The organism is Devosia sp. MC1541 (assembly GCF_012847305.1).
Lineage (GTDB): Bacteria > Pseudomonadota > Alphaproteobacteria > Rhizobiales > Devosiaceae > Devosia.
Map to the genome: position 1 here is coordinate 1 of NZ_JABBDZ010000020.1, position 56,454 is coordinate 56,454.

At 57.1% G+C, this 56,454-nt stretch carries 52 protein-coding genes, 5 tRNA genes and 1 rRNA gene; 22 read left to right on the top strand and 36 right to left on the bottom strand.

Annotated elements, in window-relative coordinates; genetic code table 11:
* Positions 1-274: 274 nt before the first annotated feature.
* Positions 275-1,183, bottom strand: coding sequence for an aldose 1-epimerase family protein (locus HKD40_RS15965; RefSeq protein ID WP_248306104.1), 909 nt, complete (start codon positions 1,181-1,183; stop codon positions 275-277).
* Positions 1,184-1,291: 108 nt separating this feature from the next.
* On the opposite strand from HKD40_RS15965, the gene hrpB reads away from it, so the two are divergent.
* Together hrpB and HKD40_RS18090 are read left to right on the top strand one after the other, a co-directional pair.
* The gene (gene hrpB, locus HKD40_RS15970; RefSeq protein WP_169196781.1) at positions 1,292-3,739 is read left to right on the top strand and encodes an ATP-dependent helicase HrpB; all 2,448 of its coding nucleotides are present in this window, start codon (positions 1,292-1,294) and stop codon (positions 3,737-3,739) included.
* Between the two features lie 142 nt (positions 3,740-3,881).
* Positions 3,882-4,016 carry a hypothetical protein gene (locus HKD40_RS18090; RefSeq protein WP_282567908.1) on the top strand — a complete coding sequence of 45 codons (135 nt, stop codon included), beginning with the start codon at positions 3,882-3,884 and terminating at the stop codon, positions 4,014-4,016.
* Between the two features lie 60 nt (positions 4,017-4,076).
* On the opposite strand, the gene HKD40_RS15975 is transcribed toward HKD40_RS18090, so the two are convergent.
* Both HKD40_RS15975 and msrB read right to left on the bottom strand, forming a co-directional pair.
* Positions 4,077-4,913 (bottom strand): MipA/OmpV family protein, encoded by an 837-nt coding sequence (locus HKD40_RS15975; RefSeq protein ID WP_169196782.1) that lies wholly within the window; start codon positions 4,911-4,913, stop codon positions 4,077-4,079.
* 228 nt (positions 4,914-5,141) lie between these two features.
* Positions 5,142-5,549, bottom strand: a complete 408-nt coding sequence (msrB, locus tag HKD40_RS15980) for a peptide-methionine (R)-S-oxide reductase MsrB (protein WP_169196783.1) — start codon at positions 5,547-5,549, stop codon at positions 5,142-5,144.
* A gap of 107 nt (positions 5,550-5,656) precedes the next feature.
* Here msrB and HKD40_RS15985 point away from each other — a divergent pair, with 107 nt between their 5' ends.
* The gene (locus HKD40_RS15985; RefSeq protein WP_169196784.1) at positions 5,657-6,271 is read left to right on the top strand and encodes a pyridoxamine 5'-phosphate oxidase family protein; all 615 of its coding nucleotides are present in this window, start codon (positions 5,657-5,659) and stop codon (positions 6,269-6,271) included.
* 2 nt (positions 6,272-6,273) lie between these two features.
* Here the strand turns inward: HKD40_RS15985 and HKD40_RS15990 are convergent, their stop codons facing one another.
* Positions 6,274-8,220 carry a PAS domain-containing sensor histidine kinase gene (locus HKD40_RS15990; protein ID WP_169196785.1) on the bottom strand — a complete coding sequence of 649 codons (1,947 nt, stop codon included), beginning with the start codon at positions 8,218-8,220 and terminating at the stop codon, positions 6,274-6,276.
* A 454-nt stretch (positions 8,221-8,674) separates the two neighbouring features.
* Here HKD40_RS15990 and HKD40_RS15995 point away from each other — a divergent pair, with 454 nt between their 5' ends.
* Complete coding sequence (locus tag HKD40_RS15995) at positions 8,675-8,938, top strand: hypothetical protein (RefSeq protein ID WP_169196786.1); 264 nt, start codon at positions 8,675-8,677, stop codon at positions 8,936-8,938.
* Between the two features lie 28 nt (positions 8,939-8,966).
* Here the strand turns inward: HKD40_RS15995 and HKD40_RS16000 are convergent.
* The 4 genes from HKD40_RS16000 to HKD40_RS16015 form a co-directional block, all read right to left on the bottom strand.
* Positions 8,967-9,041: transfer RNA gene (locus HKD40_RS16000), tRNA-Val, on the bottom strand.
* 78 nt (positions 9,042-9,119) lie between these two features.
* Positions 9,120-9,194, bottom strand: a tRNA-Val gene (locus tag HKD40_RS16005).
* A gap of 26 nt (positions 9,195-9,220) precedes the next feature.
* A tRNA-Val gene (locus HKD40_RS16010) sits at positions 9,221-9,295 on the bottom strand.
* Positions 9,296-9,461: 166 nt separating this feature from the next.
* Positions 9,462-9,821 (bottom strand): cell cycle two-component system response regulator CpdR, encoded by a 360-nt coding sequence (locus HKD40_RS16015; protein ID WP_169196787.1) that lies wholly within the window; start codon positions 9,819-9,821, stop codon positions 9,462-9,464.
* 210 nt (positions 9,822-10,031) lie between these two features.
* Here HKD40_RS16015 and HKD40_RS16020 point away from each other — a divergent pair, with 210 nt between their 5' ends.
* From HKD40_RS16020 to HKD40_RS16040, 5 genes are all read left to right on the top strand, one after another.
* Positions 10,032-10,925 carry an N-formylglutamate amidohydrolase gene (locus HKD40_RS16020; protein WP_169196788.1) on the top strand — a complete coding sequence of 298 codons (894 nt, stop codon included), beginning with the start codon at positions 10,032-10,034 and terminating at the stop codon, positions 10,923-10,925.
* Between the two features lie 135 nt (positions 10,926-11,060).
* Positions 11,061-11,867, top strand: a complete 807-nt coding sequence (gene hisN / locus HKD40_RS16025; protein WP_169196789.1) for a histidinol-phosphatase — start codon at positions 11,061-11,063, stop codon at positions 11,865-11,867.
* A 34-nt stretch (positions 11,868-11,901) separates the two neighbouring features.
* Positions 11,902-13,215, top strand: coding sequence for a pilus assembly protein TadG-related protein (locus HKD40_RS16030; protein ID WP_169196790.1), 1,314 nt, complete (start codon positions 11,902-11,904; stop codon positions 13,213-13,215).
* On the top strand, positions 13,212-13,652 hold the full coding sequence (locus tag HKD40_RS16035; protein ID WP_169196791.1) for a TadE/TadG family type IV pilus assembly protein: 441 nt from the start codon (positions 13,212-13,214) through the stop codon (positions 13,650-13,652). The genes HKD40_RS16030 and HKD40_RS16035 overlap by 4 nt, the downstream gene beginning before the upstream one ends.
* The gene (locus tag HKD40_RS16040; RefSeq protein WP_169196792.1) at positions 13,652-14,059 is read left to right on the top strand and encodes a TadE family protein; all 408 of its coding nucleotides are present in this window, start codon (positions 13,652-13,654) and stop codon (positions 14,057-14,059) included. The genes HKD40_RS16035 and HKD40_RS16040 overlap by 1 nt, the downstream gene beginning before the upstream one ends.
* Here the strand turns inward: HKD40_RS16040 and HKD40_RS16045 are convergent.
* The 6 genes from HKD40_RS16045 to HKD40_RS16070 form a co-directional block, all read right to left on the bottom strand.
* Positions 14,056-15,030, bottom strand: a complete 975-nt coding sequence (locus HKD40_RS16045) for an alpha/beta hydrolase (protein WP_169196793.1) — start codon at positions 15,028-15,030, stop codon at positions 14,056-14,058. The genes HKD40_RS16040 and HKD40_RS16045 overlap by 4 nt on opposite strands.
* Before the next feature lie 223 nt (positions 15,031-15,253).
* Positions 15,254-15,799, bottom strand: a complete 546-nt coding sequence (hpt, locus tag HKD40_RS16050) for a hypoxanthine phosphoribosyltransferase (RefSeq protein ID WP_169196794.1) — start codon at positions 15,797-15,799, stop codon at positions 15,254-15,256.
* A 184-nt stretch (positions 15,800-15,983) separates the two neighbouring features.
* A complete protein-coding gene (locus HKD40_RS16055) occupies positions 15,984-17,411 on the bottom strand; it encodes a glutamate synthase subunit beta (RefSeq protein WP_169196795.1) in 1,428 nt (475 codons plus the stop codon).
* Positions 17,412-17,425: 14 nt separating this feature from the next.
* The gene (gene gltB, locus HKD40_RS16060) at positions 17,426-22,129 is read right to left on the bottom strand and encodes a glutamate synthase large subunit (protein ID WP_248306111.1); all 4,704 of its coding nucleotides are present in this window, start codon (positions 22,127-22,129) and stop codon (positions 17,426-17,428) included.
* A gap of 596 nt (positions 22,130-22,725) precedes the next feature.
* Entirely contained in the window at positions 22,726-23,187 is a 462-nt protein-coding gene (locus tag HKD40_RS16065; RefSeq protein WP_169196797.1) for an Hsp20 family protein, read from the bottom strand.
* A gap of 259 nt (positions 23,188-23,446) precedes the next feature.
* Complete coding sequence (locus HKD40_RS16070) at positions 23,447-24,997, bottom strand: altronate dehydratase family protein (RefSeq protein WP_248306106.1); 1,551 nt, start codon at positions 24,995-24,997, stop codon at positions 23,447-23,449.
* Positions 24,998-25,134: 137 nt separating this feature from the next.
* Between HKD40_RS16070 and HKD40_RS16075 the strand changes: the two genes are divergently transcribed.
* The 3 genes from HKD40_RS16075 (at position 25,135) to HKD40_RS16085 (ending at position 27,261) form a co-directional block, all read left to right on the top strand.
* Positions 25,135-25,866: a GntR family transcriptional regulator gene (locus tag HKD40_RS16075; protein ID WP_169196798.1), complete on the top strand. Its 732-nt coding sequence runs from the start codon at positions 25,135-25,137 to the stop codon at positions 25,864-25,866.
* 23 nt (positions 25,867-25,889) lie between these two features.
* The gene (locus HKD40_RS16080; RefSeq protein WP_169196799.1) at positions 25,890-26,321 is read left to right on the top strand and encodes an RbsD/FucU domain-containing protein; all 432 of its coding nucleotides are present in this window, start codon (positions 25,890-25,892) and stop codon (positions 26,319-26,321) included.
* An 88-nt stretch (positions 26,322-26,409) separates the two neighbouring features.
* A complete protein-coding gene (locus tag HKD40_RS16085; RefSeq protein ID WP_169196800.1) occupies positions 26,410-27,261 on the top strand; it encodes a fumarylacetoacetate hydrolase family protein in 852 nt (283 codons plus the stop codon).
* A 122-nt stretch (positions 27,262-27,383) separates the two neighbouring features.
* Here HKD40_RS16085 and HKD40_RS16090 read toward each other — a convergent pair whose 3' ends face one another.
* Entirely contained in the window at positions 27,384-28,331 is a 948-nt protein-coding gene (locus HKD40_RS16090) for a carbohydrate kinase (protein WP_169196801.1), read from the bottom strand.
* 77 nt (positions 28,332-28,408) lie between these two features.
* A complete protein-coding gene (locus HKD40_RS16095) occupies positions 28,409-30,031 on the bottom strand; it encodes an ABC-F family ATP-binding cassette domain-containing protein (protein WP_169196802.1) in 1,623 nt (540 codons plus the stop codon).
* Positions 30,032-30,291: 260 nt separating this feature from the next.
* On the opposite strand from HKD40_RS16095, the gene HKD40_RS16100 reads away from it, so the two are divergent.
* The 4 genes from HKD40_RS16100 to HKD40_RS16115 all read left to right on the top strand — a co-directional run bounded on the left by HKD40_RS16100 (position 30,292) and on the right by HKD40_RS16115 (position 33,558).
* Positions 30,292-30,828: a TRAP transporter small permease subunit gene (locus HKD40_RS16100; protein WP_248306107.1), complete on the top strand. Its 537-nt coding sequence runs from the start codon at positions 30,292-30,294 to the stop codon at positions 30,826-30,828.
* Positions 30,828-32,219, top strand: coding sequence for a TRAP transporter large permease subunit (locus HKD40_RS16105; protein WP_169196804.1), 1,392 nt, complete (start codon positions 30,828-30,830; stop codon positions 32,217-32,219). The genes HKD40_RS16100 and HKD40_RS16105 overlap by 1 nt, the downstream gene beginning before the upstream one ends.
* Positions 32,220-32,276: 57 nt before the next feature.
* Positions 32,277-32,903 carry a (d)CMP kinase gene (locus tag HKD40_RS16110; protein WP_169196805.1) on the top strand — a complete coding sequence of 209 codons (627 nt, stop codon included), beginning with the start codon at positions 32,277-32,279 and terminating at the stop codon, positions 32,901-32,903.
* A gap of 85 nt (positions 32,904-32,988) precedes the next feature.
* On the top strand, positions 32,989-33,558 hold the full coding sequence (locus tag HKD40_RS16115) for a dihydrofolate reductase family protein (protein ID WP_169196806.1): 570 nt from the start codon (positions 32,989-32,991) through the stop codon (positions 33,556-33,558).
* A 2-nt stretch (positions 33,559-33,560) separates the two neighbouring features.
* On the opposite strand, the gene HKD40_RS16120 is transcribed toward HKD40_RS16115, so the two are convergent.
* Positions 33,561-34,466, bottom strand: a complete 906-nt coding sequence (locus HKD40_RS16120) for a sensor domain-containing diguanylate cyclase (protein WP_169196807.1) — start codon at positions 34,464-34,466, stop codon at positions 33,561-33,563.
* A 188-nt stretch (positions 34,467-34,654) separates the two neighbouring features.
* Positions 34,655-35,758 (bottom strand): TRAP transporter substrate-binding protein, encoded by a 1,104-nt coding sequence (locus HKD40_RS16125; RefSeq protein WP_169196808.1) that lies wholly within the window; start codon positions 35,756-35,758, stop codon positions 34,655-34,657.
* Positions 35,759-35,983: 225 nt separating this feature from the next.
* Here HKD40_RS16125 and HKD40_RS16130 point away from each other — a divergent pair, with 225 nt between their 5' ends.
* Positions 35,984-36,376, top strand: a complete 393-nt coding sequence (locus HKD40_RS16130; RefSeq protein WP_169196809.1) for a hypothetical protein — start codon at positions 35,984-35,986, stop codon at positions 36,374-36,376.
* 42 nt (positions 36,377-36,418) lie between these two features.
* Here the strand turns inward: HKD40_RS16130 and HKD40_RS16135 are convergent, their stop codons facing one another.
* The 6 genes from HKD40_RS16135 to HKD40_RS16160 form a co-directional block, all read right to left on the bottom strand.
* The gene (locus HKD40_RS16135; protein WP_169196810.1) at positions 36,419-37,600 is read right to left on the bottom strand and encodes an alpha-hydroxy acid oxidase; all 1,182 of its coding nucleotides are present in this window, start codon (positions 37,598-37,600) and stop codon (positions 36,419-36,421) included.
* A gap of 124 nt (positions 37,601-37,724) precedes the next feature.
* The gene (modB, locus tag HKD40_RS16140; protein WP_169196811.1) at positions 37,725-38,396 is read right to left on the bottom strand and encodes a molybdate ABC transporter permease subunit; all 672 of its coding nucleotides are present in this window, start codon (positions 38,394-38,396) and stop codon (positions 37,725-37,727) included.
* Positions 38,397-38,520: 124 nt separating this feature from the next.
* Positions 38,521-39,243, bottom strand: a complete 723-nt coding sequence (gene modA, locus HKD40_RS16145) for a molybdate ABC transporter substrate-binding protein (RefSeq protein WP_169196812.1) — start codon at positions 39,241-39,243, stop codon at positions 38,521-38,523.
* Between the two features lie 66 nt (positions 39,244-39,309).
* Positions 39,310-39,687 carry a winged helix-turn-helix domain-containing protein gene (locus HKD40_RS16150; RefSeq protein WP_169196813.1) on the bottom strand — a complete coding sequence of 126 codons (378 nt, stop codon included), beginning with the start codon at positions 39,685-39,687 and terminating at the stop codon, positions 39,310-39,312.
* A gap of 12 nt (positions 39,688-39,699) precedes the next feature.
* Positions 39,700-40,335 (bottom strand): bifunctional 4-hydroxy-2-oxoglutarate aldolase/2-dehydro-3-deoxy-phosphogluconate aldolase, encoded by a 636-nt coding sequence (gene eda / locus HKD40_RS16155; protein ID WP_169196814.1) that lies wholly within the window; start codon positions 40,333-40,335, stop codon positions 39,700-39,702.
* Between the two features lie 73 nt (positions 40,336-40,408).
* Positions 40,409-40,792: a RidA family protein gene (locus HKD40_RS16160; RefSeq protein ID WP_169196831.1), complete on the bottom strand. Its 384-nt coding sequence runs from the start codon at positions 40,790-40,792 to the stop codon at positions 40,409-40,411.
* A gap of 102 nt (positions 40,793-40,894) precedes the next feature.
* Between HKD40_RS16160 and HKD40_RS16165 the strand changes: the two genes are divergently transcribed.
* A complete protein-coding gene (locus tag HKD40_RS16165) occupies positions 40,895-41,191 on the top strand; it encodes a GNAT family N-acetyltransferase (protein ID WP_169196815.1) in 297 nt (98 codons plus the stop codon).
* Here the strand turns inward: HKD40_RS16165 and HKD40_RS16170 are convergent.
* The 7 genes from HKD40_RS16170 to HKD40_RS16200 all read right to left on the bottom strand — a co-directional run bounded on the left by HKD40_RS16170 (position 41,188) and on the right by HKD40_RS16200 (position 47,364).
* Complete coding sequence (locus HKD40_RS16170; RefSeq protein ID WP_169196816.1) at positions 41,188-42,228, bottom strand: DUF3298 domain-containing protein; 1,041 nt, start codon at positions 42,226-42,228, stop codon at positions 41,188-41,190. The two genes, HKD40_RS16165 and HKD40_RS16170, sit on opposite strands and share 4 nt — an antisense overlap.
* A 63-nt stretch (positions 42,229-42,291) precedes the next feature.
* Positions 42,292-42,888, bottom strand: a complete 597-nt coding sequence (locus tag HKD40_RS16175) for an alpha/beta hydrolase (protein ID WP_169196817.1) — start codon at positions 42,886-42,888, stop codon at positions 42,292-42,294.
* 83 nt (positions 42,889-42,971) lie between these two features.
* Positions 42,972-43,481: a hypothetical protein gene (locus HKD40_RS16180; protein ID WP_169196818.1), complete on the bottom strand. Its 510-nt coding sequence runs from the start codon at positions 43,479-43,481 to the stop codon at positions 42,972-42,974.
* A 13-nt stretch (positions 43,482-43,494) separates the two neighbouring features.
* Positions 43,495-45,792, bottom strand: coding sequence for an LPS assembly protein LptD (gene lptD, locus HKD40_RS16185; RefSeq protein WP_169196819.1), 2,298 nt, complete (start codon positions 45,790-45,792; stop codon positions 43,495-43,497).
* 271 nt (positions 45,793-46,063) lie between these two features.
* Positions 46,064-46,732, bottom strand: a complete 669-nt coding sequence (locus tag HKD40_RS16190; RefSeq protein WP_169196820.1) for a GGDEF domain-containing protein — start codon at positions 46,730-46,732, stop codon at positions 46,064-46,066.
* Between the two features lie 314 nt (positions 46,733-47,046).
* Positions 47,047-47,123, bottom strand: a tRNA-Met gene (locus HKD40_RS16195).
* 164 nt (positions 47,124-47,287) lie between these two features.
* Positions 47,288-47,364: transfer RNA gene (locus HKD40_RS16200), tRNA-Met, on the bottom strand.
* A 197-nt stretch (positions 47,365-47,561) separates the two neighbouring features.
* Between HKD40_RS16200 and HKD40_RS16205 the strand changes: the two genes are divergently transcribed.
* The 4 genes from HKD40_RS16205 to HKD40_RS16225 all read left to right on the top strand — a co-directional run bounded on the left by HKD40_RS16205 (position 47,562) and on the right by HKD40_RS16225 (position 50,712).
* Positions 47,562-48,599 carry an aldo/keto reductase gene (locus HKD40_RS16205; RefSeq protein ID WP_169196821.1) on the top strand — a complete coding sequence of 346 codons (1,038 nt, stop codon included), beginning with the start codon at positions 47,562-47,564 and terminating at the stop codon, positions 48,597-48,599.
* 66 nt (positions 48,600-48,665) lie between these two features.
* Entirely contained in the window at positions 48,666-49,394 is a 729-nt protein-coding gene (locus HKD40_RS16210; protein WP_169196822.1) for a DUF599 domain-containing protein, read from the top strand.
* 367 nt (positions 49,395-49,761) lie between these two features.
* Entirely contained in the window at positions 49,762-50,247 is a 486-nt protein-coding gene (gene bfr, locus HKD40_RS16220) for a bacterioferritin (RefSeq protein WP_169196824.1), read from the top strand.
* Positions 50,248-50,298: 51 nt separating this feature from the next.
* Positions 50,299-50,712: a VOC family protein gene (locus HKD40_RS16225; RefSeq protein ID WP_169196825.1), complete on the top strand. Its 414-nt coding sequence runs from the start codon at positions 50,299-50,301 to the stop codon at positions 50,710-50,712.
* On the opposite strand, the gene HKD40_RS16230 is transcribed toward HKD40_RS16225, so the two are convergent.
* From HKD40_RS16230 to rrf, 5 genes are all read right to left on the bottom strand, one after another.
* Positions 50,709-51,707, bottom strand: a complete 999-nt coding sequence (locus HKD40_RS16230; RefSeq protein ID WP_248306109.1) for an alpha/beta hydrolase — start codon at positions 51,705-51,707, stop codon at positions 50,709-50,711. The two genes, HKD40_RS16225 and HKD40_RS16230, sit on opposite strands and share 4 nt — an antisense overlap.
* Positions 51,708-51,906: 199 nt before the next feature.
* Complete coding sequence (locus HKD40_RS16235) at positions 51,907-53,121, bottom strand: lytic murein transglycosylase (RefSeq protein ID WP_169196826.1); 1,215 nt, start codon at positions 53,119-53,121, stop codon at positions 51,907-51,909.
* 134 nt (positions 53,122-53,255) lie between these two features.
* The gene (locus HKD40_RS16240) at positions 53,256-55,421 is read right to left on the bottom strand and encodes a mechanosensitive ion channel domain-containing protein (protein ID WP_169196827.1); all 2,166 of its coding nucleotides are present in this window, start codon (positions 55,419-55,421) and stop codon (positions 53,256-53,258) included.
* Between the two features lie 105 nt (positions 55,422-55,526).
* A complete protein-coding gene (locus HKD40_RS16245) occupies positions 55,527-56,018 on the bottom strand; it encodes a hypothetical protein (RefSeq protein WP_169196828.1) in 492 nt (163 codons plus the stop codon).
* 325 nt (positions 56,019-56,343) lie between these two features.
* Positions 56,344-56,454 (bottom strand): 5S ribosomal RNA (gene rrf, locus HKD40_RS16250); the annotation flags it as partial.

Sequence of the window (56,454 nt, forward strand, 5' to 3'; positions counted from 1 at the left end):
GAATGCCGGTGCCGTTGAGATACATCTGAACGGCCTGCGCTTTTGTCTGAGCGCTGAATTTAGGGGCGCGATCAGTAAAGTACCGACCACACTCCTTACAGCTAAATCGCTGGTAACCCGCCTTGAGACCGCGCTTGACCGTGGCAGTGCTAGAACAATCTGGACAATTCATCTCAAACCCTCCGGCAAATCACCCCCAAGCAGACAAACTAGAATCCCAAATGCGCAAGTTGTAAACAGTCCCGCGAGCGGGGGAGGCCGGGTGGGGGCTCGCTTACCCCCTTACCTCAGCTTCAAACGCAAAACTCGCGCTGTCGCCCGCTTCGAGCCAATAGGTATACGGCCGATCCGCCAACTCGTCGCTCATCCCCTGCGCTGCCGCCGTCCCGTGCCAGGGCTCGAGGCAGATGAACCCAGCGCCGGGCTTGGTCCACAGCGCAAAATTCGGCAGATTGCTCCACGAGAACCGCAAGCTCGGACCTTCGTCAGGACCATAAACTAGAGCCTCTCCCGCCCCTTCCATGAACACCATCGCGTCGTCAACAAACTGGCTATGATCGAGCGTCAATTCCCCGTCCACGAATGGAGACGGCAAAACCTCTTCGTTGAACACGCCGCCCGACAAGCGCTTCATCCCCGGCGCGTTCTGGTTCTCCAGACGGATCTTGTGCGCGCCACTTGCGCCCGGCAGCGGCCAGGCAAATGCGGGGTGGAAACCGACACCAAACGGCATGGGCTGATCACCAAGGTTGGCCACCGTGGCCGTCACAATCACCGAGCGCCCCACAAGGCGATGCTCAATATCAAGCTGGAAATCGAACGGATACATTTGCAGCGTCGCATCTGACGCGCTCAGGCGATAGATGCACCGGCTTGCCTCTTCCAGCACCAGCTCGAACGCGCACCGCCGCGCGAAGCCGTGCTGTCCCATCTGAAAGCGCTCGCCATTTATCTGCAGACTATCGTTGATCGCCTTGCCGACAATGGGAAACAGAATGGGCGAACGACCCGTCCAGAAATTGGCATCGCCCTGCCACATCCAGTTCCGCCCATCCCGCGTTTGCAGCGACTGCATCTCTGCCCCAAGCGCAGCCACATCGACGGTGAGCTCATCATTGGTGATACGGGTGAGCTGCATAGCGATCTCCGGCAGTTTTGTGTCGGACCGGAACTTATCTCTCATGGTTCCGCCCCTGTAGACGCTTCGACCCAAATTCGTTCGATCCGACATAATAATCGGTAAAAATCCGGAGTACTTGCTCCAAAGCCACGGCACGGTTATCCCGTGGGCATGAATTGGCCCCATCTGCCCATCGACGCCATACTTCCGGCCCTCACTGAGGCCCTTAAATGCCAGCAAGGTGCCATAGTTGTGGCCCAACCCGGCGCGGGTAAAACCACGCGCGTACCACTGGCCCTCCTCGATGCCGATTGGCGCAAAGATGGCAAGATCATCCTCCTTGAACCCCGCCGCCTCGCCGCTCGCGCCGCCGCCCGGCAAATGGCCAAGCTCTTGGGCGAAGACGTTGGCCAAACAGTGGGTTATCGCGTCCGCATGGAATCCAAGGTCTCTGCCAAGACCCGGATTGAAGTGGTCACCGAGGGTGTTTTCACCCGCATGATCTTGGACGATCCAGAACTGTCCGGTGTCGCTGCCGTGCTGTTCGACGAGTTCCACGAACGCAGCCTTGATGCCGACCTAGGCCTTGCCCTCGCCCTCGATGTCCGCGCCCTTCGCGATGATCTCAAAATCATCGTCATGTCCGCGACCATCGACAGCGCCCGCATTTCAGCTCTACTTGACAATGCGCAAGTCCTTGATAGTCCGGGCAGAACCTTCCCGGTTGAAACATTTTATGCGGTGCCCGATCCGCTGCAACGGCTTGAACATCAAGTCGCCTCTGCGGTTCTGAAAGCCATGCGCGAGCATGAGGGCTCAGCCTTGGTTTTCCTGCCCGGGCAAGGCGAGATCACCCGCACCGCCGAGCGTCTCGCGCAGCGCCTTCCGGCCAATGTCGATCTCGCGCCGCTCTATGGCCAGCTCACGCCTGCCGAACAAGATCGCGCCATCCAGCCCGCCCCGGAAGGCCGCCGCAAGATCGTTCTTGCCACCTCTATCGCCGAGACTTCCCTGACAATTGAAGGGATTAGGATTGTCGTCGACAGCGGCTTCCGCCGTGTTCCCGTCTACGAACCCTCGACCGGGCTGACGACACTTGCAACCAAACGCGTCTCTCGCGCTGGCGCTGACCAGCGCCGTGGCCGCGCTGGTCGTACCAGCCCCGGCGTTTGCATCCGCCTTTGGAACGAAGGCCAGACAGCAGCGCTCGAAGCCTTTGACACACCTGAGATTTTGGCGGCAGATCTGTCTAATCTGCTGCTTGATTTGGCCGCTTGGGGTGTTACCGATCCGAAGGCATTGGCCTTCCTCGACCCGCCACCTGCCCCGGCATGGGCGGAAGCCAAGGCTCTGCTCACCCGCCTTGACGCTATCGACCAAACAGGACAATTGACGAGCGCAGGCAAAGCCCTAGCCAAACTTACTCTCCACCCTCGGCTTGCGCATATGATTGTCGCCGGAGCAGAAGCGGGCGACGCCAAAACTGCAGCCGAACTCGCCGTTCTCATTGGTGAGCGTGGCCTTGGTGGCGACGATACCGATCTCGCCCGCCGTCTCGAGCGCTTCCGCTCCGAACGCGGCAAACGCGCTGATGACGCGCGAGCGCTCGCTCAACGCTGGGCCAAGCAGACTGGCAGTGCCCGATCCGGCGAGCCTCTAGCCGCTGGCTATCATCTCGCCAATGCCTTCCCTGACCGGGTCGCGCAGCCCGCTGGCGCGCGCGGACGCTTCCGCCTCGCCAATGGCCGCCAAGCCCAACTCGACGAAGCCCATGCCCTTGCAGGGGCGCCCTTTCTCGTCGTCGCGGACATCACCGGCAGTGCCACCCAAGGCCGCATTCGCTCAGCCGCCGCGCTCAGCGCAGATGAGCTCGACCAACTCTTTGGCGCGCATATAAAATCTGAAACCACTCTGACCTTTGACACGCAAACCGGCTCCGTCCGCGCCCGCCGCCAGCGCCGCCTCGACGCCCTAAAACTTGCCGATGACACCGCGCCAGTCACTGACCATGAAGCCGCCGCGCAGATTCTGGCCGAAGCGGCGCTAAAGCGCCCAGAAAACCTTCCCTGGTCCAGAGACCAAAAGGCCATCCGAGCCCGCGCAACCTATTTGCATCAAACACTTGGCGGCGATTGGCCTGATCTGTCTGACACCGCTTTAACGCAAGATCCTGCTTGGCTCGCCCCCCATCTTTTCGGCGAAACCAAACTAGCTGCAATCACTGCCGAACACATGGGCGCAGCCCTTGATGGCCTGCTCCCGTGGTCAGCGCGGCAAGACATTGACCGCCTTCTGCCCAGCCACTACTCAGCGCCTTCAGGCAGTAACTTACCGATTGACTATGCTGCGGAAAATGGCCCAGCCCTCGAAGTACGCGTGCAGGAACTCTTCGGACTTGACCGCCACCCCTCTGTCGCCAATGGCAAAATCCCGCTGCTGCTGCTCCTGCTCTCCCCGGCTCATCGCCCGATCCAAACGACGCGCGATCTGCCCGGCTTCTGGCGAGGCTCATGGAAAGACGTGGCAAAAGACTTAAAGGGCCGCTATCCGCGTCACCCTTGGCCCGAAGACCCCATTGCAGCCCCAGCAACCAGCCGCGCCAAGCCCCGCGGCACTTAGGGCAGATCTGCCCGCACAGAGGTTCATTCTTTCAGGGCAGACGCAAATCAGCTAGCTAAGATGGTCAACGCATTTGGGGGGCAATACATTGGCTTGGCGCGATAAACCAAAAACGCAACGTTTCAGCGACATCGGAGCGATAGTGGGCGTCGTAATTGCCGTGATCGCCACGCAATTCGTGTTCCATATCCCCGAGTTCTGGATGCGTGTTGCCCTCTATGTCGTCGGCTTGGGCTTCGGTCGCTGTATCGGCACGAAGATCGCCGAACGCAGCTAACACCCACTCGTATCAGCTCTAAAGCGTGAGCCCGGGGGCATGGCCTGCCCCCGGATAGACTTAGTAGTTGAACGAAAAGCGACGTGAAATACCCACGCCCGCAGTAAAGGCAGAGTCGCTGCCCGACTGCACGATTGGCGAGTTTTCGGCGCCGCCCACGATCCGTGAATAGGACCCTTCAAGATTAAGGAAGGTGTCGGCGACGAACTCATACTTCACAGCAGCTTTTACGCCGACCGACTTGATCCCACCTTGCGGATCGAACGCGGCCAAACGCCCGCCTGTCGCCGCAGATTCTGCAGCGCTGACGCCGTAATATCGGTCCATATAGTTTTCGCTGGCGAAGTTCACTACAGGCCCAGCAACAAGGGTCAGCTCGGGCGTCAGCCGCGCCGTCATATCGAGGCCGACTTCCCCGACAAAGCCTTGCGCGCCGCCAAAAGCATAACGCGCAGCCACATAAGGCTGGACGCTGACAACTTCGTTCAGGCCGATTTCATAGCCAATTCGACCACCGAGCGCGTAGGTCGTGTCGACATTGTTTAGGCCAGCCAATGGTGCGAAATCGGCGCTTTTGCGTTCGCGCACGACGCTAATGGACGGAGCGATCTTCAGCCCATCGGTCGCGCCAGCACCACCAATGTCAATCACGCCGGGAATATTGAGGCGCTCGAGATTGATGAGGGGAAGGATAGTACCGGTGTAGGTGGAAGCACCCTCATAAGCAGGCGTCGCACCCGCCCCGAGGCCGAGTTCAACGATAAGATCTGCTCTGGTTTCTGCTTGGGGGTAGCTCAGTTGAGCCTGATCGAGCTGGCCAAAATTCTGGGCAAGGGCGACACTCGGAAGCAGCGTGCTAACAGCAACTGCCCCGAGAATATATTTGGGATGACGCAATACAAACTCCGTAACATGACGAAACGCGAAACCGCCCGCGCCTTCGTTCAGAGCAGAGCGTCGAAGTCTGGCCAACGCCTTCCTTCAGCATGTGTTGCCTACACTGCTGTATGACACACCCTGCGCTCATCCCTTGTAGCGATCGAACCTTTCAACTCACTTACGCAAGCTTGTGTGCCTTAGATCTCTCGGCAGAGCAAAACTCTGCCGAGAACATGTTCAAAGGGCTTATTCCGCACTCGGCTCGAAGTTCAGCGCGATCCCATTGATGCAGTAGCGCAGGCCCGTTGGAGGCGGTCCATCAGGGAAAACATGCCCGAGATGGCTCCCGCAAGTCGCGCAATGCACCTCGGTACGAACCATGCCATGCGAGCGGTCAACTGTACTCGCCACAGCGCCCGGTAGAGGGTCATTAAAGCTTGGCCAGCCTGTGCCACTTTCAAATTTCAGCGTCGCGCCAAACAGCGGCGTGTCACAGCCTGCACAGGAAAAAACGCCCTGACGCTTCTCATGCAACAAGGCGCAAGAGCCCGGACGCTCGGTACCGTGCTGGCGCATAATATAATATTGCTCGGGTGTCAGGCGCTCCTGCCATTCCTGATCAGTACGCGTCACCTTGTAAGTATGGCCATCCATGGCTTTACTCCTTCAATCACCCTTGTTCGCCTCAAGGATATAGTTAGTCTAAGCGCCTATTCCCACCACCTTGTTCCATCAAGTCTGGCCGAGAACGCGGAGGCGCTATGACTGTGATTTCCTCAATCGCTGAACTCGAGGCGCTCTATCAACCAGCGCCAGCCCCCGCCTCCCTGGTGAAGGTCAGCCCCACAGTCACACAGGAATACGCCCGCCTCATCGAAGCCAGCCCCTTTGTGGCACTCGCGACGTCTGGCCCCGAAGGCCTCGACTGCTCGCCCCGTGGCGACAAACCGGGTTTCATTCGGATTCATGACAGCAGCACGCTGATGATGCCGGATCGCCGGGGCAATAACCGTATCGACAGCCTGCGAAATATCGTGCGGGATCCCCGCTGTGCGCTTCTTTTTCTCATTCCGGGCTCCGGCACCACATTGCGGGTCAATGGCCGGGCGCATCTTTCGGCAGACCCCGCCTTACTCGAAAGCTTCGCCATCGAGGAAAAAGCACCGCGGACCGTCGTCGTGTTGCAGATTGAGGAAATTTACTTCCAGTGCGCCCGCGCCATCATGCGCTCGGAGCTATGGAACCCGGATCATCACGTCGATCCCAAAGATCTTCCCTCTGCGGGACAAATGTTAGCCGCGATCACAGCCAATGCCGTCGGCGGCGAGAGCTATGATAAATCTTGGCCTCAACGGGCCAAAGAGACGCTCTGGTGAAATCAGGCTGCGGGAGCCTCTGTTAGGGTCGCGATCAGCTTCTGCAGCTCGCCTTGTGTAAATGGCTTGGCCAAGCGCGGCAGGTTCATCCGTCGGGCCTGCTCAATATCGGCATAGCCACTGGCTAAAGCGACGGGAAGCTCTGGGTACTGCTTGATAATTTCTTCAGCCAGCGCCACCCCAGTCATGCGCGGCATGGCGTGATCCGTGATAACGAGATCAATGTCTTGGTTCGCTTCGAGCAGGGCCAAAGCCTCCGCACCTGAATGCGCCTCAACGACCTTATGACCAAGTTCCTCGAGCATGAGCGAGGTGTTGAGCAAAACCAGCGCATCATCATCAACCGCTAGGACTTTGAGCTGGGTCTTAGCAATGCGCGGTGTCAGGGCATCAGGCTTGATCACTTCAGCCACCGGCTCAGTCTCGGCGGCGAGTGCCTCAAGCCAAAGCTCGACCCTAGTCCCTTCCCCCTTAACGCTGTAGATCGACATCATGCCGCCGGACTGCTCAGCGATCCCCTGAACCATCGGCAGTCCCAAACCGGTCCCTTTTCCGACCCCTTTAGTGGTAAAGAACGGTTCACGAGCATGCGCTAGCGTCTCTTCGTCCATGCCTTCGCCAGTGTCCTCAACCGACAGGCAAACATACTTGCCGGGTTTGAGTTTCACATGGCCAGGAGCGATGTCGTGCTCCGCTGCGGAAAACCGAAGCGTGCCACCGTTCGGCATGGCATCGCGCGCATTGACGGCCAAGTTCAGCAGCGCGGCATCCAAATGATTGGGATCTGTGCTGACCTTGGGCAGGCTAATCGGAAAGCGCGTTTCCACCATCACCGAGTGCCCAAGCGTACGGCTCAAGAGTTCACCCATTCCCCGCACCACTTCAGCAAGGTCAACAGGACGATTCTCCAAGTCCTGCTTGCGGGCAAAAGCCAACATGCGTTTGGTCAATTGGGCGCCACGTTGGGCGGCTTGATAGGCGTTGTCGATGAGGCGACTATTGCGGTCATCAGCGGGCAATCGCCTTTTCAGCACTTCAAGGCTGCCCATCACCACCATCAAGAGATTGTTGAAGTCGTGCGCGACACCACCCGTCAGTTGACCTATTGCCTCAAGCTTTTGGGTCTGGAACAATTCTTCGCGGGCTTGCTCCAAACTCTCCTGCTGGTTGATCCGATCGGTAATATCACGAACGATTTTGGCGAAACCAACGAGCATTCCATTACTGTCGCGTATTGCGTCAATTGCAATGCTGGCCCAAAAAACCGTCCCATCCTTGCGAACGCGTTGCGCTTCATCGTGGAAATGGCCTTTGGTGGCGGCAATCTCAAGCGCCCTCTGAGGCAGTCCCGCCGCTTGAGCCTCGCTCGGGAAAAACGCAGAAAAATGCGTGCCGATTATCTCTTCGGCGGTATAGCCGTTGATCCGCTCCGCACCCTTGTTCCAGCTTTCAACACGACCCTCCAAGCTCAACATGGAAATCGCATAGTCTGAAACATTCATAACCAGAGTGCGAAATCCGTCTTCGGTCCCGAGCGGATGAACGTCAGCGCTATCGAACTCATCTATCGCACGGATCGTTACGCCATACGCGGCATCGCGCTCATTTTGGCCCACAAGTGCTTCCGCCGTAACGTGCACGGCAACCGGAGACGAGGTTCCACGAACTAAAAATTCCGTGCTCTCAAATCGACCGGCTTCGCCTATCGCCTGCTGAATGCACGTCATTAGGCCTAGCGAGTGAGAACTGCCTTTAAACAAGCTATCGAGATGCTGACCAATGGCGTCGGTCGCCGACAAACCGCTGAGTAACGTAGCGCCACGATTCCACGAGGTTATCCGCCCCTCGTCATCAAGAGCGAAAATCGCATACTCGCTTATCGTGTCGACCAGAAACTTGAAGCGTTCGGTCTCACCCGGGCTTAGCAGCCGAGATGGATCATTGTGCATAGGCGAACGCTCTCCATCAATTCAGCAGATGAACTCATGCTCAGCGACTTGGTTCCGCGTTTGCATCGCTACTTTTGCGCCAGAGACAAGCAACGGTCGGACCGAGATCGACACACGCACTTTAGCCAACGCTTATTAATTAAAAATATGGACTGACAGTTGTATAGAGCGTTTCTATCCTTGCTGAAAGCAAGTGACAAGCACTCCAATTTCATCAAATCAATAAATCACCAAACCAGCAAGCAATTCCGAAGTGTACATCCCATCCCGAGCCTCCTAAAGTTAACTTTCTGCAACAACACCCAACAAAAACAACACCAACTCCGCCCCCCCCCCTCAGGGAAAATGCTAAAGGCGAACGATCATCGCCTTCGCGTTTAAGATGAACTTATCGGAGTTATCCCCGGACCGCTGGCTCGGCATAGGCTCTCTACAGCGCAAAAAGAGAGTTGAAATGACAGATCGATATTCCGGCCACGCCAAGAGCTTGAGCTCCCCTGCGGACCACGGCTTCCCCATAAGCCCTTCTGACTCGCTAGACCTAACCGAGCCGACCCGAGCCATTTATGTTGGGACCGGCGGCAATCTTGCTGTGACACTGCTGTCCGGCGCCGAGTTAACATTGGCCAACATCCCCACAGGCAGCATAATGCCAATCCGCATTCGGCGCATCAAAGCGACAAATACCACGGCCACCAATTTGGTGGGCTTGGTTTAGGCGACTTCATTTTTTGATGAAAAAGAGATGGTGGGCGTAACAAGGATCGAACTTGTGACCCCTACGATGTCAACGTAGTGCTCTCCCGCTGAGCTATACGCCCATCTCTCGGGTGAACTGTCTTACAACCTCGTCTATCCGGTTTCCCGCATGAACTGAGCTGAAAGCCTGTTCTGTATCATGGTGGGTGCGACAGGGATTGAACCTGTGACCCCTGCCGTGTGAAGGCAGTGCTCTCCCGCTGAGCTACGCACCCCCTGCGCTGTGCAGAGGAGAAAGAGATGGTGGGCGTAACAAGGATCGAACTTGTGACCCCTACGATGTCAACGTAGTGCTCTCCCGCTGAGCTATACGCCCATCTCTCTCGGGTCAGAAGCGTTGCCGCTTCCGATGTTGGCGATAGACCATATTTCGGTTCCGCGGGTCAAGAGGCCGTTTGCCCCCTGTGGATTACTTTCGCAAATTCTTTTGCAGTTTCCGCAGATTACCGCGAAACGCCTAGCATTTTGCGCGCACGCCCCGCTTATGCGGCGAGTAGGCGTTCCACTTCACTCACCAAATCGCGCAAGTGGAATGGCTTTGACAAAACAGAGGCATCCTTGGGCGCGTCGCTGTCTGGGTTCAATGCGACAGCGGCAAAGCCAGTGATGAACATGACCTTGAGATCTGGATCGAGTTCGGTGGCACGACGTGCCAACTCGATCCCGTCCATTTCGGGCATCACAATATCACTGAGCAGCAGCGAGAAAGGTTCCTCGCGCAGACGCTCATAGGCTGACAGCCCATTGTCGAATGAGACAACGTCATAGCCTGCGTTCTTGAGCGCGCGCGTCAGGAACTGGCGCATATCATTGTCGTCTTCAGCAAGCAGAATTCGCTTCATCAGCATCCCTGATGTCGTCTTTAAGAGTGAGTCGGAGTTCTGGCGATATTTATGCCAGTTCTGCAGTTTCGCAACCACTCTCGACCATAGGCAGTTCTTTCGAGGAACGCCACAAGGCAATTGCGCGACAAACTGGACAAGTCGGCCGCGAAGGGCGAAACTGGTATGAGCAAAATCACGGCGGCGCTCTGAGCGCAATGGGGGAAACGCGTGCGATCCGATTATTGGGATCAACCTGCATTCGAAACCATCCGCCCGCGGCGGCCGGTATCGCCCCTTGTTTTCAATTCACCTCATTCTGGCAAAGTCTATCCAGAACGATTTCTGGCAATGGCACGGCTCGATCATCTGTCGATCCGCCAATCGGAAGACGCTTATGTGGACGAACTCTTCGCCCGAGCACCACATCTTGGCGCCCCCTTACTGAGAGCGCATTTTCCGCGCGCGTATCTGGACGTCAATCGTGAACCGTGGGAGCTGGATCCCACGATGTTCGTCGACTCCTTATCAGATCGCTTTAACACCACCTCGCCGCGCGTTGCCGCTGGCTTGGGCACCATTGCCCGCGTAGTCGCTGAGAATAAGCCTATCTACCGCGAACGCCTGACCATGGACGATGCTCGCATGCGTATTGAGGGGATTTATCACCCCTACCACGCTGCGCTTCAAAAGCTCTTGAGTGAGGCTATTGCCCATTCGGGAATTGCGATCCTCATTGATTGTCATTCTATGCCGCGTATTGGTCGCAACGGTGAACGCGCTACGCCGGACGTCGTATTGGGCGACCGCTACGGCACGACCTGCGCCGCCCCCCTCATCGATCTGGTCGAAACCGCATTCACCACGGCAGGGTTAAAGGTCGCCAGAAACCGCCCCTATGCGGGGGGATTTTGCACGCGGTCCTATGGCCGCCCCCAGCATGGTGTCCACGCGCTCCAGATCGAAATCAGCCGCCACCTCTATATGAACGAGGTCACCCTGGAAAAACACTCGGGCTTCGCCACCATGAAAACGGTGATCGACAGCCTGATCCAGACCCTGATCGGTCTTGACCTCGTCGCCTTAGCGACAAATCGGGTTGGACTGTCTAAGGCGGCAGAATAGAAAACCAATCATCCCCTCTGCTTAGAACCAACATGGCCCGAACTGCGCCGATCAGAAATGCTTTAGGGGTTTAACCCTGCTGCATTGCAAGCTATCTGCTTTGGTCAGAAAACCCGCTGGCATTGGTGAGCGATAATGGCCGACCTCCCCTCAGAAATTGACTTTGCCCGCATTCAGGCGACGCTACTTGCGGCCGCCGACGCAGCGGCGGCAAAAACACTTCCCCTTTTCCGCACACCGATCGCCGTTGACAACAAGCTGGCCAAGGGCTTTGATCCTGTGACGGAAGCGGACAAAGGTGCTGAAACCGCCATCCGCGCCGTGATCGAACAAGCATTCCCGGACCATGCGATCATCGGCGAAGAATGGGGCCGCACAGGGGATAGTCGTTATAGCTGGATCATCGACCCGGTTGACGGCACACGGGCGTTCATTTCCGGTGCACCCGTTTGGGGCACACTCATCGCCTTTGCTGTAGACGGTGTTGCGGTCGCAGGCCTGATGAGCCAACCGTTCATTGGCGAGAATTACCTAGCGGTGCCAGGGGCATCCACCTATCGGCGCGGGGAACTTGCCCAATCGAACAGAACTTCCGGCCTAAGCGAATTGGCGTCAGCGCGGGTATTCACAACCACACCCAAGCTGTTTGACACGGAAGACCTCCAGGCTAAATGGCAAGCAATAGAAGGCGCAACGCGTCTCCAGCGCTTTGGCATGGACTGCTATGGATATGCACTACTCGCCTCTGGCCATGCAGATCTCGTCGTTGAACCATACCTGAACACATACGACATTGCCGCCCTGGTGCCGATCATCCGAGAAGCTGGCGGCGCCATATCTTGTTGGGATGGATCAGAGCCCACAGGTGGCGGAAATGTAGTCGCAGCCGCGAGCGAAGAACTGCTCGAAAAAGCGCTAGAACTCATCACTAAAGCCAAATAATCGCCGAACGTTTTATTAACTGACAACATGTTAGATGCCTCCACGCGCTTTCGCTGGGGGCATCGAAACTTTGCGCAATCTCAAAAAATTTCTCACCGACAATTCGCGTGGGGTCGCCATAATATTTGGCATTCTCCTGCCATCGCTGCTTGGAGTTTCCGCACTCGCCATTGAAGTGGGCTCTTGGTACGCGGATAAGAACCGTCTGCAAATCGCGGCGGACGCAGCGGCCTATAGCGCGCTTGTCGCCTATCAGAAGGACAAGTCACTCACTGATGCCGTCACCATAGGCATCGCTGAGGCACGTGCATCTGGATATTCGGGACCAGACGATCAGATCGTGATTTTGATCCCGTCGCCAGACGGAACTTTGGGCGCTAATTCCTCACGCGCCATCCTCCAAGAACCCTCGCGCCTGTTCCTGTCGCAACTCTTTCTCAAACAGAGCTGGCTCGATATCTCTACCGTTTCGTATGCCACGGCGAACACTGCCGTGCCGAATGCGCCGTGCATGTTGGCGCTAAAGCAGAAGCAGTCTCGCTCGATCCTCATTGCGGCCTCTGTCCAAGTGAACATGAGCTGCACGGTCGCGACCAATTCCAACAGCGCGGACGCTATATGGGGTGAAGGGTCAACCCGACTGGTCGCCGAATGCGCAACCACGCCAGGGAATTACGCCACCAACGGCAGCGCAAAAATCACCTTTAGCAATTGCCCCAATGGCACTTATACGCGTGCCGAAACCAGCAACCATCTCGTTGGCACCCAGTTTTGGGGCACAAGCCAAATTCCAGACACCAACACCTTGGCCGATCAGAATGTTGCCCAAGGCCGGTATGGCGCAGGCATGCCCGGCGGCGCCAGCCTGCATCCGGGAAAATATGGCAAACAGGTTGAAATCGCCGGCATAGTGACGCTGGCTCCGGGCATCTATTATTTTACGGCCGGCTTCCGCGCCACGAATGGCGCCAAAATTATCGGCGAGGGCGTCACGATCTATGTCGATCAAACGCACGTCCTAGACATTGCCCAAGATGTTCAATGGCAGTTGAGTGCGCCAAAAACCGGCCCAACGGCGGGTATGGCTATCATGGGGAACCCCAATCTTGCCGGTAGAGATGTCCGTCTCATCGGCATTTTGGGCAATGTGCAAGGCGCAGTCTATTTCCCCAATGATAGACTGCTCACCGAGGCAGGACCCAACCTCGCCACGGCCCGCTGCACACAGATTGTAGCGTCAATGATCGATATTCGCGGTGCGGGTACCATCAACAATAATTGCTCAGGCGGCACTGGTGCGAGTGCAAATGCCGGCCATATCCGTCTCGCCAAAGGTCCTGCAGCATGATGGCCCTCTTGCGCATTCTTCGTCGGTTTTGGCGCACGGCAGCCGGACATGCGGCAATTGAGTTCGCCCTCATCGTCCCAATCGTTCTCCTTCTGCTTGTCGCGGTTTACGATCTCGGAACCGGGTTCACTGAAAAGATCAAAGTGCAGTCTGCGCTCAACTCTGGAATGCAGCACGTTATGCAGACCGAGGGCACAGACTTGGCCATGACCACCACGGTCATTAATCATCAGCTGAACGATAAAGCCGGGGCAGCCAGCGTTTCCGTCGAGAAAATCTGCCGCTGCAACAGTCAGGCTATCGCCTGCAGCCAGAGTTGCTACAAGGGCGTCGCGCACTACGTTCTGGCAAGCGCCAGCCTGCCTTATGCGAGCCCGCTCATGGGCGTCGACATGTCCGTATCCGCCAATTTTGAACTCTTTGTAGGGTACAAATAATGCGGCGGCGGAGAAATTCTAAAAGCGCACTGCTCGACGACGTCGGTGGTTCAGCCGTGGAATTTGCGCTGATCGCTCCCATCTTTATTCTGACGTTGGTCGGCCTAACAGAAGTGGGCTTCGCCATTCACGCGCACGCCACACTGACCCAGATCGCCGAAGGAGGCGCACGTCACCTTCTGTTCGCCCCAGAGGATAGAAGTGGCGCTACAACCCAGATCTTTGCGGACACCAAGGGCACCACGATCACTGCTGAGGACCTCACAGTCGCGCTGACTGAAAAGAGCGCGCCCTATCCTCACTTGGAGGTCACGCTGAGTTATATCTTCCGACCGGTTGGCCCATTTCCACTTCCGAATGGCATCCCTATGGTCGCCCGTGCTTCGGTTCCGCTTGGCGGCACCTAAACCGTCTGATTGGTTACAAACGCGTCGAACGCCGCAAACACCTGAGCACGAACGCGGTTGTTTTCCATGAACAACTCGTGCTGGGCACCCGGCACAACAGTGTGGTGTCCTGTGCGCAGTCGCAGGCCCAACTCCTCAATCGCGGGCGTTGAGACGATACGGTCTCCGCCAGCCGCCAGCATCAGGACAGGAATTTGTATCTCGCTAGGGAAGCGATCCCGCTTCGTGGTAATCATCGCCCCCATGGCCGCGGCAAGCCAACGAAATGTCGGCGACCCAATGTATAGGCTCTCGTCGGCGCGGAGCGTCTCAACCATGCGCTGATATCGCCCCGCGTCGGATGTGAGCGGGTTGTTGGGGAACATGGCTTCATCGGGTCGACGATCCCCACGACGCGCCATTGGCAGGCGCCCCAGTCCCAGAAAGCTCAGCGTCTCAGCGACCATCCGCACTTTTGGCAAGCTATCTTCCATGCCATGGAGCCCAACCATAGGCGCCGACAGGAACACACGATCAAAGATCATCCGATCCTGCGTTGCCGCATAAAGGCTGGCCATACCACCCATAGAGTGCCCAACGAGATAGAATGGACCCGGACAATCGGGCAGCAAAATATCGCGATGGAAACAGCGCAGATCGGTCCAGTAATCCTCAAAGCGATCGACATAACCTAGGCTCTTATTGCCGATCAGCCGATCTGAGCCGCCCTGCCCGCGCCAATCAAATGTCGCCACGGCAAATCCACGCTTTTGAAAATCAGCGACTGTCTCAAAATATTTCTCAATATATTCGGTGCGCCCTTGCACAAGGCAGACCGTTCCACGCGCGACATCGCCTTTCCGTGGCCACAGCGCATAGCGCAGGCGCACCCTATCCGAGGTCCGAAAATACCCCACCCGCGCCCCTTCCGGTGCTGGATTATTGGGAATTGAGAGGAGTTTTGCTCCATTCGGATCAACGAGTACTGTCACGACGTCCTCATGCTTACGGCTGTGAACCTTACTGCCTTGAGGGTAAAAGAAAAGCCAGCAACCTGATGGCCACTGGCTTTTCCTTTTGATTGCGGCCCAAGCGGGGTGCGGGGGACTTTGAACCGCCCCCCATAACTACGCACCCAGGTCTGAACCCGATCCGAGAAAGGCATTCATTCTGCGTTCACTGCGCAGAACAAAGGGCGCCGCAGCGCCCTAAATTCTATTCGTCGTCGGTGAAACGCACCTTACCGATATAGCCAAGGTTACGGTTGCGCTGGCCGTAGTCGATGCCATAACCAACCACGAACTCGTCTGGAATATCAAAGCCAATCCACTTGGCGTTCACTTCCGCTTCACGACGCGACGGCTTGTTGAGTAGCGCGCAAATTTCGATCCGGCGCGGGTGACGCGTGTTGAGGATTTCGAGCACATGGGTCAGCGTGTGACCGGTGTCGATAATATCTTCCACCACCAGCACGTCGCGACCACCGATTTCGCCACGCAGATCCTTCAAGATGCGCACTTCACGGCTCGATTCCATGCCGTCGCCATAGGATGAGGCTTCGATGAAATCGACTTCCACTGGCAGATTAATTTCACGCACGAGATCCGCGATGAAAATAAACGAGCCGCGCAGCAGCCCAACAACCACCAGCTTGTCGGTATCCGAGTAGTGAGCCGAAATTTCCTTCGCCAGCGCCTCAACGCGTGCAGCGATGGCTTTGGCGGAGATCAATTCATCAATGACGTAAGGTGTGTGGCTCATGTGAGTCCTCGGCAGCGCAGAGAGTGCGGTCTTAGAGCGGGGCGGGTTTGGGGTCAACAGAAGGCTTACTTACTCCCTAGATTGCACGCCTTCCCCTCTGCTCCCCTATGAACGCGGGAGGAACCGGTTAAAACAAAAAAGCCCCACCGAAGCGGGGCTTTCTATTCACTTCAACCCTAGCCGCTTAGCGCGGCAGTGCAGTCTTGCCCATCAAATCAAGGTCAATCGCACGAGCAGCCTGACGACCTTCACGGATCGCCCAGACCACGAGGGACTGGCCGCGGCGCATATCGCCTGCTGCGTAAACCTTATCGACCGAGGTCTTGTAGGTGAACGTATCAGCGAAGAGATTGCCACGCTTGTCGAGGTCGGCACCCAGTTCGGTCAGCATGCCTTCGGCAACTGGACCAGCAAAGCCGATGGCGAAGAGCACGAGGTCGGCCTTGATGATGAATTCCGAACCCGGAATTGGCTTACGCGAACGATCAACACGCGCGCATTCAACGCCCGTGACATGCCCCTTGGCATTGCTGATGATCTTCATCGTGCCTGCAGAAAACTCGCGGATCGCGCCTTCTGCCTGCGAAGACGAGGTGCGCATCTTAACCGCCCAATTTGGCCAGTTGGTCAGCTTGTCTTCCATTTCTGGTGGCATGGGACGCACGTCGAGCTGGGTCACAGCAATCGCGCCCTGACGGAACGAAGTACCAACGCAGTCAGAGGCAGTGTCACCACCACCGACAACCACGACATGCTTGCCCGCAGCCGACAGCTGGAACTGTTCGGAGACGTCTTCGCCACCGACGCGGCGGTTCTGCTGGACGAGGAACGGCATGGCGAAATGAACGCCGTCAAAGTCCTTGCCTTCAACATCCACATCGCGCGGACGTTCTGCACCCCCGGTCAACAGCACCGCGTCGTAACCAGCCTGAAGCTCAGAGAGCGGACGCGTGACACCGATATTTTCGCCATAGTGGAAAGTGACGCCTTCGGCTTCCATCTGCGAAACGCGGAAGTCGATGTGTTCCTTTTCCATCTTAAAGTCTGGAATGCCGTAGCGCAGCAGACCGCCAGCCTTGGGCTCACGCTCATAGAGGTGAACGTCATGGCCTGCACGCGCCAGCTGCTGGGCCGCAGCCATGCCTGCAGGACCACCGCCAACGATGGCGACCTTCTTGCCGGTCTTGGTTTCCGCGATGACCGGCTTGACCCAACCGCCACGGATCGCCTTGTCAGCAATCGCTTGCTCAACAGTTTTGATCGCGACCGGACTATCTTCCAAATTCAGCGTACACGCTTCCTCGCACGGAGCGGGGCAAATGCGGCCAGTGAACTCGGGGAAGTTATTGGTCGAGTGGAGGTTGCGCGCAGCCTCTTCCCAGTCGTTGTTGTAAACGAGGTCGTTCCAATCCGGGATCTGATTGTGAACCGGGCACCCCGTATCGCCGTGGCAGAAGGGAATGCCGCAGTCCATGCAACGCGCCGCCTGATCGGTGACGCGCGCTTCAGACAGTGGAATGGTGAACTCACCAAAGTGACGAATACGGTCCGAAGCCGGCTGATAGCGGGATTCTTCACGTTCGATTTCGAGAAAGCCAGTAACCTTACCCATTGCTCGCTCTCCCCTTACTCAGCAGCCACATTGACGCCAAAGGCGCGCTTCTTTTCCATCTCAAGGATGGCGCGACGGTATTCGACCGGCATGACCTTAACGAACTTCGGACGCATCTCGGTCCAGTTCTCAAGGATATACTTGGCGCGGGTCGAGCCGGTGTAGTGCAGGTGGTTGGAGATCAGCTGGTGCAGACGTTCATCGTCGTGCTTGGTCATGTCGCCAGAGATGTCGACACGGCCATGCCATTCGAGATCCCCACCGTGGTGGTGGAGTTTCTGCATCAGATCTTCTTCTTCCTGCACCGGTTCGAGATCGACCATGGCCAGGTTACAGCGATCGCGGAAGGTACCTTCCTCATCGAGAACATAAGCCACGCCGCCGGACATCCCTGCAGCAAAGTTTCGACCGGTCTTGCCCATGACGACGACCAGACCACCGGTCATGTATTCGCAACCGTGGTCGCCCGTCCCTTCGACAACTGCAATAGCGCCGGAGTTACGAACGGCGAAACGCTCGCCAGCAACGCCGCGGAAGTAGCATTCACCTGAGGTCGCACCATAAAGAACGGTGTTACCAACGATGATCGACTTTTCCGGAACAATGCCGATCTTGTCGGATGGACGCACCACAATGCGACCACCAGCAAGGCCCTTGCCGACATAGTCATTGGCATCGCCGATCATATCGATGGAAATGCCCTTCGAGAGGAAGGCACCAAATGCCTGACCAGCCGTGCCCCGCAGGGTGATCGAAATGGTGTCTTCCGGCAGACCGTCATTGCCGTACTTCTTGGCGAGAGCGCCCGAGAGCATTGCCCCAGCCGAACGGTCACGGCTGCGGATCGGCAGATCGATCTGCACCGGAGTGCCGTTTTCGAGTGCCGGAGCGGCCAGCTCAACCAGCTGACGGTCAAGCACAGCTTCAAGGTGGTGGTTCTGAACTTCCGAGTGGAAGATCGTGTCTTCACCCAGAGGCTCTGGCTTGTAGATCAGCTTAGCAAGATCAACACCTGCGGTCTTCCAGTGGGTATCTACGCCCTTCTGTGCCAGCAGGTCCGAGCGGCCAATCAGCTCATTGAGCGTGCGTGCGCCCAGCGAAGCCATGATGCCACGCAGCTCTTCTGCCACAAAGAAGAAGTAGTTGATGACGTGTTCTGGCGTGCCCTTGAAGCGCTTGCGCAGCACCGGATCCTGGGTAGCAACGCCAACCGGGCAGGTGTTGAGGTGACACTTACGCATCATGATGCAGCCAGCCGCGATCAATGGCGCAGTCGAGAAGCCGAATTCATCAGCCCCCAGCAGCGCGCCGATCAGCACGTCGCGGCCGGTCTTGAGACCACCGTCAACCTGCAGGCGAACACGCGAGCGCAGGCGGTTGAGCACCAGCGTTTGATGGGTTTCTGCCAGACCGATTTCCCACGGACCACCAGCGTGCTTGAGCGATGTCAGCGGCGAAGCGCCGGTGCCACCGTCAAAGCCGGAGATGGTGATGTGGTCCGCACGTGCCTTGGCAACGCCAGCGGCAACCGTACCAACACCGCCTTCTGACACGAGCTTGACCGAAATGTCGGCCTGTTCATTGACGTTCTTGAGATCGTAAATGAGCTGCGCGAGATCTTCGATCGAGTAGATGTCGTGGTGCGGCGGCGGGGAGATAAGGCCCACGCCTGGGGTCGAGTGACGGGTCTTGGCCACAATCCAGTCGACCTTATGGCCCGGCAGCTGACCGCCTTCACCTGGCTTTGCGCCCTGTGCAACCTTGATCTGGATCTGGTCCGAGTTGACCAGATATTCAGCCGTCACACCAAAGCGACCCGAAGCAACCTGCTTAATGGCCGAACGCAGTGGGTTCTGCGAACCATCTGCCAGTGGCTTATAGCGATCAGGCTCTTCGCCACCTTCACCGGTGTTGGACTTGCCGCCGATCTTGTTCATGGCCTGAGCAAGCGTCGTATGCGCTTCACGGCTGATCGAGCCGAAGCTCATCGCGCCGGTGACGAAACGCTTGACGATGTCTGCTGCTGGCTCAACGTCGTCCAATGCGACAGCCTCGCCAATTGGCTTCACGTCCAAGAGGTGACGAATGGCGAGATAGCCGTTTTCAGCTTCATTCACGCGCTTAGCAAAGCTGTTGTAGCGGTCCTGAGCATTCTCAGGCGCTTCATCAGCCGTACGCACAGCATGCTGCAGGTCAGCGACAACGTCAGGGGACCAAGCGTGCTTTTCGCCGCGGATACGGTAGGCATATTCGCCACCGACTTCGAGCGACTTGCGCAGCACGGTATCATCGCCAAAAGCGAGGTCGTGGCGACGAACGGTTTCTTCCGAAACTTCACCAAGGCCCACGCCCTCGATCGAGGTCGAGGTGCCAAAGAAGTACTTGTTGACGAAATCGGAGTTGAGACCAACCGCATCAAAGATCTGCGCGCCGCAATAGGACTGGTAGGTCGAAATGCCCATCTTGGACATGACTTTGAGCAGGCCCTTACCGACGGACTTGATGTAGCGGTAGACCACTTCATCCGCCGACACTTCCTCAGGGAAGTTGCTTTCAGCATGCAGCGACTGCAGCGCTTCGAAAGCGAGGTATGGGTTGATCGCTTCTGCGCCATAGCCCGCGAGCATAGCGAAGTGGTGGATTTCGCGGGCTTCACCCGTTTCAACCACGAGGCCGGTGGAGGTACGCAGACCCTTGCGGATCAGGTGGTGGTGAACAGCCGCGAGCGCCAGCAGGGTCGGGATATCCAGACGATCTGCGGCAACCAAACGATCGCTCAGGATGATGATGTTGTATTCACCACGCACGGCATCTTCTGCGGCCTGGCAGAGGCGTTCAATCGCCGCTTCCATGCCTTCAGCACCTTCCGACTTAGGATAGGTAATGTCGAGCGTCTTGGTCTTGAACTGGTTGCTGTCGATCTCGCCAATGCCACGGATCTTTTCGAGATCTTCATTGGTCAGGATTGGCTGGCGCACTTCAAGGCGCTTCACCTTGGAAAGACCTTCTAGGTCAAACAGGTTCGGACGCGGACCAATGAACGAGACGAGGCTCATCACCGATTCTTCGCGGATCGGATCGATTGGCGGGTTGGTGACCTGCGCAAAGTTCTGCTTGAAGTAGGTGTACAGCAGCTTGGACTGGTTCGACAGCGCCGACAGCGGTGTGTCCGTCCCCATCGAGCCAACGGCTTCCTGCCCAGTGGTCGCCATTGGCGCCATCAGCAGTTTTACGTCTTCCTGCGTATAGCCAAACGCTTGCAAGCGATCGAGCAGCGCTTCGGTCGACTCCGGAGCTTTTGGTGCAACGGCGGGAAGATCTTCCAGAACGATCTGGGTGCGCGCGAGCCAATCAGCATATGGATTGGAGGTAGCGAGCGTCGACTTGATCTCGTCATCCGAGATAATGCGACCCTGCTCCAGATCGATGAGCAACATACGACCCGGCTGCAAGCGCCAGCGTTCAACAATGTCTTCATCCGGAATATCGAGCACGCCCGATTCCGATGCCAGAATGACGTGATCTTCCTTGGTCACAAGGTAGCGTGCCGGGCGCAGACCGTTACGATCGAGCGTTGCCACAACATAGCGGCCGTCCGAGATCGACATCGCTGCCGGACCGTCCCATGGCTCCATCAAGGAGGCGTGGTACTGGTAAAAAGCGCGACGCTTTTCATCCATCAGCGGGTTACCAGCCCATGCTTCTGGCACGAGCATCATCGCTGCGTGCGGCAGCGGATAGCCACCCCGCACGAGGAATTCGAGCGCGTTGTCAAAGCATGCCGTATCGGACTGACCTTCGTAGGAGATCGGCCAAAGCTTGCCGATATCCTCGGCATAATACTTGGAGTGCACCGAAGCCTGACGGGCAGCCATCCAGTTGACGTTGCCACGGATGGTGTTGATTTCACCATTGTGGGTGGTCATGCGATAGGGGTGCGCCAGCTTCCATGACGGGAAGGTGTTGGTCGAGAAACGCTGGTGCACAAGGGCAATCGCGCTTTCGAAATCTTCGTCGTGAAGATCGGTATAGAATGCGCCCAGCTGGTCCGCGAGGAACATGCCCTTATAGACGAGCGTACGGGCCGACATCGACACGACATAAAAACCGTTGTCCGACTGGCTCTCGGGGATCTCGCCATAAACGGTGTTGGAAATGACTTTGCGCACGATGAGGAGCTTGCGCTCGAACTCATCGAGGGTCAGGCCGTCCGGACGCGCCACAACCATCTGTTCGATGATCGGCTGCGTGGCGACAACGCCTTCGGAAAGCTTGGAGTTATCCCAAGGCACAGTGCGCTCGCCGAGAACGGTGAGGCCTTCTTGGGCGATGCAGCGACGAACCACTTCGGCGCAACGGACTTTGAGCTCTTCCCCATTCGGGTAGAAGATCATTGCGACTGCGTAGTGGTGCTTTTCGGGAAGCGCGAAGGGCAGCACCTTCTTGAAGAAGGCGTGCGGTGTCTGCACGAGAATGCCAGCGCCATCGCCCATCAAAGGGTCTGCGCCAACGGCGCCGCGATGTTCCAGATTCTCGAGGATTTCGAGACCCTTCTGGACCACTTCGTGGCTAGGCTTATTCTTAATGTTCGCGATCATGCCGATGCCACAGGCATCGCGCTCGCGTTTGGGGTCATACAGGCCTTGTGCCGCCGGGCGTCCCTGAACCGCGCCGGCGGCGGACTGGCGTGTTGGCGTCTGGTTCGATCCTGGGCTCATGACCATCAAACTTATCCCTTAACTGAATTGCCCCTTCACAGGGGGACGAATGCACAGGCGGCAAGCCGCAAGTTAATAACAGACACGGCGAAGTTGCGGGTCGTACAGCGTACGGCTCGAACGGCGTATCCGTCGATAATATAGGGTAGCGGCGCTGCATCCAAATGGCCGCTCAACTTCGGGCTTCCTCTCGCCCCGCCTATCCGTTTCCGCTCACGATAAGCGGGCCAGCCGAACCAGCGTGTGCGCTTGACCGCGGAGAGCGGGACGCACGGAGATAGGACAGAGATACTGCCCTAACACTTGCACATTTGCATAATTCCAAACTGGCAGCAAGCAGTTTCGACGCAGCACGAGAAGAAAAAATAGGAGTTCCGTGGAATTGCCTATAGGAAATGATAGGAGAATGCCCGTCTAAGGATGACATCTGTCGCAAAACCGCCAGAATTTCAGGCATGGAGTGCGAAACTCCTATTTGATGCAAACACTCTGACTGCACAAGAAAAAGGCGCAGGGAACGAGCCTGCGCCTTTGCCTATCCGATGGACGTCGGAGGGAGATAGGGCCCGCAGGAGGAAGAGCGGGCCCAGAGGAGGTTAGTTAACCGACTTGTCTTCGATGGTGGCAGTCGGGGCTGCCGAGTTGATTGCGATGGTGCGCGGCTTCTTGCTTTCCGGCAGCTCGCGCTTCAACTCGAGATGCAGCAGGCCATTTTCGAGGCTCGCGCCTTGCACTTCAACATAGTCAGCGAGCTGGAAGCGCAGCTCGAAGGAGCGCTCAGCAATGCCGCGATGCAGGAACTCGCGCTTGGTGTCACCAGCTTCAACAGCCTTGGCACCCTTCACCACGAGGCTGTTTTCCTTGGTTTCGACTGCGATGTCGCCATTGGAGAAACCTGCAACTGCGATGGAGATGCGATAAGCATCATCACCGGTGCGCTCAATGTTGTAAGGAGGGTAGCTCTTCGTTTCCTGAGCCGAAAGTGTGTCCAAACGGTTGAACAGGCGATCAAAGCCAACAGTGGAACGGTAGAATGGGGAGAAATCGACGGTCTGCATTTTCACATTCTTTCATTAAGCAACGTGGATGTTTGCTCCGGCCCATAAAAGATGCACCCCCATCTGTGGCGAGCGCTGTATTTCCTGAACCGGCGTTCCCGGATACCGGCGAACGCTTCAGATGTAGGGTTCAAAAATGCCCCTTCAAGACCCCAATTTCATTTTTCGGTTTCTTGGAGATTTTCTGATTTGCACGTCAAAAAAAGCAAAGGGCAGCACCTAAGTGCCGCCCATTCTTTGTCCGGCCAAATGGCAGCGATTACATCACCGCGCCAACTTGCCAAGGCACGAATTCATTGTCGCCATAGCCCAGCGCTTCAGACTTGGTTTCTTCGCCTGAAGCCACGCGCAGCATCAGATCAAAAATCTCCTGCCCCTTGGCCTCGATCGACACGCCCTCAACAATGTCCCCACAGTTGATGTCCATGTCGTCCGTCATGCGCGCATACATGTCCGAATTTGTCGCGAGCTTAATCGACGGTACTGGTTTGCAGCCGTAGGCGGAGCCACGGCCGGTTGTGAACGCCAAAATATTGGCCCCACCCGCCACCTGCCCCGTTGCAGACACCGGATCAAAGCCGGGCGTGTCCATAAACACAAAGCCCTTTTCGGTGATCTTTTCGGCATATTCATAAACAGCGGTAAGCGGCGTCGTGCCGCCCTTGGCCGCGGCACCGAGCGACTTTTCCAAAATCGTCGTCAACCCACCAAGTTTATTGCCCGGCGATGGATTGTTGTTCATCTCCCCGCCATTGCGCGCGGTGTATTCCTCCCACCACTTTATGCGCGCTATGAGCTTTTCACCCACTTCCTGGTTCACTGCGCGGCGCGTAAGCAAGTGCTCCGCACCGTAAATCTCTGGCGTTTCCGAAAGGATGGCCGTGCCGCCTTGCTTCACCAGCAAGTCCGCCGCAACGCCCAGAGCCGGGTTCGCGGTAATGCCCGAATAGCCATCCGACCCACCGCATTGAAGCGCCAGCGACAGATGCGAAGCGTCGACAGTCTCGCGTCGCGCCCGCGCTGCTACCGGCAGCATTTCCTTTATTCGCTCGACACCCCAATCAATGATCTTCTTCGTCCCACCGATCTCTTGGATCGTCATGGTCTGGAAGGTGTCGGTTTCCTTGAGGTTATAGGCTTCCTTCATCTTGTCGATCTGGAAGCCTTCGCAACCGAGGCCGACCAGAAGCGCCGCCCCCAGATTGGGGTTGGACGTATACCCCCACTGGGTCCGGCGGAAGATTTGATACCCCTCCCCCGAGAGGTCCATGGCGCAGCCCGTGCCATGGACAAAGGGGATAACACCATCGATTTCGGGATAATCATCAAGCACGCCGGAGCGGTTAATCGCCTCCGCCATGAATTTCGCGACGGTTGCCGAACAATTCACCGACGTCAAAATACCGATGTAGTTGCGCGTCCCCACCGAGCCATTCGCCCGTTTAAAGCCTTGAAACGTGGCCCGATTTTCGGCGGGCACAAAATCTATCGGCAACGCGCCCTGCGCAAAAGCATAATCATGGCTCAGCGACCCATCGGGCCCGCCCATGCCGCAGTTGTGCTCATGCACCCAGTCGCCCGGCGCGATGTTCTCTTTGGCGAAACCAATGATTTGACCAAATTTGACGACCGCCTCACCGGCCAAAATCGGCTGCGTGGCAAATTTATGCCCGCGCGGCACCCGCCGAATAATCGCCACGCCCTGCGGCGTCTGCGTGCCCACATCCAAGTTTGCCAGTGCCACCGCAATATTATCGGCAGCGTTCAAAACTAGCGTTTTGCCTTCGGGGCGGATCATAGCTTCGGTCATCGTGGGCCTTCACACATTCTAACAATGACTGTGACGCCAGCTCACTTGTGCCATAGGCATTGGAACTCTAAGCACGGCAGCGCATTGTCAAACACTCGAACCCTAACTAACATGTTAGCATGAGGACGCAAACTGGTATGTATGATTTTCTTGGCGCTCCCGGGTCTCTAGCCCGCGGCACTGTCACCGTAGATGTGACGAACGCTCTGCGTCAGGGAATTGTCACGCTCGAACTCGAACCCGGCGTCATGCTCGACAAGAACGCCATTTGCGCCCAACTCGGTGTCTCGCGGTTCCCCGTTAGTGAGGCCATAGCCCGCCTTGCCGAAGAAGGTTTGGTGGATATCGCCCCTCAGCGCGGCTCCACCGTCTCCCTCATTCGCATTGCCGATGTGCGCGAATATATGCTGATCCGCAAAGGCATTGAGAGCGAAGCGTTGCGCGTTCTCATCGGCAAGCACGACGCGAGCGTTATCGCCGCGCTCCATGCCAACATGGCGGCCCAGCGCGATGCAGCGCAGCGCGACGACGAAGAAGCTTTCCATCAGATCGACGTTGAATTTCACGACATCATCTTCACCTCGATGCGCCTTAATAAGGTGAAGTCGGTGATCGATAAGACGCGCGCCAATCTTGACCGCGCGCGCCGCCTGATCATCACCCCGCGGCGCCTCAACGACACCATTGCCGAACATCAGGCCATTTTCGACGGCATTCTCGCCAATAACGAACGCCAGGCCATCACCGCCATTCGCGCTCACATTGATGCTGTGATGATCGAACTTTTCGCTTTCGCCACAGAGCATCCACTCATGTTCGCCGACGGCGCCGAATTTACCGCCAATAAGGACGATTTCCCCTTCGGCTAAACCTTTGTTTCAGGGAGGAAACATTGCTCAAGAATATTCCGGCCATTCTCAGCCCAGACCTGCTTTACGCCTTGCGCGCCATGGGCCACGGCGATGAGATCGCCATTGTCGACGCCAATTTCCCGGCAGAATATCTGGGTCCCGAAGTGATCCGCGCCGATGGCAGCTCCGCCACCGATGTCCTAAACGCCGTGCTGGCGCTGCTTCCGCTCGATGATTTTGTCGATCATGCCGCTATCGCCATGGCTGTCGTCGGCGATCCGAACGCCAAGCCCCCGATTTTTGGCGAATTCGAACAGATCATCGCCAAGCACGAACCCGCCGCAAAATTCTCGACCATTGAACGCTTCGCCTTCTATGACCGTGCGCGTGGCGCGTCCGCCGTGGTGCAGACCGGCGAGGGCCGGCTCTATGGCAACATCCTTCTCAAGAAAGGCGTGATCCGTCAGTCTTAAGTCGAACCGAACGGATTTTCCGTCTAGCGGCCTCGACACGCTAACATGTTAGTTTGTAAGACAGAGCCAAGTTCAAGGGAGACCTCATATGAAACTTCTGCGCGTAGGTGCTAAGGGCGCCGAAAAGCCAGCGATCCTCGCATCTGACGGGTCGATCCGTGATCTATCCTCTGTCGTCGATGACATCGCCGGTGATGTTCTCACGCCTGCCGGTCTGGCCAAGATTGAAAAGGCCGACCTCGCTGCGCTGCCGACGCTTTCGGCGAGTGAACGCATCGGCCCCTGCGTCGGGCGCGTTGGTAAGTTCATCTGCATTGGCCTCAACTACGCCGATCACGCCGCTGAAACGGGCGCACCGATCCCAGCTGAGCCGATCATCTTCATGAAGGCCACCAGCGCCATCATCGGCCCCAATGACGACGTCATCATTCCAAAGAATTCGATCAAGCCGGATTGGGAAGTCGAACTCGGCATCGTCATCGGCACTGAAGCGCGCTATGTCGAGCTTGAAGACGCGATGGATCACGTTGCAGGCTATTGCCTGATCAATGACGTGTCCGAGCGCCACTTCCAGACCGAACGCGGCGGCACTTGGGATAAGGGCAAAGGCTCCGACACCTTCGGCCCGATTGGCCCATGGGTCGTCACCAAGGACGAAGTCGCAGATCCGCAGAACCTTGGAATGTGGCTCGAGGTTGACGGCAAGCGCTACCAGAACGGCTCCACCAAGACCATGATCTTCGACGTCAAGACCATTGTCTCCTACGTCAGCCAGTTCATGAGCCTACAGCCAGGCGACGTCATTTCCACCGGTACCCCTCCAGGCGTCGGCATGGGCATCAAGCCAGAGCCCGTTTGGCTCAAGCCGGGCAATGTCATGCATTTGGGCATCGACGGTCTTGGCGAGCAACGCCAGAACGTCAAAGCTTACACCGCCTAAGGCCAAAGCTGACATGGCAAATTATAAAGGGCCCCATCGGGCCCTTTTCTTTTCAATGCGCTTTTCAACCTTCCTTTTACGGAGAGGTTAGGTGAAGGGGCCCATCAGCGAGCCCCCAAGACCTAAAGTTCCGACATTACCTGCTCAACTTCGGAACGGGTCGGCGGCTGGCAGCCCGTACGACCGCAATTGATCCCAGCAACTACCGCACCGAATTCCAGCATGTCTTCCAGCTGCTCATCGTTGAGCGACAGCAGACTATGCGCCTTGAGCACGTCGGCTTCGTAGAGCCAGGTCAGAATGCCTGCCATCAAACTATCCCCTGCCCCAACCGTGTCCCCAAAAACCGGCGGCGAATAAATCGGTGCTTTCGCATGACCAGCATGGGAGAAAGCAATTGAGCCCCCCTCGCCCAGCGTCACCACCACCAGTTCGCTATTGGGGCGCGAGAGCAGTTCCTTTGCATGCTCTTCGATGGAGAGCCCCGGCGAGAGCCAATCATGGTCCTCTTCGGAAAGCTTGATAATGTGCGCCAGATCGAGGAAACGCGACAGGCGCTGGCGGTAGCCGGCCTCATCATCGACCAGCTTTTCACGCACATTGATGTCGATAGAAATGGTTGCGCCTCGACCGATTGCCGACTTCACCACCTCGTCCCAAACCACAGCGTCTTCGGCCAAAATGGGGCAGAACCCACCGATCTGGAACAGCTCAAGCGTGCTGGGGAGCGCCTTCAGCAGACTGTCGCGCGTAAAGGCCCGATCTGCCCCACGCTCAAACACATATGAGGCCTGCATCTTTTCATTGAAGGAAACAATCGCCTTGGTCGTCGGTGCAGCAACGCGCTCCTTGACCAAAACCTCCACCCCCGCCGCCGCCAAAGGCTTGAGCAGCATGTCGCCATATTCATCTTGGCTGATGGGGCACATGAAGCCGGACTTATTGCCCAGCTTGGCGATAGCAATCGCACAGTTCATTGGTGACCCACCGGGTAGAGCCTGCCGGTCTGCATCCGGCGCGTTTGACACCGGCACCAGGTCTACGAGGCTCTCTCCACCCACAACGAACATGCATATCTCCCAAAACACAGTCTCGTTTCGGGAGATACCACTTTGTCTCTTGCCTCACCAGTAAGGGCGACGCTGAATTAGCTGCGCAGACCAGGCGCTTCCTGACCAGTCGCCGTCACATATTCGGTATAGCCACCGCCATAGGTGTGCACGCCTTCTGGCGTCAGCTCCAAAACGCGGTTCGACAGCGCGGCGAGGAAGTGGCGATCGTGGCTGACGAACAGCATCGTGCCTTCAAAATTCGACAGCGCCTCAATCAGCATTTGCTTGGTCTGAATATCCAAATGGTTGGTCGGTTCGTCGAGCACGAGGAAGTTTGGTGGATCAAACAGGATCAGCGCCATAGCCAGACGCGCCTTCTCGCCACCCGACAGCACCCGACACTTCTTTTCTATGTCGTCGCCCGAGAAGCCAAAGCAACCGGCCAGCGCGCGCAGTGGAGCCTGACCAGCCTGCGGGAAATGATACTCCAACGTCTGGAAAATCGTGCTGTCGCCATCGATGGAATCCATCGCATGCTGGGCGAAATAGCCCATCTTAGTGCTTGGCCCACGACCCACCGTGCCCGCATCAGGCTCGGTCGCACCTGCAACCAGCTTGAGTAGGGTCGACTTACCAGCGCCATTGACGCCCAAAATGCACCAGCGTTCCTTGCGGCGCACATGGAAGTCGAGGTTCTCGTAAATTACCTTAGAGCCATAGGCTTTGTTCACGCCCTTCACGAGCACAATGTCTTCGCCCGAACGTGGCGCAGGACGGAACTCGAAGGCGACAACCTGCTGACGCTTTGGCGGCTCGACGCGGTCAATCTTATCGAGTTTTTTCACGCGGCTCTGCACCTGCGCGGCGTGGCTCGCACGGGCCTTAAAACGATCGATAAAAGCGATTTCCTTGGCCAGCATCGCCTGCTGACGCTCAAACTGCGCCTGCTGATTGCGGTTGGCGATCTCGCGCTGGCTTTGGTAAAATTCGTAATCACCTGTGTAGGTGGTCAGAGTACCCGCGTCGATCTCGAGGATCTTGTTGACGATGCGGTTCATGAACTCGCGGTCGTGCGATGTCATGAGTAGCGCGCCAGCATACCCCTTGAGGAAAGTTTCGAGCCAAATCAGGCTTTCAAGGTCCAAGTGGTTGCTCGGTTCGTCGAGGAGCAGCACGTCTGGGCGCATGAGGAGGATACGGGCGAGAGCCACGCGCATCTTCCAACCGCCCGAGAGCTTACCCACATCGCCGTCCATCATCTCTTGGCTAAAGCCAAGACCGTCGAGCACTTCGCGGGCACGACCGTCGAGCGAATAACCATCGAGTTCTTGGAAGCGTCCCTGCACATCGCCATAACGCTCGATGATCGTGTCCATTTCGTCGGCTTTGTCCGGATCAGCCATAGCCGCTTCCAGCTCCGCCATTTCCGCCATCAGCTCACTAACCGGGCCCGCGCCATTCATCACTTCGGCCACCGCCGAACGACCCGACATTTCGCCCACGTCCTGATTGAAGTAACCAATCGAGGTGCCGCGATCGACCGAAACCTGACCTTCGTCAGGGCTTTCTTCGCCGGTAATCATCCGGAAGAGCGTGGTCTTCCCCGCGCCGTTGGGACCGACGAGACCGATCTTTTCGCCCTTCTGCAGCGCCGCCGACGCTTCGATGAAGACAATCTGCTTGCCGTTCTGCTTGCCGATACTTTCGAGGCGGATCATGGGGAGGCCTTAGGGAAGAAAACTGGAACCGCCCCTAAATCATCCGCGTCCTCATCAAGCAAGCCCCCTCAACCAATTGTTGCGCCTCGGCAAGACTATGCCGCATGCGGAACGGATTTTATCTAAACCGTTCACTTATCAAGTTGACCACACACAATCATCAATGCTCAATCAAGTTGAGGAGATTGTCCGCACACTAAATGCGGACAAAATGGTTAGAGGGGGGAACGGAATTGCAGGCTTTGGCCGCACTGGTCCGGTTGATCAGTTCTATTAACTGGCTGGTAGGCCAGATTTTATCCTGGCTCGCACTGGCTTGCGTGCTGGTTTGCTTCACCGTGGTAGTTCAGCGCTATTTCTTCCATGTCTCCATCCTATGGATGCAGGATCTTTACGTCTGGCTCGCTGGCGCCATGTTCACCGGTGTCGCTGGTTTCGCGCTTCTGCGCGACGATCACGTCCGCGTTGATATTTTCTATCGCCCGGCGACTTTGCGCAGCAAAGCTTGGCGTGATCTGTTCGGCGTGGTTTTCTTCCTGCTACCCTTCATGTGGATCGTCATCCAGTATTGTTGGCCAGCTGTTCGCCGCTCGTGGAGCTATTATGAGGGCTCCGCCAATATCGGTGGCATGCCCGGCCTTTTCATTCTCAAAAGCTTCATCATCGTCTTCGCCATACTGGTCATCCTGCAAGGCATTGGAATGGCGGCGCGCGCCATTCTCGTCTTACGCGGCAGCGAAGCGCTGCTGCCTGAGAACCTGCGCTACAAGCTTGATGACGTGAAGGAAGCCCACTGATGGATCCCGTACTTCTTGGAGAAATCCTCGCCGGGACGATGTTCCTCGGCGTCATCGGCGTGCTGATGCTCGGCTTTCCCGTAGCGTTCTCGCTCGCTGGAACTGCTCTCATTTTCGGCCTCGTAGGTTGGTGGTTTGGCGTCTACGACCCCTCCAACTATGGCTCTCTGGCTGGGCGCTATATCGGCTTGATGACCAACGAGGTCCTCGTTGCGGTGCCGCTCTTTGTCTTCATGGGTGTGGTGCTGGAAAGATCCGGCATTGCCGAGCAATTGCTGCTCACCATGGGCAAGCTTTTCGGCAACCTTCGCGGCGGCTTAGCCCTGTCGGTGATTTTGGTTGGGGCCTTGCTCGCTGCGTCCACTGGCGTTGTCGGCGCCACCGTCGTCACCATGGGCCTGATTTCGCTGCCCGCTATGACGCGCGCTGGTTATGATCCAAAGCTGGCAACCGGCGTCATCTGCGCCTCCGGCACTTTGGGCCAGATCATTCCACCATCGACCGTGCTGATCTTCATGGGCGATATGCTCTCGGGCATTAACGCGCAGGTGCAAATGTCCAAGGGCAATTTCGCTCCAGAACCCGTATCGGTGGGCGCACTGTTTGCCGGTGCTATTATCCCCGGCCTACTCTTAGTGGCGCTATACGCGCTTTATGTGATCTTCGTTGCCATTACCAATCCGCAAGCCGCTCCGGCAACGCCGGTTCCAGCGAGCGAAAAAGATGGGCTCATGCGTGAAGTTGTGGTGGCACTCGTCCCACCGCTGCTGCTGATCATTGCCGTGCTTGGGTCCATTCTCGCTGGCGTCGCGACGCCCACTGAGGCGGCGTCGGTTGGATCGGTTGGCGCAATGCTCTTAGCGTTGATCCGTCGTCGGCTCGACTTTGGCGTCTTAAAACAGGTTGTCATCTCCACCGCCTCAATCACCTCTATGGTGTTCATTATTCTCTTTGGCGCAGCGGTGTTCTCCATCGTGTTCCGTATGATGGGTGGCGAAAACCTCGTTCATGAATTCCTGTCTTCCATGCCTGGCGGCACGATGGGGGCGATTGTCGTGGTGATGCTCGTGATGTTCCTCTTGGGGTTCATCTTGGACACCTTCGAAATCATCTTTATCGTCATCCCGATCACCGCCCCCGTGCTGCTCACGCTCGGCGTCGATCCTATCTGGCTAGGGGTAATGGTGGGTGTGAATCTGCAAACCAGCTTCCTCACGCCGCCTTTCGGCTTTGCCCTCTTCTATCTGCGCGGCGTAGCCCCGCCGTCCGTCACCACGGGCACGATCTACCGAGGCATCATTCCTTTTGCATGCCTCCAGATTCTTGCCCTTGTGATCCTCTACATGTTCCCAGACATGATCACTTGGTTGCCCAAAATGCTGTACAACTAAGATCTGGCATAAATGGCGGCGTCTCTAGACGCCGCCATATCTCCGCGCGGAGGTTGAATGGTCGACACGTCACTAGACCATTTGGTCAAGCACCTGACCGGTCGAGCCCAGACGCACTCGCAACCCCTCGTTTTGGCCATCGATGGCAGAAGCGGCGTTGGCAAATCAACGCTCGCAACAGGCCTCGCCACTCGCACCAACGCGCTGCTGATCTCAGGAGACGACTTTTACCGCGGCGGCGTCACGCTGCGCCATGACAGTGCCAAAGAGCTCACAGAGGATTGCATTGATTGGCGGGCACAGCGGCGCATCTTAACGACACTGCGAAACCGCGCAAACGCCCACTACTACAGCTTTGATCGGGCTGCTTTCGATGGCTCCCTGGCCGCCACACCAGTGCATCTCTCCCCGCGCCCTCTCATTATTCTCGAAGGCGTTTACTCGGCCCGGCCCGAACTCTCCGACCTCATCGACCTAGCGCTCTTAGTCGAGGCGTCGCCCCCGCTACGGACCAAGCGCCTCATCGCCCGCGAGGGGACTATTGGGCCATGGGAGCGCCAGTGGCATCGCGCCGAGGATTGGTATTTTGGGCAGGCGGCACCAAGCAATCGCTTCGACTGCATCGTCGCGTCACGCCCCAAATCTTGGCTCGTTCTGCGCCCCTTCCCCATCGACGCCGCCTGAGCCCCAACGCAGCGGTCAGAATCTGCGTTTACTTCGCGCCGTGATGACGTCATGCTCCCGTTGTTCAGCAATGCGATCAACGATCATGGCCACGATAATTTCGACCGCCTTCATGTCTCTCGATGGTGTGGTAGAAGCCCCCGGCGGCGAACCTGGCTACCGCAATTCGGGCTGGACCTTCCAAGACATCGACTTTGTCGAAGACGCCTATGCGATGAAAAGCGAAGAGCAATCCGTGTCGGATGCGATGCTGCTCGGCCGCCACAGCTACCAAAGCTTTGCTCCTATTTGGCCGGGCATGACGGAAGAGTTCCCCCGCTACAATGCGCTGCCCAAATTTGTCGTCTCCACGACGCTTGATGAGAGCGATCTGGTCAATAATTGGGGCGCCACGACCATCCTGCGCTCGATCGAGGACGTCGCCACTCTCAGATCCCATTTTAACGGCACGCTGATCATCCACGGCAGCGCCACCCTCACCCGCGCGCTAACTGATGCTGGCCTTATCGACCGCTACCACTTGCTGGTCTTCCCGGTCCTACTGGGTGCGGGCAAGCGCCTGTTCAGCACCACTGACAAGCCCAAGAAAAACCTCAAGCTGCTCAGCGCTGAGACCTATTCCAACGGCATTCAAAAGCTAGTCTACGAGGCCTAGCTTTATCCCCGCACCCGCGTCGGCTTGCGCTGGTTCTTCATCGCATACATCTGGCTGTCCGCCCTGCGGAAGAAGCTCATCAGCTCTTCATTGTCTTCTAGCCGAACCACGCCCATCGACACGCCCACTTCCATGGATTGACCCGCGATGGCCATAGGCGCGGAAACCGCCTCAATAATCTGCTCCAACCGTTCCTCAGACACAGCTTGCGGTGTCACCCGGAACAAAATGGCAAATTCATCGCCGCCAATGCGGAAGACATAGTCTTCGGCTCGCAAGGTCTGCGCGATCCGGTCGGACACGGTTTGCAACACTTCATCGCCCGCCGCATGGCCGTGGAGATCGTTGATTGCCTTAAAGCCATCAAGGTCGAGAAGCGCCAGCGTCGGCCGCCCATAGTCGCAGCCTCGCTCCACCGCCTCTCGCAGCTTTTCGTCAAACGCCAGCCGATTGGGCAGTTTGGAAATGACGTCAGTTCGCGCCAGCTTCGCCAGCGCCTGCTCATGTGCCCTTTGCTCGGCCATACGCGCCGATATATCGACGATGATCTCGACGTCATATTGCACACCATCGATAATGCTGCGCTGGGCCGAAATCAGCGTCGGCACGATTACCCCGTCCGCCCGGTGGATTTCGACATATTCCCCGACATAGCCACCCTCAGTCGCCAGCCGTCGATGCCGCCGTATCCGCGCCTCATCCTCGCGCACCGCACTCTCGGCCACCTTCACACCCTTAAGGTCTGCCCACTGACGCCCAACCAGCCGCAAATAGGCTTCGTTGACGCGCAGATACTGAGAATCCCTTCCGCTACTCGTCGAGATCGACATCGCGATAGGTGAGATTTCAAACATGCTCGACAACAGCGCATTCAAAATTTCTGAGGGAATATTGTCTTCGCTATTCATTCTGAAAATCCACGTCGAAATTTCAATATTTGTACTCTGCGGGATGAAAGTAAATCTTTGACTGCTCAACACTTGCCCACCCCCGGGAGTGTTTGCGCGGCAAGAGTGGTTTCCAAGATCAACCGACAGGACAAAAAACATCGGGGCCCTCACGAGCCCCGATGCTACCGGTCAAAAATCCGCCCGACTTACGCGTCGAACTTGATGTATTTTTCGCGTGCCGCCAGATACGGCATGTCGGTGCCTTCGGTACGTTCGCGTAGCAAGTTGAACGCCGAAACAAAGCTTTCCGCTGTTTCCTTGGTGAGTGCATCACCACCGGAACGGATTTCCGCGATCAGTTCCATCGACGCCTTAGCGCCAGCTTCAATGATCTCTTCTGGGAAGCGCTTGACCTGCACGCCATGCTCCTCGACGAGCGCACGCAGCGCGCGCGGATCGTTGGCATACATGTCGGAAGACACGTCGTCATAAGCCGCCTGAATACAGGCCTTGACGATTTCCTGAATGTCTTCTGGCAGGGCCATGAATTTGGCCTTATCCACCGCCACCTCGGTGGCCAAGCCCGGCTCGACGAAGCTTGGGAAGTAGTAGTTCTTGGCGATCTGATAAAAGCCCAGCGCCAGATCGTTATACGGACCAACGAACTCAGCCGCGTCCAATGTTCCCGACTGGAGCGCCGCAAAGATTTCGCCGGCGGCAAGATTGGTCACCGACGCACCAAGCTTACCCCACACCTGACCACCAAGGCCCGGCGTGCGGAAGCGCAGCCCCTGCAGATCGGCAACGCCGGTCAGCTCATTGCGGAACCAGCCACCGGCTTGGGTCCCGGTATCGCCCGAGAGAAAGCCGACGAGACCGAACTGATCATAGACCTTGTCCCAGATTTGCTGCCCGCCGAGATAACGCACCCAAGCGGTCAGTTCGCGGTTGGTCATGCCGAACGGCACGCCGGTAAAGAAGCTCAGAGCCTGGCTCTTGTTCTGCCAATAATATGGTGTGCCATGGCTCATTTCGGCCGAACCATCGATCACCGCATCGAGCGACTGCAGACCGGGGACCAATTCGCCCGCCGAGAATACTTGCACGGTCAGACGACCACCGGTTGCTTTGGTAATACGGTCAGCAACGTTCTGCGCACCAATGCCCAGGCCGGGGAAATTCTTCGGCCAAGTGGTTGTCATGCGCCAAGTAATATTGCCCTGAGCAATCGCCGGAGCGGCCAGAGTGGTCGCTGCTGCAGCGCCGATGGTTGCAACAGAAGCTGATTTGAAAAACTCACGTCTCTTCATAAATATCCTCCCTGCAAATATTCTGCTGACGAGTTTCCCGTCATGCAGATATCAATCACTAGAAAATCAATAGTCTTGAACTCTGTCCAGCGACTTGTGCGCAGCGAGTAATTTTTTAGAGAGAGAGAGCAACTTACTGTTTTTGTTAATTTCTTTGACGCTTTTTCGCACGATCAACGTTGTCCTCCCGCAGGCAGAGAGCCTGTTCACGCGGAGGACTGACCTATGCGTATGCCTAAAACTCTCGTTCTTGCTTCAATTCTGGCGCTTATCGCCGCTCCCAGCTTCGCCACGGACTATCTCGGTGGCGCGGTCAAATCCGTCGATATCGGCGGCAAATCCGTGCTGACTGGCGCGGGTGGGCTCACGCTCTATACCTTCGATAAGGATACTTCGGGCGTGTCCAATTGTTACGATGACTGTGTGGAAAAATGGCCACCGCTTTTCGCCAATGATGGCGACGCCGCCGAGGGCGATTTCACCATAGTCGACCGCACCGACGGCACCAAAATCTGGGCCTATAAAGGTGCGCCGCTCTATTACTGGGTTGATGACAAAGCCGCAGGCGACATCACCGGCGACGGCGTCGGCGGCGTTTGGCATCTTGCCATCGAATAAAGAAAACTGCGTAGCGACCCGGTGGCCGCTACGCTTCCTACCTTAGCTCTGGCCGGGTAGCCGACGCGGCGGCAGATCGACCGAATAGAGATTATGCGCGCCGATATTGCGCACATCCCGCTCGCCACACAGCGCCATGGTAATATCCATTTCGCGACGGAGAATTTCGAGCGCGCGGGTCACCCCGGCCTCACCGCCGGCCCCAAGTCCATAAAGGAAGGCACGACCAATGAAAGTGCCCTTGGCGCCCAGCGCCATCGCCTTGAGAACATCTTGCCCAGAGCGTATGCCACTATCGAGATAGACCTCTGTGTCTTTGCCCACTGCATCGACGATTTCTGGCAAAACCCGGATCGAGCTTGGCGCACCATCGAGCTGACGACCGCCATGATTGGAGACGATAACCCCATCTGCGCCATGCGCCACCGCCGCCTTGGCGTCTTCCGGGTCCAAAACGCCCTTAACAATCACCTCGCCGCCAAAGCGCTCTTTCACCCAAGCCACTTCCTTCCAGCTCAACGACGGATCAAACTGGCTTGCTGTCCATTGCGACAGGCTTGAAAGGTCGCCCCCGCCCTCGACATGCCCCACAATATTGCGGAATGAGTGGCGCTTGGTGCCCAGCATCTGCATGGCCCAACGCGGCTTGCGGGCCATTTCAAAGATAAACTTTGGCGTGAACTTTGGCGGAGCCGACATACCATTGCGCAAATCCTTGTGGCGCTGCCCCAGAATTTGCAGATCCATGGTCAACACCAACTTCGAGCACTTCGCGGCCTTCGCCCGATCAATCAACCGCTCAATGAAGGCACGGTCGCGCATCATATAGAGCTGAAACCAGAACGGCTTAGAAGTGTTTTCGGCCACGTCTTCAATCGAGCAAATGCTCATGGTCGAGAGCGTAAACGGCACGCCGAACTTTTCCGCTGCACGCGCCGCTTTGATCTCGCCGTCAGCACATTGCATGCCGGTCAGCCCCGTTGGGGCCAGTGCCACCGGCATCGCCGCAGCCTGACCGCCAAACGTCGTGGCCAGCGAGCGGCCCTCCATGTTCACGGCGACCTTCTGCTTGAGGAAGATCTTTTTGAAATCCTCTGTGTTCTGGCGATAGGTGCTTTCCGTCCAAGCACCGCTGTCGGCATAGTCGAAAAACTGCTTAGGCACACGACGGCGCGCTTCCGCCATCAGTTCATCAATGGTGAGCAGTTTATCGAGCTTGGTCATAAAATTTCTCCGGCCGAGACATTCGCCTAGCAACTAACATGTTAGTCGTCAATGTCTGTTCGCACAAAGCAAAACTCAGCACTCGCCTCGTGTCGGCACAGGCCCCGCACCGGCGCGTTTGGCCTTAGGAATTGGCGGAAAAACCACGAGAAAAACGCAAGGTCGCCATCACCACTATAAAGCCGAACACGACCATGCCCCCAGCCAGAATATGGGCTTTATCCCATTCTAATCGCTCAACGAAATCATAGAGGGCGATGGAAAGAACCTTGGTCTGACCCGGAATATTGCCCCCGATCATCAGCACCACACCAAATTCACCAATCGTATGAGCAAAGCTCATAATCGCACCGACCACATAGCCCGGCTTGGCCAGGGGCACTGCCACCCGCCAGAACCTCTGCATCCGCCGCGCGCCTAACGTATCCGCCGCCTCAAGCACCTCTTGTTCAATCGCTGCAAAACTATTGCGCAGCGGCTGCACCATAAACGGCAGCGAGCCAAGCGCCGCGCCGATGACAAGGCCTTGGAATGAAAAGGCTAAAGTCCTCGCCCCCCAAAGCCCGGCTAGTGCGCCCCCTGGTCCATATGGCCCCAGCGCCAATAGCAAATAAAACCCCAGAACTGTGGGCGGCAACACCAGCGGCAGCGTCACAATCGCCCCAACGACCTCTCGCCCCCGCCCGTTCCCATGCGCCAGCCACCACGCCAAAGGTGTCGACACCACGAGCAAGATCAACGTGACACACAGCGCCAGCGTCAGCGTTAAAACGATTGGCGAAATCAGCTCACCCATTCATTTGCCATTCTATATCTGCGCCTCAGCACATCGCTTTCTTTACCTCGCCCCTACGGGGAGAGGTCGGCGCGCAGCGCCGGGTAAGGGGGCCTTTCTTCAGGGTTAAGGCAAGCACAAAAAACTACTCCACCGAATAGCCCGCTGCCTCAATCACTGCCACCGCTTCCGCCCCGCGCAAATAGGCGAGAAATGCCTCTGCCGCATCCTTATCCTTAGCCCCACTTAGCAAGACTGCCCCCTGCGCAATCGGGCTATAGAGCTCGGACGGCACCACCCAAACATCGTCTTTGCCGATCACTTGGCTCAAGGCAACGAACCCGAGTTCTGCGCTTCCAGTTTCAACAAACTGCAAAGTTTGTGTGATGTTTTCGCCCTGCACCAATCGGTCCGCCACAACCTCGTATAATTCCAGTGCTTCAAGAGCTTCGACTGCGGCCGCCCCATAGGGAGCCGCTTTCGGATCGGCAATGGCAAGTTTTTGGAAGTCGCCTTTAAGCGGCCCTTCACCCGTTTCGAGACCGGGCGCATAGAGTGCCAATCGACCTAAGGCATAGACAAACTCCGTGCCCGCCACGCCATGACCCTCTGCAATCGCCTTCTCGACCCGTGCAGTATCGGCCGACAGGAACACATCAAACGGAGCCGCTTGGCTAATCTGCGCATAAAGCTGTCCGGTCGCCCCAAAGCTCAGCATCACCTCGTGGCCCGAATTTTTGGCAAAATCGTCGGCCAATTGCTCAGCCACTTTCGTGAAATTGGCAGCAACGGCCACATGCACTTGGTCCGCAGCGCAGGGCAAAACACCGACCAAAAGCGCCGCAACCGCAACCATCAGTTTGAACATTTCACCCCCGATATGTTTCTTCAAACATATCGATGACCGAACACCATCCCACTGGCAAGCGGATTTTCAGGCTGTTGGCTTTGCCATGGCCTCGCGCAGCGCCGTCACCTCATGGGCAATACTGCGCTGCGCACTGGCTTCCATCCGGCGATAGGCCGCCAACACCTCGCTTCCAAAGGGAGTAAGTGTGGCCCCACCCTGAGTAGGGCCACCGCGGTTGGACACCACCAAGGGCTGCCCAAAACCATCATTGAGGTCCTGCACCAGGCTCCACGCCCGTTTATAGCTCATGCCCATCGCCTTACCGGCGGCTGCAATTGAGCCCGTCAGCTCGATATTTTCGAGGAGATCGGCTCTCCCGGGGCCGACATAGGCGGTTTCCGAGAGAACAATGCGCAAATGGCCAAGCCCGTGGTCCGGAACAGGTTTTGCCGATCCGGCCACGCGACGAGGTCCTTAGCCCTTGAGCGCGCTAGCTTCGCGCGCCAGCGCTTCAATTTTGGCAAAATCGCCCGATGCCAATGCATCCGCAGGCATGATCCAGCTGCCACCAACGCAGATGACGTTGGGCAGCGACAAATAGGTCTTGGCCTTGACGATATCAATGCCACCGGTCGGGCAGAAGGTGATGTCTGGCAGTGGCGAGGCAAAAGCCTTGAGCACTGGCGCACCGCCAAGAGCTTCCGCCGGGAAGAATTTAAGGAAGGAATAGCCCCGCTCAGCGGCGGCCATAGCCTCGGTCGGGGTGCCAATACCCGGCAGGAGCGGGATGGACACGTCTTCTGCCGCATCAAGCAGGCGCGGCGACGCCCCTGGCGAGACCATGAAGCGGCAACCTGCGTCGACCGAACTCTTCATGTGCGAGGCATTGCGGACCGTGCCAGAGCCAACGATCGCGCCTGACACCTTGGCCATTTCTTCCATGACCTTGAGCGCGTTTGGCGTGCGCAGGGTCACTTCCAATATAGGCAGACCACCGGCGACCAGCGCCTCGGCCAGCGGACGGGCCTGCGCCACATCATCAAGAATAATCACAGGCACCACCGGTGCCAGCGACAGAATGGAACGAATGGCGTTTGCGTCCTGCGGCATGAACTCTCTCGCGAATGTCAGCGGTTATTCGACTAAAGTCGTTAGGCCCTGCAACACCCGAGCGCAAGGCGATTTATGCAGAACGAGGACGCTTGGCGACAAGATCAATCTCAACCAACGCGCCGACCGCCAGCGCCGTTACGCCCACAGTTGTACGTGCAGGCAGCTTGCCTACTTCGAAAAAGCTCGGCCAGAGAGCATTTAGGCCAGCATAGTCCCGTTCAAATTCGGTGAGATAGATCCGCGCCATAGTGACGTGCTCTAGCCCCAGACCAATCCCAGAAAGAACAATTTTGAGGTTTTCGACGACACGGCGCGTCTGCGCCTCAATCCCTTCGGGCAGCGGCGCGTCGGGATTGTTCGGATCAGTCGGCATCTGCCCGGTAATAAAAACCCAGCCATCCGTTTCCACCGCATGACTAAATGGGGCGACAGGACGGGGCCCGCTCGAAACCATGTGATGCAGAAGCTCGTTCATCGAAATTCCCTAAATACTGTGCAGGGGCTTTACCGCTTAGCGTCCGGCCCCCACATTAGATACCTAATCATGGAGACGATGATGGCCGACACTGAATACAATATCCAGCGCGAAACCGGCCCAACTCGTGGCCGCTACGTCATTTTTCTGGCACCCGGCGCTGAGGCAGAAATGACTTACTCCAAGACCGGTGATGGCCCTATGGTGATCGACCACACCGGGGTCCCGCGTGATTATGAAGGCCGGGGCATTGCTGCCCAACTGGTCAAGGCCGCCATCACCGATGCCCGCGAACACGGTTTTAAGATCCACCCTGTCTGTCCCTATGTGGTGGCGCAGTTCCGGCGCCACCCAGAGTGGTCCGATCTTCTCGCTTAGTGGATCGGATTGCCTTCTTTCAGTAGCGGCGCCAAATCTTCCCAAAGCAGAAAGACGCTTGGCGCACCGTAGGCATATGCGGCAACCTCATAGGGCTGGAACTGAATTTGCAGTCCCAGCTCATTGGACAAATTCCAGCGCTCAACATCGCCGACTATGTCTTCAAGCCCTTCAGATGTTGAGGATTCTGGAAACAGAATGTCACTCAGCTGCGCCTCGAGCGCTGCGGCCGTGATTTTAGCTAAATCGAGCGTCCAATTCTTGCCCTCGAACACATCATCCGCCGAAAGAAAACGGCCTTCAGAGGGTAAATAATGTCGGTAGCTTGTGCTGTACCCGCCGTGGGCGGCACCATGCGGATACCATTGCGAACTCACCTCAAACGAGATGCGGTCGTTCCAGTGCAATTGCTGCAGGCCAATCGTTACCGTAGCGTCTTCGCCACCTGGCGCATCATCGCCTTCAAGGTCCGTCTCGCCAACCGATGAAAGCTCTTCCCCCAAGTCCCTAAGAGCTTTGTTCAGCCCCGGCACAAACTCTGCATCGCTATCAAACTGAACAATGGTCAATTCATGCTGCCCCACAGGCCAGCGGAAATCAGGCTCCTCTTCGATGTAGCTATCGATGTAGCTGGCATAGGTCGACACCGGATAGAGACGATGGCCATTTACAATCCGGCTCATTTCCAGCGCCCGAAGGCGGGAGGAATAAATCTGATTGAGGCACCAGACCATGCGCTCATCAAACGTGCCGTTGGTCACGGTTTCATTGTCACCCGAGCAAGCGCGCTGCGCATAGGAGAGCCAATCCTGCTGGCTCTTTTTCACCGCCGCTTCGGCACTGGGCGACAGCCCCGCTAGGGAGAAAGCATAGGCTTTCGCTAGCCGCTCATCCGCAGCGCTGATTTCTGGATTGTCGCAAATCGCCTTTTCGAATGGCGTGCTGGCCTTGCTGCAATCAAAGCTCGCCGCCCATGTCGGCCCTGTGGTGAGAGAGGGAAGAACTAGAAGCGACAGGGCAGGCAATAAGCGGATCATCAGCTACTCCTCAATAAGTGAGGTGAAGCCTAACCGCGCTTTGCCTGCCCGTCACCCTCTCGCCTAGGCCAAGAACTGCTGAGTAACGATCAACTCTTCCTGCCGCACCTCGTGCCCGCCCTCATGGAAGACAAGTTTGGTCGCTGCGCCATTGGCCTCAAAATACTGTGCCAAGCCCTCAGTCACCGATGCCGACGCCATGGGATCGCGTCGCCCAGCCGTGATCAACACCTCGGCCTTGGTCAGATCGGCCGGAGCCGGCGTAAACGGGATGAGCGGGTGCATGAGCACACTGGTATCAAACAGGTCAGGGTGATTAAATTGCGCATTGGCCAAAATATTGGCGCCGTTAGAATAGCCAAGGCCGATCACTTTGCTCGGGCGGTTTGCACCAATCTGCTCGCGTATGAAGGCGGCCATAGCGTCCGTGCGCAGGGCCAAATCGGCCATGTCGTAAACGCCCTCACCCGTGCGCTTGAAATAGCGCAGGGCTCCATGTTCACTGACATCACCACGTGGCGCCACGCGGCGTGCGCCCGGAAGCAATTGTCCGGCCAAGTCAAAGAACTGGTTTTCGTCGCCCCCGGTCCCATGGAACAAAAAGATCAGCGGCGCATCAGCGCTCGCCCCATCCGCTGAGCGAAAATGATACTGTGACATAGCGATACTCCTGAGCTGTGCTCAGAATATCGGGCAAAGGTCCGTTCTCACAATGGGCGAACACCGTCACGCACTGTTGCCGATTAGCGAACAGGCACCATTTGACCGGGTCGGTAGCCTGCCAAAATCGCAGCACGTAACGAGTCAGCAGTGCTCGCAGCAGCCAATTCCTGCGTGCCCTTAGCGGATTCCTGCTCGTTCACCGTCAGTTTGCCGCTTTGGAACGCCGTACCCGTCACGCGTGTGGTCTGGAACAGCACAGTCTCGCCCTGCGTAATCGTCACTGAGCCAGCAACCTCAAGGTTCGATGGCCGCGCGATCGCAAAGGCAGTGGACATCGAGTTTTGCTGCCCCCCCTGACCTGCTGACACCTTCAAAATTGGATCGTTCACGCTCGCGGGACCAGGGAAGGCCACTTTGAGGCGGTTGACGATGATCTGTTCCATACGGTTGGTCGGCTCAGCGAACTGGAAGCTCGCGCTGCTCATCCCGCCAGCAGCATTGGTGCCATAAACCGGCGCGAAACCCGAGCATGCGCTCAGCGCCACACTGATCATAACCGGGGCCAGAACAGTCAGAAATCGCTTCATCATCGTTCCGGTCTCCTTACTGCGCCACACCCGGCAGCTGCACATTGCCCGAATAGCCGAGATTGAACCCAGCGGGCGACCGCAGACGGAAAGTTGCAACAGCACGCATATCGTTGGCTGTGGAGTGAGTTGGGCCAGTACGCGTAATCTGCCCACCAATCAGCACATAGCCGTCGTCGTATTGCAGTCCGCCGCCCACCTGCAAGAAGCTATTGGCACTCAAATCCCAATAGGCATTACTGGTAACCGACCAGTAATCGGCGATCGGCACGCGCACTTCCGCGCCCACTTCATGCATGTCACGGATATTGCCAGTGAGCGGGGTCGCTTCTGCATAACGATAGTTGAGCGCACCACTCCAACCGTCTTGAGCGTAGCTCAGACCAAGGCCCGCACGAGCGATTGAAAGGTCCGCATTGTCGACCTGCACCTTCCCGCCGAATTTCAATTGATTGGCCAGTGCCCCATAAACGCCGAGGACGCCGTAGGACGCATCAGTCTCAAGCCCTGTCCCCACGCCAACTTGCTGACGATTGGCAGCTGCGAAAGCATTTTCGCCCGCCAATTGATAGGACTGGCCACCGATCACTTCGAGGTAGCTGCCGTCATTAAGGCTCGCCATATAGCGCCCGCCGACGTTCAACCGTAGCCCACGCTCCTGTTTATCGATCCCAGTGAAGCGATTGTAGGAGAACAGTGTGCTGTCATCAAACATCACACTCTGAGAGTCTTCGTTGGTAATCCCCGGCTGGCTGTTCGCAGCGCCGCGATAGACGAGCTGAGCAATCGGCTCAACGAGATGTGTTACGCCGGTGTTATACGACACGAGTGGATATCGCACATCCACGGCGGCAATTGGGGTCAGGCCGAACAATGTCTGCTCGTCTGGCGCATGGATCGACGGCGATTTGCCATCATAATTGGCCGCGTCAGCGCGCACGCCCAAGAATGGCGTCACCGCCGCACCACCGAAAATATACTGGTTCTGCCAATTGGCCTCGACCATGCCGTGGAAACGCGTCCCCGCATAACCATAGTCATATGGCACACCATTGGCCGACGTGGAGTAGTCACGCTCACGGTAGATATTGAGCATACGCCCATCGACTTCAACGCGCCCTGCCCCCGGCGGCAGGTCAAACGTGCGTTCAAGGCGTAGATTTGGCAGCGCCATGCCCTGTTGCTGCCGTTCCTGCTCTAGGTTGTCGCCGAGCACGTTGAACTGCTGCACGCGCGCGTCGACATAGGTGTCTTCGGTCAAATGCGTGGCATAAACTTCGTTGATGCTGGCACGGCGAACTTCGACGTCATAATCTTTGTAAAACGCGTTGTCGGTGGCCGCCGCATAGGCAAATCCCACAACCCACTTTTCGACCGGTACAAATTCACCAGCCGTCTGCAGCGCCCCACGCCATTCGCGTTTCGCATCGGCGAACGTAAAGGCACTGTCATCGCCTTGACGCAGACCCGTTGCCTTGACCGAAATCCGGCCATTGTCAAAACGCTGGACCCATTCCGCTCCAAGCATAAAGCCCTGACGGCTCATTAAGCGGGGCGAGAGAAGAATATCGGTAGAGGCGGTCGAATAAGCCTTAAACGGCGCATCAATGCGCACACCATGGCTATCGGTAAAGGTCACTGTTGGCTGCGGTAGCCAATCCATATCGAGATTTGGGAGCCACAAATAGGGCAACCAAGCAATCGGCATACCCAGAACGGCTAGGCTTGGCTGCTCGAAAGCATGCGAGCCATCACTTTCATCCTTGGTGACCTTATTGGCGTGCATGGACCAGCCAATGCGCCGCCCCTTGTCATCCACACACTCACCGCAAGGCGTGTACTTGGCATTATCCAGAACAGTCTTGAGTGCCTGGTCGTAATCGGCGTGGTCAGCCGTAATCTGGGAACCATCATAATTGGTGATGGTCAGCGAATCGAGAACTGCCTTTTTGAACTTGTCGGTCAGCTTCAGGGTCGGGCTGCGCGACACGTTCCCAAAAGGGTCAGTCAGCGAAACATTGCCACGAACATCCATCTCACCGTTGGCACGATCATAAACCAGTTGATCGCCCGTCAGCACATAACCATCAGCGCGCACCACGACATCGCCGCGCGCTTCAATAATATTAGTCGTGTTGTTGAAGGTGAGTTGCTGCGCTTCCACAGCGGTTGGCGCATTAGGATCAACCGGGCTGTTGAAGAAATTGGTCGGCACCAATCCCTGAGCATAAACAGGCGCAACACCCGCCAGCGCGATGCCAGCGAGCAAGACCAGCGCAGTCCGCTCTAAGATTTTGCCCCGTGCCTGCTTCAACAGATACAGCCTTTCTCACCAGGCATTGCCTGCTTGGGAGGGAAGGCTCCCTCACTTTAACGCACACTTCCGAAGTGCTGAATGACTCAGAAAAATCGGATCTTGTTAAAGTACCTTCCATTGCCTAGAGGGGCAATCCGCATTCTACAGATCCCCCCTGCCTATGGATAACAGATCGTTTCCAAATGCAGGTTTTGCGCGAGTTTGAACAACTCTCCGCCTCGCCGTCGCGGAATTTTATCGAGACCTGTGGCCAATTTGCCAGAAGATATCAGCTTTCACGCGCCTTCACCGCGCCACCGCGTTCGCGCTTAGCCCCGTATAGACCAACATCAGCTTCCATAAGTGCAGTGGCAAAATCCAGATATTGACGCGTCGGCGTGACGCCCACGCTCACTGACGCACGCTCCTCATCCACTTTCGATATGCGGCGGAACTCCAGCGCGACCTGCTTGTCGATTTCCACCTGCCAACGCAGCGCCTGTTCGCGACTGGCATTGGGCACGTAAGCGCAAAACTCATCGCCACCGATCCGCGCCACAAGACTCTCCTGGGGCAAGACTGCAGAGAGCGCCTGCGCCACCGCCATAATCACATGATCACCGACAGCATGCCCGAATTGGTCGTTCACCTGCTTGAGCAAGTCGACATCGGCGACCAAAAACACCCCGTTCACATTATGCCCCGTGGCGAGCTCAAATTGCGGAATGAAAGCACGCCGGTTGAGCAGACCCGTCATCGGATCAGCCATAGCCTGACGCGACAGCTCAGCACTTTTGCGCAAAAGCGCACCATAGGACTGCTCCAAGGCGTCGAGAGTGTTGAAATACACCAGCGCGATAGGAAAGGCCGTCACAAACGGCATGACCAGCCGAATAGCCACCGTAACATCGTCAGCTTCGACACCCATATAGGCGCGAATTGCGACAGAAATCGACATTGTAAATGCGGTCGTCAGCGCTGCGACTTTGGCAGCCTGAAACAGGACACGCCGGGACGGCAAATGCATATTCGCTAGCTACTCAAGTTTTCCTGCGCTGAGCAGTCAGGTTCAAAGCTCAAAGGACCCCCAACTCCTTATTGAGCAGATCGCAGTGTCATGCAATTGCGCTCAATGACGCGACGCCCACTCGCGTGGACACTAATCCTTGATCAGGCAAAACACCGCAGAACGCACCGCCACGACTTGCAACTCAGAACCAACCCGCCAAAACGGAAAACCCCAGTCCTCTTTCGAGAAACTGGGGTTTTGTTTGGTTGCGGGAGCAGGATTTGAACCTGCGACCTTCAGGTTATGAGCCTGACGAGCTACCGGGCTGCTCCATCCCGCGTCAATCACTGTGCCTTGCGGCGTCGTGTGAGCTTCATATAGGGAACCAAATGCGCCGCCGCAACCCCACCCAAAAGTTGCCCACAGGCTATCTTCGCACCAAAGTAATGCATGAACCCAAAAGGGAAAACCCCAGCTTCTCTTTCGAGAAACTGGGGTTTTATTTGGTTGCGGGAGCAGGATTTGAACCTGCGACCTTCAGGTTATGAGCCTGACGAGCTACCGGGCTGCTCCATCCCGCGTCAACCACAGTGCCTTGCGGCGCGGTGTGAGGGGGTTATAGGCGGCATAATTGCAGACCACAACCCTCCAATTTCAAAATCACGACGGATTTAATCGCGTCTGTGGACAAACATGGACGCCAAGGCGCCTTTGTGCGCTTTTCCCTAGGCCAAAGCTGGTTTAGCTTTCGCGCAATTCGAGCGACTTGGAATTTCATATGCGTTTAAAACAGCTTGGCCATACTGACATTACCGTCACCGACATTTGCCTCGGCACAATGACATGGGGCAGCCAGAACACCGAAGCCGAAGGCCATGCCCAGATCGCCATGGCCAAGGACGCCGGCATCACTTTTATGGACACGGCCGAGATGTATGCCGTTCCCGCCAGCCCCGCGACGAGTTTTAAAACCGAAGAGATAATCGGTAATTGGTTCGCCCAAAATGGCGACCGCGAGCATTGGGTCCTCGCCAGCAAGATCGGCGGCCCAGGCCATCGCCATATTCGTGACGGCTCCGCCCCTTCCAGCATCAGTTTTGCCCAAGCACTCGAGGGCAGCCTTGAGCGTCTCCAAACCGACTACCTCGACCTTTACCAAATCCACTGGCCAAGCCGCCCGCACTACCACTTCGAAAACTATTGGAAGTTTGCGCCGGAAAAACACGATCCCAAGCAAACTCTCGACCACATGGCAGACGTGCTCGGCGCGATCAACGCAGCTTTGGCGGCGGGCAAAATCCGCTCCTGGGGGCTCTCCAATGAGAGCGCTTGGGGCCTGACCAAATGGGCACAGCTTGCCGATCAGATGGGTGTCGACCGCCCCGTCACCGTGCAGAACGAGTACAATCTTCTGCGTCGCAATTATGATCATGACCTGGCGGAAGTGACCCATCACGAAAACATTGGGCTCTTGGCCTATTCGCCTCTCGCCGCGGGCGTTCTGACCGGCAAATATTTTGACGGCGCGACCCCCAAGGGGAGCCGCAAAGAGTATCAAAAGGGCCTTTGGCGCTTGAACGACTACTCAGAGGCCGCGACCAAACGCTATCACGCCCTCGCCCAACAGCACGGCCTTGATCCCGTTGCCATGGCGATTGCCTTCTGCACCACCCGTCCCTTCGCCACTTCGACCATCATCGGCGCGACCTCCACCGAGCAACTCGCCCAGTGTCTTTCGGCCAAGGATCTGGTGCTCTCACCCGAAGTCCTCGCGGATATCGAGACCATCCATCGCGACATGCCTCGTCCGATTTAATCGGCTCTAGTGCTCTGGCATGCTGGCGCTATAGTCAGCATGCCAAACTCTTTTTCAGGTCCGCGCATGTCGACGCTCTTCACCTCTATTTTTCCGCTGCTGGCCTTCTTTGCCTACAACATCATCATCCCCCAGATCGAAAAGCTGCGCCCTTCGCTCTCGGTGATCATGAACATGCAGCGCCGCCGCTGGGTGTATAATGCCACCCTGCGCGAAAGCCCGTTTGACGCCATCCTCTCAGGCAACATCATGGGCTCGGTCAGTCTTCTGGCCTCGACGTCTGTGCTGCTGGTCCTCGCGGTTTTCGCCGTTTTTGGGCAAATCGATTCCGTGATGGAAGCGCTCAACTCCATTGCCCGCGACGAGGCCTACACGGTCTCCGAGGTTCAGCTTCATCTCATCGTCATGCTGACCATGTTCGTGCTGGCCTTCTTTTCCTTCACGCTCTCCCTGCGCCAGTTCAACCACTATTGCATCATGCTGGGCGCGCTCGATCATGACCGCCGCACGACGGAAGATGAAATCGACTCGATTGCCGCCATGAACGCCTTGGGCGCCAAGAACTTTAATTCCGGCATTCGTGCCTATTACTTCTCGGTGGCCACGGCTGCTTGGTTCGTGTCCGAGTGGCTCGCAGTTGCAACCGCGCTGGTCACTGTCCTGGTTCTGGCCCATCGCGAGTTCTTTTCCTCGGCCCATCGCTCGGCCGCCTCTGCCGTGGTTATCGCGGCGCGCCAACGCAAAAGCCCCACCGGCGCTGATTCTGCGACCAAGACGCCGAATACCGACGATTAAGCAGGCGCAATCGCTCACCAATTTATGACATTGACTTTCATATATCGAAGGGGTTTATTCCCCCCAATTACGGAACCTCTGGCCCCTCCGATGCTTGTTTGTCAGTGTAATATGATCACGTCCCAAGAGATTGAGGAGATAGTCCTCGATCTGTTGAAGGCTGATCCGTGGCAATTGGTGGTTCCTGCGAAGGTGTATTCCGAACTCAATCGACGCGCGAAATGCGCAGGCTGCGTTCCGAATGTGGTGGACATCATCGTCCGCGTCACAGAAAATTACCACGCACAGCAAGCAATCCCGCCCGCTGAGCTGGTACAGCTCCAGTCTGGGTTGGAAAAACTCAAGAAACAGAGAACTGGAGTACGCAGTGAAAGGCGAACCACAAGTCATAGAGCGGCTTAACGAAGCCCTTTTTCTCGAGCTCGGCGCGGTTAATCAGTATTGGGTGCACTTCCGTCTCTTGGACGATTGGGGCTTTAAAAAGCTCGCAGCCAAAGAGCGCGCCGAATCCATCGAAGAAATGCACCATGCCGATCGCTTGATCGAGCGTATTATCTTCCTTGAAGGCCATCCAAACCTGCAGCGCGTCGCGCCATTGCGCATTGGTCAGAACATCAAAGAAGTTCTCGAGGCCGACCTTGCTGGTGAGTATGAAGCCCGCGAAGCCTATCGGAACAGCCGCGCGATTTGCTCCCAGCTGCATGACCACGTGTCCAAGCAGATCTTTGATGAGCTCTTGAAGGACGAGGAAGGCCATATCGACTTCCTCGAGACCCAGCTCGAGCTTCTCGAAAAAATCGGTATTGAGCGCTACGGCATGCTCAACGCCGCTCCAGCCAACGAAGCTGAATAAATTTAAAACGCCCGGACCTTTGGTTCGGGCGTTTTTGTATTGGGGGGACTAATGCAATTTCATACTGGTCGGCTCATCGACCACATTCATCTGCGCGCCCGCACTTTTGCGGTGACCAAACGATTTTACGAGCGCGTCCTCGGGACTTTGGGAATTTCCTTCACCGCATCCGGGCAAGGCTGGTTTCAAGCCGATGAGCTGTTTGTCGATGCCGCAGACGCACACACGATTGCCAGCCATATTCATCTCGCCTTTCAGGCACAAAGCCCCGAGGCCGTAGACGCTTTCTATCGCGAAGCCATTGCCGCTGGCGGCACAGACAACGGCAGGCCCGGAGCCCGCCATTATCATCCCGGCTATTACGCCTGTTTCGTACTCGACCCCGACGGCAACAATATCGAAGCCGTTTATCACGGCCCGAACACGCGCTCCGCCGCCTCGGTGACGATCACCCCGCAAGCTTAATTGCTGAGCGGTCCAAACAGACGATCCAGCTGACGCACAACGTCCTGGGTCGCCATCGTGCCTTCTGGCACTTCCTGGGGGGCGTCTGGCGTCACCGCCACATAAGGCACCCCGCTGGGGAACGCCCCGAACTGGGTGAAGAAGCTGATCATGTCGTCCAACACCGGCATGCGCCAACGCCACATAGCGCCCATAGCGATCACCGGCTCCATGTGCCCATACCCATCATAATACTTGGTCGTGACCCACACGCCCTGATTTTGCAGGCGCTCAGCGAGCCGCTGCGTATTCTGCACGCGCACAATCGGGTCCGTCGTGCCCGACCCCAGCCACATCGGCGGGCTGTCCTGGGTGACGAGGTTGATGGGCTGCGTGCCTTCAGGATTTGGCGCCTGCCCAAAGGCCTCCACCACGTCGCCATATTCAAATGGATAGAAATCATATGGCCCGGAAAGCCCGGCCACAGCACGGATCGGCATGGTCACGCCCGCTTCATTTCTAAAGCTTGGGTCAAGAGCCAACATTACAGCATTGTAAGCGCCCGCCGAGTGGCCGGCGAGAAACAGACGATTGGGGTCGCCGCCATAGCTGGTGATATTGTCCTGCGTCCAACGCATCGCCAGCGCCAAATCTTCCAAAAACTCCGGGTACCGCACTTCTGGCACAAGGCGATAATCGGCGATGACCACCACGAAGCCGCGCGCCGCCAAGGCGCGTCCAGCAAACTGATAATCCGCTCTCTGCCCGCGCACCCACGCTCCGCCATAAACAAAGAACACAACAGGGGCCAATTGCCCCCGCTGTTCGGGCGTATAAACGTCGAGCTTATGCCGCGTGCCATCGCGATACGAAATACCATCACCGGCCTTAACCGCATTGGCGTCCATCACCGGCGGCAAGTTGAACGGGTCCATAATGTTCTGAGCCGATGCCTGCATAGGCATAAGGCTGGCGCATACAGCGAGCGCCATCATAGCGCGCTTGAAAATAGACATAAGCCGAACCGAGAGTTTCGAGGGAATAGCGGTTTTGCAGATAAAGCCGCAATAATTATGACGGACTGCGCCGAAATGGGCGAGGGCAGGCGCTTTGGAATGACCCGGCCTGCCCTCTGCTTAAGCGCGCTGAGACTGCGCTGGCATGGTTAACGAAGGGTAAATTTCACCCTGCCCCGCTCATCACATTCTTCCAAGCCTACCGGCGCAGGGCCTCGAGCAAGGTGCCAGATACGTGCCCATCGGGCAGCAGGCCCGCGCGGGTCTGGAACGCCATAACGGCCGCGCGGGTCTTTGGCCCCACCACCCCGTCAGGCGAGCCAACATCAAATCCACGGCGGTTGAGCAAGGTTTGCACCTCTGCCCGCTGCGCTTTGGTCAGCGCAAAATCGCCCTGCGGCCAGGCCGTGGCGAACGCGCCGCCGCCGATGATCCGATCGGCCAAATGCCCAACGGCGAGCGCATAGCTATCCGAATTATTGTAGCGCTTGATCACTGCGAAGTTAGGCAGCAGCAGGAACGCAGGGCCCCGAGCGCCCGCAGGCATATAGAGCCGCGCTTCGTCCCCAGCTCGTGGGAAATCGCGTCCCGAAACGCGCGTAATCCCCATCTGTCGCCAGGTACTGATAGAGGCCTTGTTCATGTCGCGTGCGCGCGCAAAATCAAAGTTCTGCGGCAGGCGCACTTCGTAGCCCCAGGTTTCCCCCGGCCGCCAGCCAAAGCTCTTGAGATAATTGCCAGTCGAGCCCAAAGCGTCAGGGATGGAGTTCCAGATATCCTTGCGCCCATCGCCATTGAAGTCGATGGCATAGCGCATAAAGCTCGATGGCATAAATTGCGTATGGCCCATCGCACCGGCCCAAGATCCGGTCATGCTTTTCGGCGCAATATGACCTTCGTTCAGAATTTTCAGCGCGGTGATCAACTCACTGCGGAAAAACTCTGTCCGATAATTGTTCTGCGTCAGCGTTGCCAGCGCATGGATCGTGTTGTTGCCACCCATGTAGCCGCCATAATTGGTTTCCATGCCCCAGATGGCCAGAACCACTTCGGGCTGAACGCCATAGGTCTGCTGAACCCGGCCAAGCGTTTGCGCCCATTCTTGGCGCATGGCGGAACCCTTAGCGGCCTGCGCCGCCGTCACCCGCTTATCGACATATTGCTGCACAGTCTGGGTAAACTCAGGCTGCGACTTGGTCAGCTCGGTGACCTTTGGAATGGGCGCATAGCCAGAAAAAGCCGCTTCGAAAATCTGCTGACGGACACCGGCGCGTTGCGCATCGGGCCAGAGCGAGCGCACAAAACTTGCCGTATCGGCCAGCGCCGGTGCTGTAAACGCGGCTGAGAGTGAAACGCTGGCGAGTGCCCCCACCACAAGCGAACCAAACAAAGATTTGCGGAAACAGCTGAACATCGTAAGCCTCGTGATACGCGCTACAGATAAGTCACGGTGCGCCCAGACCCGAGGGCCCGAGCGCGCGTATCAAAATATTAACGCATCCGATTAAGATGGCCTTAAGGCAAACCGCTCAGCTGATCACTTCCATGTCAGTTTCCATGTTGTTCCAACAGTGGCGGCTCATTGGAGCTATTTGCGGAAACATATTTGATCCGCTGCACCGGCGTATGGATGCCCCGTTCAGTGAAGAGCCGCATGAGCGTTTCACTATAGAAGCGCCCCGCCCCCCACTGCTTGCCCGCCAATGTCTTGATGCGCGAGCGCAAGGAAACCGAGGTTGGCGTCAGCGCGATAAGCCCCTGCAAATCAAGCACATCGAGGATAACCTCGGCAAACTCTGGGCGTGCCATGACGAAATCAAACGCATCCCGCATCGCCTGCTTGGCCTGCTCAATATCGCTATCGGTCGAGATTTCGACGTCCGAGACGTAGAACGAGAACCCGCGATTCATATTGGAAACATCCGTCACCGCCGAGAACGGAATGAGATGCACGGTCCCGCTCATATCACGGATGGTCACGGACCGGATCGTCAGCTTCTCGACCGTCCCCGACTTGCCCGCCACCTGTACGCTATCGCCCTCATTCATCACGTTTTCAAACTGAATGAAGATGCCGGTAATAATATCCTGCACCAGCTTCTGCGCGCCAAAACCAATGGCCAGACCGACCACACCCGCACCAGCCAGTAGCGGCGCAATATTGACGCCAATCTGCGCCAGAGCCAGCATGGCCCCAAACACCACGATCACCACGGTGAAGGCGTTCTTGAACAGGTTCAGCAGCGTCTTTTCGCGCGATGTCGGCGCCCGGCCCACATTGGGGTTGAGGCGATATTCCACCCAACTCGCCATCACCACATAGATGACCACAGCCGCCAGCACGATCAGCAGTGCCGAAACGATCGAGCCGACAACATTGAGCCCTTCATCGGTTGCCATCCAACCGGTGAAATCAAACAGCGACCACGCTTGGCCAATCGCAATCACCGCAACCGCCACAAGGATCCAGCGCACAACCGCCATGACACCCGGCACGAATGTCCGCAACCGCGTTTCCAACAGCGGCAAACGCGTTTTCACATCGTCAGGCAGATTGAACCCTGCGCTGACGAACCGTCCAATAAAGGTCGCAACCAGCGTCGCCACAGCGATGATGATCAAAGATTGAACCGTTGCACCGACCATGAAGGGCAGCGCCCCATCTGGGTTGGAGAACCAGACGATCAACAAGGCAACGAGATAGGCGATGACCAGCACATGCCATTGACGCCCCAAAACCGTGAGGAGCCGTCCAAAACCGACATTCTCCCGATCACGCGCATGGGCTTCGAGCGACAGGCGCACGTCATCCTTGTTCTGCAAGACAATGACGATGGCGATCACCACTGAGGTCACCATGACGAGAACCTCAACCGCATCCCCCGCTGCCCCGGAAACCAACCCGCGCAGCACTGGGGCTACGAACATAAAGGTATAGCCCACGAGAGAAATCATTCGCGCGCTCCAAAACTGCCAGTATTCTGCAGTATCGTCCGCAATCGGCAGCAGGCGTAACGCCGGATAGCGCGGCATCAGCACAACGCGGAATGCAAGCTTGACCACCTCAACGACCAGATAGGCATTGAGCAACAAGGTCTGATTGATCCCCATCGCGCCCGAGCCTGTCGTGCCAAAATTCAACGCCAGCACATAGCCCAGACTCCAGGCAATGATGATGCCCAGCAGGTCCACCAAGGTCGCGACAATCAGCCCCCCGCCGCGCTTCCACATAGATTGCCCCGCAACCCCTGCCGAGATCCGTGCTGTAATCGCATTCACGACGATACGCAGCACCCAATAGCTCACCAGCAGGGCAACCAGCACCATGCCGACATTGATAAAGAAGTCGCGCAACTGATGGCTGGACGCCGCAGCGCCGTCGGCAAAGAGCGTTTTGACACTCTCAAACGCACCACCAAGGTTTCTGATCGTGCGTGAAGCCCCCTCCGCAACGCTGCGCGTGTACTCGGCCAATTCGCGCGCAATGCTGAGGTCTGTCGGCCCAGCCGCTTCCGGCTCTGCCGCCGCATCCCCGGCGCTCGACTTCAGTTTCTCAATCAGCGCTGCGCGCGCCGTATCGTCTTCGAGTATTTTAATGAGGTCATCAGCTGCCGAACTTGCTGCAGGCGGGGCCGCAACAGGCGCTATTTGCGCGTGCGCGGCCATCGGAATGAGTGCGAAGAAGAGAACGGCGAGGATTTTTATAAACGGCATGAGACCTGAATCTTTGACGTGCAACCAGTAGACCTTGTCTGATTGGACAATGCCGTCAAGCCTCAGCGGTTCACCAGATTTCAAATGGCACGGTTATTCGGACGATCACCGGCGCAATTGCGCAATGAACGCCTCGCACTGCGCCAACACGGCTGACGCGTCCGGATCAAGCTCAGAACGTACACTGTCCGCCCCATACGCCAACCGCCCGAGCAAATCGACCCGCATAGTCTCCTGGTCGCCTCCCAAGCACAGGTCCTCAGCATCGACCAAGGCCTGTCGCATTTCCTGGACCGCGAGGAGTTGCGCAAAACGCGCATAGAGAACCCGCGCCACACTCGGGTCACCAGCAAAGTTCAACCCGGCAAATCCAGCGCTCGCTCTTTGCCCCGCCCCAAAACAATCAAAATCGAGGCACCCCTCATACCCCAGTGCTTCCTTCTGCGGATGGATGCGGCAGCGGTAGTCTTGCTGCAAAAAATGACACGCCTGCCCGGAGGGCTTGTCGTGACCAAAATCAGCCGAGCGCTGAAACGACAGAGCAACGCAGCAAAGCGCAAAGCAATTTTCACAATCCCCCTCAAAGCGCTCCGCCATCACCACATCCTTCCTTCAGACCCGTATCATACCCAAGTGCTTATGGAACTTCCACAAAAGTGCAGCCATTCACCTCCCGTACACGCCGCACCTCCCCCTTGCGGTGAGGGAGGTGGAGGTGGTTTTAAGCAGATGAACTCTTCTCACCTCTCCCTTCGGGGAGAGGTCGACGCGCAGCGTCGGGTGAGGGGGCCTTCCATAAGCCCCATGAGAGAACACAAATAAGTACGTGCCACTACGTGGCAAACGCAAAAAGCCCCGCTGGTGAGCGGGGCTTTTTGTATTTGCTTTTGATGATCGTAGAGAGAATTTATGTTTTTGGCAGACCTTGCAGTGACCTACTCTCCCAAGTCTTGAGACTTAGTACCATTGGCGCGGAGGAATTTGACGGTCGAGTTCGGGATGGGATCGGGTCTTGGGCTCCTCGCAAGAACCA

Bases quoted from the DNA above. Each gene is read 5' to 3' on its own strand.
- HKD40_RS16115 (WP_169196806.1), top strand. From the start codon at position 32,989: ATGGCCACGATAATTTCGACCGCCTTCATGTCTCTCGATGGTGTGGTA.
- eda (WP_169196814.1), bottom strand. From the start codon at position 40,335: ATGCCGCAGGACGCAAACGCCATTCGTTCCATTCTGTCGCTGGCACCG.
- HKD40_RS16240 (WP_169196827.1), bottom strand. From the start codon at position 55,421: ATGCCGTTTATAAAAATCCTCGCCGTTCTCTTCTTCGCACTCATTCCG.
- msrB (WP_169196783.1), bottom strand. From the start codon at position 5,549: ATGGATGGCCATACTTACAAGGTGACGCGTACTGATCAGGAATGGCAG.
- HKD40_RS16210 (WP_169196822.1), top strand. From the start codon at position 48,666: ATGTCGACGCTCTTCACCTCTATTTTTCCGCTGCTGGCCTTCTTTGCC.
- modA (WP_169196812.1), bottom strand. From the start codon at position 39,243: ATGTTCAAACTGATGGTTGCGGTTGCGGCGCTTTTGGTCGGTGTTTTG.
- HKD40_RS15965 (WP_248306104.1), bottom strand. From the start codon at position 1,183: ATGAGAGATAAGTTCCGGTCCGACACAAAACTGCCGGAGATCGCTATG.
- HKD40_RS15990 (WP_169196785.1), bottom strand. From the start codon at position 8,220: ATGCACAATGATCCATCTCGGCTGCTAAGCCCGGGTGAGACCGAACGC.
- HKD40_RS16035 (WP_169196791.1), top strand. From the start codon at position 13,212: ATGATGGCCCTCTTGCGCATTCTTCGTCGGTTTTGGCGCACGGCAGCC.
- HKD40_RS16160 (WP_169196831.1), bottom strand. From the start codon at position 40,792: ATGGTTTCGAGCGGGCCCCGTCCTGTCGCCCCATTTAGTCATGCGGTG.
- HKD40_RS16175 (WP_169196817.1), bottom strand. From the start codon at position 42,888: ATGTCACAGTATCATTTTCGCTCAGCGGATGGGGCGAGCGCTGATGCG.
- HKD40_RS16130 (WP_169196809.1), top strand. From the start codon at position 35,984: ATGCGTATGCCTAAAACTCTCGTTCTTGCTTCAATTCTGGCGCTTATC.
- HKD40_RS16095 (WP_169196802.1), bottom strand. From the start codon at position 30,031: ATGATCCGCCTCGAAAGTATCGGCAAGCAGAACGGCAAGCAGATTGTC.
- HKD40_RS16230 (WP_248306109.1), bottom strand. From the start codon at position 51,707: ATGTCTATTTTCAAGCGCGCTATGATGGCGCTCGCTGTATGCGCCAGC.
- HKD40_RS16125 (WP_169196808.1), bottom strand. From the start codon at position 35,758: ATGAAGAGACGTGAGTTTTTCAAATCAGCTTCTGTTGCAACCATCGGC.
- HKD40_RS16090 (WP_169196801.1), bottom strand. From the start codon at position 28,331: ATGTTCGTTGTGGGTGGAGAGAGCCTCGTAGACCTGGTGCCGGTGTCA.
- HKD40_RS16040 (WP_169196792.1), top strand. From the start codon at position 13,652: ATGCGGCGGCGGAGAAATTCTAAAAGCGCACTGCTCGACGACGTCGGT.
- HKD40_RS16065 (WP_169196797.1), bottom strand. From the start codon at position 23,187: ATGCAGACCGTCGATTTCTCCCCATTCTACCGTTCCACTGTTGGCTTT.
- HKD40_RS16190 (WP_169196820.1), bottom strand. From the start codon at position 46,732: ATGTCGATTTCTGTCGCAATTCGCGCCTATATGGGTGTCGAAGCTGAC.
- HKD40_RS16180 (WP_169196818.1), bottom strand. From the start codon at position 43,481: ATGATGAAGCGATTTCTGACTGTTCTGGCCCCGGTTATGATCAGTGTG.
- HKD40_RS15985 (WP_169196784.1), top strand. From the start codon at position 5,657: ATGACTGTGATTTCCTCAATCGCTGAACTCGAGGCGCTCTATCAACCA.
- HKD40_RS15995 (WP_169196786.1), top strand. From the start codon at position 8,675: ATGACAGATCGATATTCCGGCCACGCCAAGAGCTTGAGCTCCCCTGCG.
- hpt (WP_169196794.1), bottom strand. From the start codon at position 15,799: ATGAGCCACACACCTTACGTCATTGATGAATTGATCTCCGCCAAAGCC.
- hrpB (WP_169196781.1), top strand. From the start codon at position 1,292: ATGAATTGGCCCCATCTGCCCATCGACGCCATACTTCCGGCCCTCACT.
- HKD40_RS16105 (WP_169196804.1), top strand. From the start codon at position 30,828: ATGGATCCCGTACTTCTTGGAGAAATCCTCGCCGGGACGATGTTCCTC.
- HKD40_RS16120 (WP_169196807.1), bottom strand. From the start codon at position 34,466: ATGAATAGCGAAGACAATATTCCCTCAGAAATTTTGAATGCGCTGTTG.
- HKD40_RS16165 (WP_169196815.1), top strand. From the start codon at position 40,895: ATGGCCGACACTGAATACAATATCCAGCGCGAAACCGGCCCAACTCGT.
- HKD40_RS16075 (WP_169196798.1), top strand. From the start codon at position 25,135: ATGTATGATTTTCTTGGCGCTCCCGGGTCTCTAGCCCGCGGCACTGTC.
- HKD40_RS16135 (WP_169196810.1), bottom strand. From the start codon at position 37,600: ATGACCAAGCTCGATAAACTGCTCACCATTGATGAACTGATGGCGGAA.
- gltB (WP_248306111.1), bottom strand. From the start codon at position 22,129: ATGAGCCCAGGATCGAACCAGACGCCAACACGCCAGTCCGCCGCCGGC.
- HKD40_RS16245 (WP_169196828.1), bottom strand. From the start codon at position 56,018: ATGGCGGAGCGCTTTGAGGGGGATTGTGAAAATTGCTTTGCGCTTTGC.
- HKD40_RS16110 (WP_169196805.1), top strand. From the start codon at position 32,277: ATGGTCGACACGTCACTAGACCATTTGGTCAAGCACCTGACCGGTCGA.
- HKD40_RS16085 (WP_169196800.1), top strand. From the start codon at position 26,410: ATGAAACTTCTGCGCGTAGGTGCTAAGGGCGCCGAAAAGCCAGCGATC.
- HKD40_RS16070 (WP_248306106.1), bottom strand. From the start codon at position 24,997: ATGACCGAAGCTATGATCCGCCCCGAAGGCAAAACGCTAGTTTTGAAC.
- HKD40_RS16030 (WP_169196790.1), top strand. From the start codon at position 11,902: ATGCCTCCACGCGCTTTCGCTGGGGGCATCGAAACTTTGCGCAATCTC.
- modB (WP_169196811.1), bottom strand. From the start codon at position 38,396: ATGGGTGAGCTGATTTCGCCAATCGTTTTAACGCTGACGCTGGCGCTG.
- HKD40_RS16205 (WP_169196821.1), top strand. From the start codon at position 47,562: ATGCGTTTAAAACAGCTTGGCCATACTGACATTACCGTCACCGACATT.
- HKD40_RS16170 (WP_169196816.1), bottom strand. From the start codon at position 42,228: ATGATCCGCTTATTGCCTGCCCTGTCGCTTCTAGTTCTTCCCTCTCTC.
- hisN (WP_169196789.1), top strand. From the start codon at position 11,061: ATGGCCGACCTCCCCTCAGAAATTGACTTTGCCCGCATTCAGGCGACG.
- HKD40_RS16225 (WP_169196825.1), top strand. From the start codon at position 50,299: ATGCAATTTCATACTGGTCGGCTCATCGACCACATTCATCTGCGCGCC.
- HKD40_RS16055 (WP_169196795.1), bottom strand. From the start codon at position 17,411: ATGGGTAAGGTTACTGGCTTTCTCGAAATCGAACGTGAAGAATCCCGC.
- HKD40_RS16015 (WP_169196787.1), bottom strand. From the start codon at position 9,821: ATGAAGCGAATTCTGCTTGCTGAAGACGACAATGATATGCGCCAGTTC.
- HKD40_RS16235 (WP_169196826.1), bottom strand. From the start codon at position 53,121: ATGTTCAGCTGTTTCCGCAAATCTTTGTTTGGTTCGCTTGTGGTGGGG.